The sequence below is a fragment of the Belliella buryatensis genome, assembly GCF_900188245.1.
In the GTDB taxonomy this organism is placed as follows: Bacteria; Bacteroidota; Bacteroidia; order Cytophagales; family Cyclobacteriaceae; genus Belliella; species Belliella buryatensis.
The window spans coordinates 115,344-173,014 of sequence record NZ_FZOK01000003.1 but is presented as its reverse complement, the minus strand read 5'-3'; the positions used below and the strand labels follow the sequence as shown (position 1 = coordinate 173,014).

54 protein-coding genes (2 of these 54 cut by a window edge) are annotated in these 57,671 nt (G+C 38.7%); 35 read left to right on the top strand and 19 right to left on the bottom strand.

Translation table 11 applies throughout. From position 1 onward, the window contains the following. Both trmD and rplS read left to right on the top strand, forming a co-directional pair. Positions 1-303, top strand: partial view of a tRNA (guanosine(37)-N1)-methyltransferase TrmD gene (gene trmD, locus CHB66_RS04380; RefSeq protein WP_089238597.1) — the 3' portion only. The gene continues 384 nt to the left of window position 1, outside the view; the window shows 303 of its 687 coding nt (coding positions 385-687); the start codon falls outside the window, past its left edge; it ends in the stop codon at positions 301-303. A gap of 90 nt (positions 304-393) precedes the next feature. Then, entirely contained in the window at positions 394-765 is a 372-nt protein-coding gene (rplS, locus tag CHB66_RS04375) for a 50S ribosomal protein L19 (RefSeq protein WP_089238363.1), read from the top strand. Between the two features lie 70 nt (positions 766-835). On the opposite strand, the gene CHB66_RS04370 is transcribed toward rplS, so the two are convergent. Beyond that, positions 836-1,735 (bottom strand): M23 family metallopeptidase, encoded by a 900-nt coding sequence (locus tag CHB66_RS04370; protein ID WP_089238361.1) that lies wholly within the window; start codon positions 1,733-1,735, stop codon positions 836-838. Between the two features lie 264 nt (positions 1,736-1,999). On the opposite strand from CHB66_RS04370, the gene gltX reads away from it, so the two are divergent. The 5 genes from gltX to CHB66_RS04345 are packed head-to-tail and all read left to right on the top strand — an operon-like array spanning position 2,000 to position 6,191. Next, on the top strand, positions 2,000-3,538 hold the full coding sequence (gene gltX, locus CHB66_RS04365; protein ID WP_089238359.1) for a glutamate--tRNA ligase: 1,539 nt from the start codon (positions 2,000-2,002) through the stop codon (positions 3,536-3,538). A gap of 47 nt (positions 3,539-3,585) precedes the next feature. Beyond that, the gene (locus CHB66_RS04360; protein ID WP_089238357.1) at positions 3,586-3,792 is read left to right on the top strand and encodes a hypothetical protein; all 207 of its coding nucleotides are present in this window, start codon (positions 3,586-3,588) and stop codon (positions 3,790-3,792) included. Positions 3,793-3,800: 8 nt separating this feature from the next. After that, positions 3,801-4,466, top strand: coding sequence for a porin family protein (locus CHB66_RS04355; protein ID WP_089238355.1), 666 nt, complete (start codon positions 3,801-3,803; stop codon positions 4,464-4,466). Between the two features lie 60 nt (positions 4,467-4,526). Then, on the top strand, positions 4,527-5,108 hold the full coding sequence (locus CHB66_RS04350; RefSeq protein ID WP_089238353.1) for a NifU family protein: 582 nt from the start codon (positions 4,527-4,529) through the stop codon (positions 5,106-5,108). A 6-nt stretch (positions 5,109-5,114) separates the two neighbouring features. Beyond that, positions 5,115-6,191 carry a DUF3810 domain-containing protein gene (locus CHB66_RS04345; protein WP_089238351.1) on the top strand — a complete coding sequence of 359 codons (1,077 nt, stop codon included), beginning with the start codon at positions 5,115-5,117 and terminating at the stop codon, positions 6,189-6,191. A gap of 31 nt (positions 6,192-6,222) precedes the next feature. On the opposite strand, the gene CHB66_RS04340 is transcribed toward CHB66_RS04345, so the two are convergent. After that, on the bottom strand, positions 6,223-7,122 hold the full coding sequence (locus CHB66_RS04340) for a DMT family transporter (protein ID WP_089238349.1): 900 nt from the start codon (positions 7,120-7,122) through the stop codon (positions 6,223-6,225). A gap of 219 nt (positions 7,123-7,341) precedes the next feature. After that, positions 7,342-8,337, bottom strand: a complete 996-nt coding sequence (dusB, locus tag CHB66_RS04335; protein ID WP_089238347.1) for a tRNA dihydrouridine synthase DusB — start codon at positions 8,335-8,337, stop codon at positions 7,342-7,344. A 38-nt stretch (positions 8,338-8,375) separates the two neighbouring features. Between dusB and CHB66_RS04330 the strand changes: the two genes are divergently transcribed. The 6 genes from CHB66_RS04330 to CHB66_RS04305 all read left to right on the top strand — a co-directional run bounded on the left by CHB66_RS04330 (position 8,376) and on the right by CHB66_RS04305 (position 13,403). Beyond that, entirely contained in the window at positions 8,376-9,335 is a 960-nt protein-coding gene (locus tag CHB66_RS04330; RefSeq protein WP_089238345.1) for a CPBP family intramembrane glutamic endopeptidase, read from the top strand. Beyond that, positions 9,310-9,516, top strand: coding sequence for a putative signal transducing protein (locus tag CHB66_RS04325; RefSeq protein ID WP_076498693.1), 207 nt, complete (start codon positions 9,310-9,312; stop codon positions 9,514-9,516). Before CHB66_RS04330 ends, CHB66_RS04325 begins: the two co-directional genes overlap by 26 nt. After that, complete coding sequence (locus tag CHB66_RS04320) at positions 9,500-10,357, top strand: phosphatidate cytidylyltransferase (protein ID WP_089238343.1); 858 nt, start codon at positions 9,500-9,502, stop codon at positions 10,355-10,357. Before CHB66_RS04325 ends, CHB66_RS04320 begins: the two co-directional genes overlap by 17 nt. Positions 10,358-10,432: 75 nt before the next feature. Next, positions 10,433-11,710, top strand: a complete 1,278-nt coding sequence (locus tag CHB66_RS04315; RefSeq protein ID WP_089238341.1) for a Glu/Leu/Phe/Val family dehydrogenase — start codon at positions 10,433-10,435, stop codon at positions 11,708-11,710. Positions 11,711-11,901: 191 nt separating this feature from the next. Continuing rightward, positions 11,902-12,564 carry a phosphatidylserine decarboxylase family protein gene (locus CHB66_RS04310; protein WP_089238339.1) on the top strand — a complete coding sequence of 221 codons (663 nt, stop codon included), beginning with the start codon at positions 11,902-11,904 and terminating at the stop codon, positions 12,562-12,564. Between the two features lie 62 nt (positions 12,565-12,626). Then, complete coding sequence (locus CHB66_RS04305; protein WP_089238337.1) at positions 12,627-13,403, top strand: Rossmann-like and DUF2520 domain-containing protein; 777 nt, start codon at positions 12,627-12,629, stop codon at positions 13,401-13,403. A 289-nt stretch (positions 13,404-13,692) separates the two neighbouring features. Here CHB66_RS04305 and CHB66_RS04300 read toward each other — a convergent pair whose 3' ends face one another. The 3 genes from CHB66_RS04300 to CHB66_RS04290 all read right to left on the bottom strand — a co-directional run bounded on the left by CHB66_RS04300 (position 13,693) and on the right by CHB66_RS04290 (position 16,856). After that, positions 13,693-14,547, bottom strand: a complete 855-nt coding sequence (locus CHB66_RS04300; protein ID WP_089238335.1) for a pirin family protein — start codon at positions 14,545-14,547, stop codon at positions 13,693-13,695. A gap of 302 nt (positions 14,548-14,849) precedes the next feature. Beyond that, positions 14,850-15,851: an acyl-ACP desaturase gene (locus CHB66_RS04295; protein WP_089238333.1), complete on the bottom strand. Its 1,002-nt coding sequence runs from the start codon at positions 15,849-15,851 to the stop codon at positions 14,850-14,852. Positions 15,852-15,980: 129 nt separating this feature from the next. After that, positions 15,981-16,856 carry a YncE family protein gene (locus tag CHB66_RS04290; RefSeq protein WP_089238331.1) on the bottom strand — a complete coding sequence of 292 codons (876 nt, stop codon included), beginning with the start codon at positions 16,854-16,856 and terminating at the stop codon, positions 15,981-15,983. Between the two features lie 183 nt (positions 16,857-17,039). Between CHB66_RS04290 and CHB66_RS04285 the strand changes: the two genes are divergently transcribed. After that, on the top strand, positions 17,040-18,281 hold the full coding sequence (locus CHB66_RS04285) for a dipeptidase (protein WP_089238329.1): 1,242 nt from the start codon (positions 17,040-17,042) through the stop codon (positions 18,279-18,281). A 78-nt stretch (positions 18,282-18,359) separates the two neighbouring features. Here CHB66_RS04285 and CHB66_RS04280 read toward each other — a convergent pair whose 3' ends face one another. Further along, a complete protein-coding gene (locus CHB66_RS04280; RefSeq protein ID WP_089238327.1) occupies positions 18,360-21,491 on the bottom strand; it encodes a histidine kinase N-terminal 7TM domain-containing protein in 3,132 nt (1,043 codons plus the stop codon). Positions 21,492-21,649: 158 nt separating this feature from the next. Between CHB66_RS04280 and CHB66_RS04275 the strand changes: the two genes are divergently transcribed. Then, positions 21,650-22,129 carry an HlyD family secretion protein gene (locus CHB66_RS04275; protein ID WP_089238325.1) on the top strand — a complete coding sequence of 160 codons (480 nt, stop codon included), beginning with the start codon at positions 21,650-21,652 and terminating at the stop codon, positions 22,127-22,129. A gap of 263 nt (positions 22,130-22,392) precedes the next feature. Continuing rightward, positions 22,393-25,005, top strand: coding sequence for an ATP-dependent chaperone ClpB (clpB, locus tag CHB66_RS04270; protein ID WP_089238595.1), 2,613 nt, complete (start codon positions 22,393-22,395; stop codon positions 25,003-25,005). Between the two features lie 79 nt (positions 25,006-25,084). Here clpB and CHB66_RS04265 read toward each other — a convergent pair whose 3' ends face one another. Then, positions 25,085-25,936, bottom strand: a complete 852-nt coding sequence (locus tag CHB66_RS04265; protein WP_089238323.1) for a DNA/RNA non-specific endonuclease — start codon at positions 25,934-25,936, stop codon at positions 25,085-25,087. Between the two features lie 120 nt (positions 25,937-26,056). Here CHB66_RS04265 and CHB66_RS04260 point away from each other — a divergent pair, with 120 nt between their 5' ends. The 3 genes from CHB66_RS04260 (at position 26,057) to CHB66_RS04250 (ending at position 28,305) form a co-directional block, all read left to right on the top strand. Beyond that, entirely contained in the window at positions 26,057-26,599 is a 543-nt protein-coding gene (locus CHB66_RS04260; RefSeq protein WP_089238321.1) for an RNA polymerase sigma factor, read from the top strand. After that, the gene (locus CHB66_RS04255) at positions 26,589-27,257 is read left to right on the top strand and encodes a hypothetical protein (RefSeq protein ID WP_089238319.1); all 669 of its coding nucleotides are present in this window, start codon (positions 26,589-26,591) and stop codon (positions 27,255-27,257) included. Before CHB66_RS04260 ends, CHB66_RS04255 begins: the two co-directional genes overlap by 11 nt. Before the next feature lie 247 nt (positions 27,258-27,504). Further along, a complete protein-coding gene (locus CHB66_RS04250; RefSeq protein ID WP_170932428.1) occupies positions 27,505-28,305 on the top strand; it encodes a hypothetical protein in 801 nt (266 codons plus the stop codon). A gap of 62 nt (positions 28,306-28,367) precedes the next feature. On the opposite strand, the gene CHB66_RS04245 is transcribed toward CHB66_RS04250, so the two are convergent. The 4 genes from CHB66_RS04245 to CHB66_RS04230 all read right to left on the bottom strand — a co-directional run bounded on the left by CHB66_RS04245 (position 28,368) and on the right by CHB66_RS04230 (position 33,886). Next, on the bottom strand, positions 28,368-29,615 hold the full coding sequence (locus CHB66_RS04245; protein WP_089238315.1) for an NAD(P)/FAD-dependent oxidoreductase: 1,248 nt from the start codon (positions 29,613-29,615) through the stop codon (positions 28,368-28,370). A 382-nt stretch (positions 29,616-29,997) separates the two neighbouring features. Next, positions 29,998-30,996, bottom strand: a complete 999-nt coding sequence (locus CHB66_RS04240; RefSeq protein WP_089238313.1) for a 4-hydroxyproline epimerase — start codon at positions 30,994-30,996, stop codon at positions 29,998-30,000. A gap of 158 nt (positions 30,997-31,154) precedes the next feature. Next, positions 31,155-32,600 (bottom strand): aldehyde dehydrogenase (NADP(+)), encoded by a 1,446-nt coding sequence (locus tag CHB66_RS04235; protein ID WP_089238311.1) that lies wholly within the window; start codon positions 32,598-32,600, stop codon positions 31,155-31,157. A 395-nt stretch (positions 32,601-32,995) separates the two neighbouring features. Further along, positions 32,996-33,886, bottom strand: a complete 891-nt coding sequence (locus tag CHB66_RS04230) for a dihydrodipicolinate synthase family protein (protein ID WP_089238309.1) — start codon at positions 33,884-33,886, stop codon at positions 32,996-32,998. Between the two features lie 158 nt (positions 33,887-34,044). On the opposite strand from CHB66_RS04230, the gene CHB66_RS04225 reads away from it, so the two are divergent. Then, entirely contained in the window at positions 34,045-35,034 is a 990-nt protein-coding gene (locus CHB66_RS04225) for a D-alanine--D-alanine ligase (RefSeq protein ID WP_089238307.1), read from the top strand. Positions 35,035-35,118: 84 nt separating this feature from the next. On the opposite strand, the gene CHB66_RS04220 is transcribed toward CHB66_RS04225, so the two are convergent. Further along, positions 35,119-36,273 carry an ATP-binding protein gene (locus CHB66_RS04220; protein WP_089238305.1) on the bottom strand — a complete coding sequence of 385 codons (1,155 nt, stop codon included), beginning with the start codon at positions 36,271-36,273 and terminating at the stop codon, positions 35,119-35,121. Between the two features lie 432 nt (positions 36,274-36,705). On the opposite strand from CHB66_RS04220, the gene CHB66_RS04215 reads away from it, so the two are divergent. The 12 genes from CHB66_RS04215 to CHB66_RS04160 all read left to right on the top strand — a co-directional run bounded on the left by CHB66_RS04215 (position 36,706) and on the right by CHB66_RS04160 (position 47,833). Beyond that, positions 36,706-38,388 (top strand): DUF885 family protein, encoded by a 1,683-nt coding sequence (locus tag CHB66_RS04215; RefSeq protein ID WP_089238303.1) that lies wholly within the window; start codon positions 36,706-36,708, stop codon positions 38,386-38,388. A 52-nt stretch (positions 38,389-38,440) separates the two neighbouring features. Then, complete coding sequence (locus CHB66_RS04210) at positions 38,441-38,821, top strand: hypothetical protein (protein ID WP_089238301.1); 381 nt, start codon at positions 38,441-38,443, stop codon at positions 38,819-38,821. Positions 38,822-38,911: 90 nt separating this feature from the next. Further along, on the top strand, positions 38,912-39,328 hold the full coding sequence (locus CHB66_RS04205; protein WP_089238299.1) for an RrF2 family transcriptional regulator: 417 nt from the start codon (positions 38,912-38,914) through the stop codon (positions 39,326-39,328). A gap of 73 nt (positions 39,329-39,401) precedes the next feature. After that, positions 39,402-39,674, top strand: a complete 273-nt coding sequence (locus CHB66_RS04200) for a DUF2061 domain-containing protein (protein WP_009035139.1) — start codon at positions 39,402-39,404, stop codon at positions 39,672-39,674. After that, positions 39,649-40,353, top strand: coding sequence for a phosphoadenylyl-sulfate reductase (locus CHB66_RS04195; protein WP_089238297.1), 705 nt, complete (start codon positions 39,649-39,651; stop codon positions 40,351-40,353). Before CHB66_RS04200 ends, CHB66_RS04195 begins: the two co-directional genes overlap by 26 nt. Before the next feature lie 524 nt (positions 40,354-40,877). After that, positions 40,878-41,777, top strand: a complete 900-nt coding sequence (gene cysD / locus CHB66_RS04190; protein ID WP_089238295.1) for a sulfate adenylyltransferase subunit CysD — start codon at positions 40,878-40,880, stop codon at positions 41,775-41,777. Positions 41,778-41,959: 182 nt separating this feature from the next. Continuing rightward, positions 41,960-43,213, top strand: a complete 1,254-nt coding sequence (locus tag CHB66_RS04185) for a sulfate adenylyltransferase subunit 1 (protein ID WP_089238293.1) — start codon at positions 41,960-41,962, stop codon at positions 43,211-43,213. Between the two features lie 129 nt (positions 43,214-43,342). Then, a complete protein-coding gene (locus CHB66_RS04180) occupies positions 43,343-45,445 on the top strand; it encodes a HEPN domain-containing protein (RefSeq protein WP_089238291.1) in 2,103 nt (700 codons plus the stop codon). Beyond that, positions 45,442-46,221, top strand: a complete 780-nt coding sequence (cobA, locus tag CHB66_RS04175; RefSeq protein WP_089238289.1) for a uroporphyrinogen-III C-methyltransferase — start codon at positions 45,442-45,444, stop codon at positions 46,219-46,221. The genes CHB66_RS04180 and cobA overlap by 4 nt, the downstream gene beginning before the upstream one ends. Before the next feature lie 282 nt (positions 46,222-46,503). Further along, positions 46,504-47,082 (top strand): precorrin-2 dehydrogenase/sirohydrochlorin ferrochelatase family protein, encoded by a 579-nt coding sequence (locus CHB66_RS04170; RefSeq protein ID WP_089238287.1) that lies wholly within the window; start codon positions 46,504-46,506, stop codon positions 47,080-47,082. Between the two features lie 99 nt (positions 47,083-47,181). Continuing rightward, positions 47,182-47,475 (top strand): type II toxin-antitoxin system HigB family toxin, encoded by a 294-nt coding sequence (locus CHB66_RS04165; RefSeq protein WP_089238285.1) that lies wholly within the window; start codon positions 47,182-47,184, stop codon positions 47,473-47,475. A gap of 1 nt (position 47,476) precedes the next feature. After that, on the top strand, positions 47,477-47,833 hold the full coding sequence (locus tag CHB66_RS04160) for a helix-turn-helix domain-containing protein (RefSeq protein ID WP_089238593.1): 357 nt from the start codon (positions 47,477-47,479) through the stop codon (positions 47,831-47,833). Positions 47,834-47,924: 91 nt separating this feature from the next. Here the strand turns inward: CHB66_RS04160 and CHB66_RS04155 are convergent, their stop codons facing one another. Genes CHB66_RS04155 through CHB66_RS04145 form a run of 3 tightly spaced genes read right to left on the bottom strand, consistent with a single transcriptional unit; the run spans position 47,925 to position 49,998 of the window. Next, positions 47,925-48,677: a hypothetical protein gene (locus CHB66_RS04155; protein WP_089238283.1), complete on the bottom strand. Its 753-nt coding sequence runs from the start codon at positions 48,675-48,677 to the stop codon at positions 47,925-47,927. A gap of 59 nt (positions 48,678-48,736) precedes the next feature. After that, positions 48,737-49,465: a hypothetical protein gene (locus tag CHB66_RS04150; RefSeq protein WP_089238281.1), complete on the bottom strand. Its 729-nt coding sequence runs from the start codon at positions 49,463-49,465 to the stop codon at positions 48,737-48,739. Next, the gene (locus CHB66_RS04145; protein ID WP_089238279.1) at positions 49,462-49,998 is read right to left on the bottom strand and encodes an RNA polymerase sigma factor; all 537 of its coding nucleotides are present in this window, start codon (positions 49,996-49,998) and stop codon (positions 49,462-49,464) included. The genes CHB66_RS04150 and CHB66_RS04145 overlap by 4 nt, the downstream gene beginning before the upstream one ends. An 80-nt stretch (positions 49,999-50,078) precedes the next feature. Between CHB66_RS04145 and CHB66_RS04140 the strand changes: the two genes are divergently transcribed. The 3 genes from CHB66_RS04140 (at position 50,079) to CHB66_RS04130 (ending at position 53,820) form a co-directional block, all read left to right on the top strand. Further along, positions 50,079-50,564, top strand: a complete 486-nt coding sequence (locus tag CHB66_RS04140) for a peptide deformylase (RefSeq protein ID WP_089238591.1) — start codon at positions 50,079-50,081, stop codon at positions 50,562-50,564. A gap of 119 nt (positions 50,565-50,683) precedes the next feature. Next, complete coding sequence (gene carB / locus CHB66_RS04135; protein WP_089238277.1) at positions 50,684-53,503, top strand: carbamoyl-phosphate synthase large subunit; 2,820 nt, start codon at positions 50,684-50,686, stop codon at positions 53,501-53,503. A gap of 62 nt (positions 53,504-53,565) precedes the next feature. Beyond that, positions 53,566-53,820 (top strand): DUF4834 family protein, encoded by a 255-nt coding sequence (locus CHB66_RS04130; RefSeq protein ID WP_170932427.1) that lies wholly within the window; start codon positions 53,566-53,568, stop codon positions 53,818-53,820. Positions 53,821-53,930: 110 nt separating this feature from the next. On the opposite strand, the gene CHB66_RS04125 is transcribed toward CHB66_RS04130, so the two are convergent. The 3 genes in view from CHB66_RS04125 to CHB66_RS04115 are tightly spaced (at most 46 nt apart) and all read right to left on the bottom strand, a layout consistent with a single transcriptional unit that may run on beyond the window. Further along, positions 53,931-55,310 (bottom strand): peptidylprolyl isomerase, encoded by a 1,380-nt coding sequence (locus tag CHB66_RS04125; RefSeq protein ID WP_089238587.1) that lies wholly within the window; start codon positions 55,308-55,310, stop codon positions 53,931-53,933. Next, a complete protein-coding gene (locus CHB66_RS04120) occupies positions 55,303-56,115 on the bottom strand; it encodes a peptidyl-prolyl cis-trans isomerase (RefSeq protein ID WP_245812666.1) in 813 nt (270 codons plus the stop codon). Before CHB66_RS04120 ends, CHB66_RS04125 begins: the two co-directional genes overlap by 8 nt. Positions 56,116-56,161: 46 nt before the next feature. Further along, positions 56,162-57,671: the 3' portion of a peptidylprolyl isomerase gene (locus CHB66_RS04115; RefSeq protein WP_245812665.1), read on the bottom strand. The gene runs 527 nt beyond the window's last position; only the last 1,510 of its 2,037 coding nucleotides appear in the window; the start codon falls outside the window, past its right edge; its stop codon occupies positions 56,162-56,164.

Below are 57,671 nucleotides of genomic sequence, written 5' to 3'. Positions count from 1 at the left end.
GAAATCAGTATTGGTGACTTTGTACTATCTGGAGGAGAATTGGCCGCAGCAGTTTTAGCTGATGCGATCATTCGCTTAATCCCAGGAGTGCTCAATGATGAAACTTCTGCTCTCACTGATTCCTTTCAGGATGGATTGCTAGCCCCTCCTGTATTTACAAGACCTGCAGAATATGAAGGAATGAAAGTTCCCGAAATCTTACTCTCAGGACACCAAGCCAAAATCGAAGATTGGAGATTTGAGCAATCGGTTCGCCGGACTAAAGATAGAAGACCTGACCTGATGGAAAGGAAAGATTTCTGAATGGCGATGACAGCAACAAGCGATTTATAAAAGAATTTAACAGAAAATCATCCACGAGATGATTGCTACAAGCACATAAAATACAAAGCTATGAGCGAACTAATCAAATTTGTAGAAGCGGAATACAGTGAAGTAAGATCTTCATTCCCTTCTTTCAAGGCAGGAGATACTATCAATGTTCACGTAAGAATCAAAGAAGGTAACAAAGAGCGTATCCAGCAGTTCCAAGGTACTGTAATCCAGAGAAAAAATGTGAACACCAATGGTGAAACCTTCACAGTAAGAAAAATCTCTAATGGTATCGGGGTAGAAAGAATCTTCCCTATCCTTTCTCCATCAATCGAAAAAATCGAATTGCTAAGAGAAGGTAAAGTTAGAAGAGCTAGATTGTTCTATCTAAGAGGACGTCAAGGTAAAGCTGCTAGAATCAAAGAAAAAATCAGAGTAAGAAAAGACTCTTAAGCTTTCTTGTTTCAAGATAAAAAGGGAATCCATTTGGATTTCCTTTTTATGTTTTTAGACTAAGGCTTTTTTATTGTTTGAGTAAATGCTTTTTCTTTTCTTTTTTAGTCATTTCTAAAATAATCATTTCCTCAGGATGTTCAACCAATATCTCAGTCCTTTCCTTGATTTGAATACCTTTACCCTCAGATCCTCGTAAAAGGACTTCAAAATTTTCACGAGTGATTAACTCACCTGATTTCACCAATCTACTTTGTACCATCCTTACGTGAGGTCCTGCTCCATAATTTTCGCCAGCTGATTCTGCTAAAGGGTCTCCAGGAAAAACAGTGTCACCAACCTTTACCATTGCACTTCCAGGTTTGAGCACTTTAATTCTTGTAAAGACACCATCTCCATGATAGAGTTCTATAAAATTGTCTATTGCATTGAAAAATACATTATTTCCTTCAATCTCTTCGTTTATTTTCATGTCTGAAACGATGCCTTTTCTTGGAGCCGATATAATGGTAGGCTCTTCAAAGGTGATAGAAAGACCTACGTAGCTATCATTCACTTCCTCGTTTCGGAGGGCGTTTTCAATATGGGTCATTGGAGTTGCTTTAATCACCTCCCCACTTTTGACAGGAGGAAGGTAAACAAAATTATCATCGGCTTTCGCTCTGTAGTCTCCTGGCCTATAGATAAAACTGTAGTTTAGGTTTGTTGAAGATTGTGAGGGGTTGCTTCTTTTGAGTTTGGCAACCAGTGACTGTCCTGGTGGTACAACTTTGATTGATGTCATTCCTCCATCAGGTATCAAGTTTTGAAGATTTTTGTAATAGATCGTGACTGTATATGGTATAGGTGTGCTATTTTCTGCATATATGGTCACATTACCATCAGTATCTCTATCTGATTTTAGAGCGATCTGTGAATAGGCATGAGAGGAAATTAAAAATAAGGTGAAAATTAATAATCGTAGTTTCATAAAATTAAATACGTTTTTAGTTAAGTTTAAAATAGTATTTCAAATAAAGGGAGTTTAGAATTAAATTTAAAGTTTAAATGTAAAAAATCAATTGGTTATTCTTCGCCTTAAATGTCTTATCACTTTTTCCCAACTTTCTTTTTTATCCCTATCCTGGAGAAAAATAAGGTTTCAACCTTTGATTTCCTTATCTTTGTAGATTGATATTTGCAGTTTTACATACATGGAACATCAAATTTTCAATTAATCAGAAAATCACAACAAATGAATAGAGAAGTACGCGTAAGATTTGCACCATCCCCTACAGGGGCGCTTCATATTGGGGGTGTAAGAACAGCCCTTTACAATTACCTTTTTGCCCGTAAGATGGGTGGGAAATTTTTATTGAGAATAGAAGATACTGATCAGACTCGATTTGTACCAGGGGCTGAAGAATATATCAAAGAAGCTTTGGATTGGCTGGGGATAGCTCCTGACGAGAGTCCTTGGAATCCCGGAGCTTGTGGTCCATACAGACAATCAGAGCGAAAGCCTATGTACATGCAGTACGCGCTAGATTTGGTAGAAAAGGGGCATGCCTATTATGCTTTCGATACATCTGAGGAGCTGGACGCTATGCGTGAGCGCTTGACTGCAGCGAGAGTAGTATCTCCACAGTACAATTCCATCACCAGAACTCAGATGAAAAACTCCCTTACTTTACCAGAAGATGAGGTAAAAGCAAGATTGGCATCTGGAGAGCCGTACGTCATTAGAATCAAAATCCCTAGAAAGGAAGAAGTAAGGCTGAATGATATGATCCGTGGTTGGGTTATGGTACATTCAAACACCTTGGATGATAAGGTTCTCATGAAATCTGATGGTATGCCGACTTATCATTTGGCAAATATTGTAGATGATCACTTGATGGGGATCACACATGTAATCCGAGGCGAAGAATGGTTGCCATCTGCTCCACTTCACGTACTTCTATATAAGTATTTTGGCTGGGAAGATACCATGCCACAGTTTGCACATCTTCCTTTGTTGCTTAAGCCAGATGGTAATGGCAAGCTTTCTAAAAGAGATGCCGACAAGCATGGTTTTCCTGTATTCCCGATGGATTGGACTGATCCCAATACTGGAGATAAGGTCATAGGTTTTAGAGAAGCAGGATATTTACCTGATGCATTTTTGAACTTTCTCGCATTCTTAGGATGGAACCCTGGTGATCATAGAGAGATATTCAATTTGGATGAATTAGTACAAGCTTTTTCTATCGAAAGAATTGGTAAATCAGGGACTAAATTTGACATAAATAAGGCCAAGTGGTACAATGAGCAATATCTTAGAAGCAAGTCTGATGAAGAATTGGCTGCATATCTGATTGCTGATTTGGAAAAAGAGGGCTTGACTGTATCACTTGATAAAGCAGCACAAATAGCTGCCATTATGAAAGAAAGAGCTACTTTTCCTGCTGATTTGTGGAGAGAAGGTAGGTTCATGCTTGTAGCGCCAACTCAGTTTGACGAAGCGGTATCTTCCAAGAAGTGGAATCAAGAAGCAGTGACAGTGCTGACGACATACAAAAGCAAGTTGGAAGTTAGCCAAGAAGCTTTGACTGCTGAATCAGCAAAAGCCTTGCTAGAACAAGCTGCTTCAGATAACGAAATTAAGTTTGGGAAGGTGATGCAAGCAGTCAGGCTGGCAGTCACTGGTGTGGGTGCTGGACCAGATTTGATGGCTGTTTTTGTGATCATTGGCAAAGATGAACTGATCAAAAGAATTGCATTTGCGTTAGATACATTACATGTACAATCATAAATCTAAAACAGGGAGAGCATTCCTCTCCCTGTAAAAAATCATTTCTTATGGCTAAAAAGTCGAAAAAAAAGGAAGAGACCCCAAAAGTCCACAAAGACCTTGAGGGTTTTAAAATGAATATCGATTCTTTTGGAGAGATTTCAAGTTCTTTTCCTATTGATAAGCTCAATGAATTTCTCAATAAAAATGTGGAGGACAAAAAACTCAAAGACAGGGAAGATATTGATGAAATCAAAAAGGGGAAAGAAAAATAGGCATTCATATGCGTAAAACTCTTATTCTCTTTTTCATTTTTATAGCAAGTCTGTTAAGTGAATCAGTCTATGCTCAAACGAGTGTAGGATTCCGTGGAGGTTATTCTGTTTCAAATTACAGCTATAGATTTACACCAGGGGCTAGAACTACCAGATCTCCAGGAATCACAGCACCTACCTACAGCTTCGTCATAGAGCAGTTTTTAGCCAAAAATGCAGGAGCTCAAATTGAACTTCAGTATATCCAGCTAGGCTATACACAACGCGACACTTTGGACAGAACCAATCAGACTCGCTTGGATTACCTTAAGTTACCTTTTATGTCTAATTTTTATTTTGGTAATAAGGGCAGGTTTCATATCAAGTTAGGAACACATTTTGGCTATTTGCTCAATGCTTCCGATACACAAAGGGAGTACGAGGCGAGTGGGTTGCTGCCTACTTATGGTGGTGCAAACGATAGTCCTAGAAGGCTGTTGTATGGGCTTTCTGCAGGAGCGGGCTTATCAAAACTGTTTGGGAAAAGTACATTGGCTGGAGAGGTACGGTTTTCGTATGACTTCAGTAGGCCTGAGACTCAGGATAGGATTTTTGATATGACCTCTACCAATCTAGAGTTTACACTGACTTATCTTTTTCAAATCATCAAGCCCAAATGGCAAAACAAGAAATAAAAGGAACTTAACAGCACTATTGCTGTTTATCTTATCATATTGACTTAGACGAATGATATCATGTTACAAGCGCAAAAAAGACCTACAACAATTTATATGGAAGCCAACCCAAACCCAAACTCTCTCAAGTTTGTGGTGAATTTTATGTTGGTAGATGATGGCATAAGTTTCGATTATCCAGATGTGGAAAGTGCCGAAAACTCTCCTTTAGCACAAGAGCTATTCAACTTTGCAGCAGTAGATCGAGTTTTTATTGCATCTAACTTTGTGACAGTGACAAAGAAAGAAGATGTAGATTGGATAGAAGTTCAGGATATTGTTAGAAATCAGATCAAAACTTATTTAGAATCAGGTCAAGCTCCTGTAAAAGCTGAGTTTGATCAGGATCCACTTTTTGATGAAAATGACTCTGAAGTAGTTAAAAAAATAAAAGGAATACTAGATGAATATATCAGACCTGCTGTAGAGCAAGATGGAGGTGCTATTGTTTTCCATAGTTTTCAAGATGGAATCGTTAAAGTGCTCCTTCAAGGGAGTTGTTCTGGCTGCCCTTCTAGTACAGTAACCTTGAAAGCTGGTATTGAAAATCTTCTAACTAGAATGCTTCCTGAAGTGAAGGAAGTGCAAGCACAAGGTGTTTAATCTGACATGTTAAGAGGGAATTGGACCTGGACCATTTTAGGCCTGATCAGCTTGCTGATCAGGCATTTTGCTATTCAGTCACCGGAAAAAACTGAAGAAATCTATTCTAGGAAGTTTTTCCCTGGCATTAGGAATGTAATTGATTTGAGCATTTCCAAGTTACCATTTCCCACAGTTTATATCTTCATTGCCTCTGTATTTTTGTTTTTTGGGATTTATTTTTACCACTTTTTCAAAAAGACTGGCTGGAAGGCAAAGTTAGGTTACTCCATTCGCTCTTTGTTCAATTACCTGGGAGCACTGATTTTCTTTTTTCTTGTGCTTTGGGGCTATAATTATCAAAGAATTCCTGTTTTTGAACAAATTGGGATGCAACCTAAACCCATGATTGAAGAGGAGTTGATTCCTGAATTGGAATTGACTAGGAATCTCTTAAATCAGCTTAGACCTTTGATCATGGATGATACCGTAGCGATAGATTCGATAATGCCATATGCAGAATTGGAACGCATGGTTAGGGCAAATATGAGGGAGCACCTATATTTACTAGGCATGAACTTTACAGGAGAGCCACGCACAAAGGAATTTTACCCAGCAGGGTTTATGCGTAAAATGGGTATTTTGGGAATTTATTTTCCATATACAGGCGAAAGCTATATAGATCCCACACTACATCCTTTGGAGAAGCCATTTACCATTGCTCACGAGATGGCCCATAGCTATGGGGTGACTGACGAGGGAGAGGCCAATTTTATTGCTTGGGTAATCGGCTCTAATAGTGATGATATTCTATTACAGTATTCAGCTCAGCTAAGACTACTTCGCTATCAGATGAATGACCTCTATAGAATGTCTAAAGAATTGTACACTCATTTTTATAGAACCCTACCCCTCGGCATCAAGAATGACCTGATCTCTATCAATAAAAATGCTGAAAAATATAAGCCTATTAACCTTGAAATCAGTAGAAAGTCGAACGATTTGTTTTTGAAAACTCAAGGTGTAAAGGCTGGAGTTTTAAGCTATCAGCAGTTACCTATGTTGGCGCATGCTTGGAGAAAAAGGCTGAAATCGGAGGATTGAAGTATCAGTAGAGGAAATTTGAGCCAAGAGTTTACCTTCTATTTCCTACCCAAACTCCAAAGATTACGGCAGCAATACCCAAATAATGACCTAGCAAAAGAACTTCACCGTCCAGAAGTCCCCACATAATCGCCACAATTGGTATCAAATAGGTGACAGAGCTTGCGAAAACAGGTGTGGCTACTTTGACCATGATATTGAATAGGATAAGTGCAAGGGCGGTACCTACTACACCTAAAATGGTGATATAGCCTGCTGCCACCAATCCTCCTTCCACATGGGTAATCTTAAATGAAAAATCTGTTGCTGCAAATAAAAACACCAAAGCGGCAGGTAGCACCATCAATAAGGAGATCGCAGTGATAGCTACAGGCTTCAATTCCACGAACCTGTACTTGATGATATTCAAATTGATTCCATAACAAACGCAAGCGAGTAATACATAAAATGCATAGGAATTGATCTCCGAAAATGTCCCAAAGCCTACACCCTCCTTTACAGTCAGTAGGATTACAACTCCAACAAACGCAATCAATAAACCTATTGTATTTCTTCTCGTGATCCTTGCGCCAAAGAAAATCGCTCCGATGATGACCACAAAGAGTGGCGTCATGGCATTGAACACTCCAGTAAGAGAACTACTGAGTTGGGTTTGAGCTTTAGCAAAAAGGAATGCCGGGATAAAACTCCCTACAAGTCCTACAATGATCAGATTTTTAACTTGTCTTTTATTCAGTGATTTCAGCCTAGGCAAAGACAAAGGAAGTAATACCATTCCAGCGGCTACAATCCTAAATGCTCCAACCTCCCCAGGGGAGTATACTTCAAGACCTCTTTTGATCAAAATAAATGAACTTCCCCAGATGAGTGCTAGGATGATAAGAAAGCCCCATGCCTTTAGCGTGCTTTCTGCTTGGATGTCTCGGGTCATTGATGGTTGTGATGGGTTAAAATGAAGGAGCCAATACTGAGGTACTGACTTCATATTTCATCTTTATTTATTATATATATCCGCTTACTTGCACTTAGCCGAACAATTAATATAGAATGTACGATTTCATTTTCGGTTGACTATTGTCTGTTGACGAGTATGCGCTAAATGTAATGCCTCATTTTTCGTATCGTGTAACATTGCGGATACTCATATTATTTATTTAGAAAACTCGTAATCAGCATAGACTTCTGCTACTTGATCCAAAAGACTTAGTACTTGATCGTAACTTTCAGCAGTGACCATCTCTGTTCTGAAAGGTTTAAAATTAGGCATTCCTCTGAAATAATTGGTGTAATGCCTTCTCATCTCTAGAATTCCTTGTTTTTCTCCTTTCCATTGGACAGAAAAATCCAAATGCTTTTTGGTTACATTGATTCTTTCTTGTAGGCTTGGTGCTTGGAGCATTTCCCCCGTAGCAAAATAATGTTTTATTTCATTGAAAATCCAAGGATAGCCAATAGAAGCCCTCCCGATCATCATTCCGTCTACATTATATTTTTCCCGGTATTCTTTGGCTTTTTGAGGTGAATCAATGTCACCGTTACCGAATACAGGAATATGTAATCTTGGATTAGCTTTCACTTGATTGAGGTATGACCAATCAGCTTCTCCTTTGTACATCTGTTGTCTGGTACGGGCGTGTATGCTAATAGCCTGTATACCCACATCTTGCAACCTTTCTGCCACTTCTACTATTTTTATGGTGTCTTGTGACCAGCCTAATCTTGTTTTGACTGTCACAGGGATATTTACTGCCTTCACGATTTCAGCAGTCATAGACACCATTTTATCAATATCCAATAAAATACCAGCTCCAGCCCCTTTACATGCAACTTTATTGACAGGACAGCCATAGTTGATGTCAAGAATATCCGGACCTGCCTCGGCTGCGATGGCCGCTGCTTCACGCATGGACTCTATTTCATTTCCAAAAATTTGTATTCCTATTGGTCTTTCGTAATCGTATATATCAAGTTTTTGAACACTTTTGGCAGCATCTCGGATCAGCCCTTCTGAGCTGATGAATTCTGTATACATCAGATCAGCTCCATTTTCCTTGCATACAGCTCGGAAAGGTGGATCACTGACATCTTCCATAGGTGCCAAAAGCAATGGAAATTCCCCTAATTCTAAGTTTCCTATCTTAACCACTTCTCAAATCTATTTTATCGTGTAAATTTACCGCAATTATGGAGATTTATAAAACCCGATCCGCAATTGCCAGTAAAAGTAACTGGTTATTGTCTCTAGTCGTTACTGTTTTGGTGAGTTTTGGAGTACTTGCCCTGCTTCAGGGTCTGGCAGTACTCTTGGTTCATCCAATATTTAATATCCCACTTGATGAGCTTATAGCTGTACTGACCTCTCAAAGTGCCAACCCCAATGCCCGCATGGCCTTCTTATTCGTGCAAGGACTTGGAGCAGGTTTTGGTTTTATTGTGGCGGCCTTTTTGATAGCCAAGCTGATAGACAAAGCAGATATGGGCTACAAACAACAACTTGCTAACTTTAAGTTCATTCCTTTTGTTATCATGTTGTTTGTGCTCTTTGGAGGCATGATGTTCAATGCATTATTGATTGATTTAAATGGGAATGTCCAGTTTCCTGCATTTTTGTCAGAATTAGAAAAAGTTTTGCGAGAAAAGGAAGACGACTTGATGGCATTGACAAAATATTTAACTGACTTTGATTCTACGACTGAATTGATGATGGGGATTTTAGTCATTGGAGTTTTGGCAGGTCTTGGAGAGGAATTGCTATTTAGAGGTGTACTACAACCTAAGCTACATCAGTATACTGGCAATGCCCACTTAGGTGTTTGGATTACAGCATTCATATTTTCGGCTATTCATTTCCAATTTTATGGATTTTTTCCTAGGATGTTATTAGGGGGAATATTTGGCTATCTATATCTTTATTCTGGAAGTTTGGTCTATCCTATCATAGCCCATATCCTAAACAATACCTTTACCGTAGTTTTAGTATATTTGAACAAATTGGGCAAGGTAGAATTCGATATCGAACAAACGAATACAGTTTCTTGGCCAATTGCTTTGGGGGGGTTGATAATATTATTGATCAGTTTGAGGCTTTTTAAAGACAAAAGTAAACCCATTATTACCGATGAAAAATTGGAGCAAAGTATTTGAGGACGGATCGCCAGTCAGGGCTGAGATCGTCAAAGGTGTCCTGGAGTCCCATGGAATACCCGCTTTTATTCTCAACAAAAAAGAATCTGCCTACAAAATACACGGGTATTCAGAAGTGATGGTGCCAGAAAAGGACCATCAAGAAGCCTCAAAAATAATTCAGAATGAGATCACCTTTTAAGCTCAGATCAAGATTTAATATCAACAATTACAGTAATCTGGGACAACGTGTCATCACAGCATTGATCGGGGCGACAGTGATTGTCTTTGGGTCAGTCTACAGTGAATGGAGCTACTTTCTGATCTTTGGGACTATCTTAGCATTTTCCCAAATGGAGTTTTACAAATTATCTGGGCTGGACGGGATGTTGCCGCTTAAGAGTTTTGGGACACTTCTCGGGGTGATTATTTTCTGCCTTTCTTTTCTGATCGAGATGCAGCATCTGCAGGACAAATATTATTTCTTGATATTCCCATTGTCATCCTTGGTGTTTTTTATCAAGTTGTATAGAAAGTCAGATAAAAAACCCTTTACAGGAGTAGCATTTACTTTCTTGGGGATTTTCTATGTAGCAGTTCCTTTTGCACTACTGAATCTCGCGGCATTTTCTGTTGATGGGACTTTTCACTATGAAGTGATAGTCGGGGCATTATTTATTTTATGGGCATCTGATACTGGAGCATATTTTGCGGGGACTAAGTTTGGTAAGACAAAATTATTTGAGCGCGTATCTCCAAAGAAATCTTGGGAAGGGTTTCTCGGAGGGGCGATTCTGGCATATACAGTAGCTTATGTTTTGAGCAAATATTTCACAGCTTTACCAGAGTGGCAGTGGTTTTGCATTACTACAATTGTCATCATTGCAGGGACTTATGGAGACCTGATTGAGTCCCTTTTCAAGCGGAGTATAGAGATCAAAGATTCTGGAAGAATTCTCCCTGGGCATGGTGGGTTTATGGACCGTTTTGACGGATTGTTATTATCGGCACCATTTATCGCTGCCTTTTTGAAAATCTTTTAAAAATGCCTATTCGATATTGAAAATACTCCTTAATATTGTATTGTAATTCAACAAGCTCAACTAAAAAAACCCAATATGGCTTACATTGAACCGGCTCCAATTAAGGATGCAGAGAATCCGTTGGAGTCAATGATGGAAAGGTTTAACCTCGCAGCTGAAAAACTTGGACTTTCTGAAGAAGTCTACAACGTTTTAAAAAATCCCGCTAAACAAGTGATCGTATCCCTACCAATCACCATGGACAATGGAAAAATCCAGGTGTTTGAAGGTATCCGTGTAATTCACTCCAATATTTTGGGCCCTGCAAAGGGAGGGATTAGATTTGCTCCCGATGTTCACCTGGACGAAGTAAAAGCTTTGGCAGCTTGGATGACATGGAAATGCGCCGTAGTAGACATCCCTTACGGGGGTGGAAAAGGTGGTGTGAGATGTAATCCACGTGAAATGTCCAAAGGAGAGATCGAAAGATTAATGAGAGCTTATACATTAGCTATGCTGGATGTATTCGGGCCTGACAAAGATATCCCAGCTCCAGATATGGGTACAGGGCCAAGAGAAATGGCTTGGTTGATGGATGAGTACTCTAAGGCAAAAGGGATGACAGTCAATTCTGTAGTCACTGGTAAACCATTGGTACTAGGTGGTTCTCTAGGAAGAACAGAGGCTACTGGACGTGGCGTAATGGTATCTGCACTTGCAGCTATGCAGAAATTAAAAATCAATCCTTTTCAGGCTACTTGTGCTGTTCAAGGTTTTGGAAATGTAGGTTCTTGGGCTTCCTTACTATTAGAAGAAAGAGGTTTAAAAATCGTCGCTATATCTGATATCTCAGGAGCATATCATAACGTAAATGGGATCAATATTCAAGAAGCAATTGCCTATAGAGATGGGAATAATGGCACTCTTGAAGGTTTCAAAGGGGCCGAAAAGCTAAACGATCCCATGGAGCTTCTAGAGCTGGATGTGGATGTCTTGGTACCTGCAGCTGTGGAGGATGTGATTACTATACATAATGTGGATAGGATCAAAGCCAAGCTGATCGTAGAAGGTGCAAATGGGCCTACCTCTGCAAAAGCTGACGCGATCATCAATGAAAAAGGAATTATGGCTGTGCCTGATATCCTTGCCAATGCGGGTGGTGTGACAGTTTCCTATTTTGAATGGGTGCAGAATAGATTGGGTTACAAGTGGACTGCCGAAAGAGTGAATAGAAGATCGGACAGAATCATGAAGGATGCCTTTGACCATGTCTATGAAGCTTCTATCAAGTACGATGTACCGATGAGAATTGCTGCATATATAGTAGCAATCGACAAAGTCGCCAAGACTTATACTTTCAGAGGAGGCTTCTAACAGCAGGAATCTAAAGTTTATTATATTTGAGGTGTGGAAGTTTGTGCTTTCACACCTTTTTCTATACCAAGAATGCTTAAAAATCTAGCATTTCATATAGAATAATGGCTTTCTAAGGCTCGAATTCTCTGTTTTAAGGAGAAATAATAGCCAATGAAAATAATCTATATAAAGATACAACCTACTGAATCATGACTATACACAAAGAAGGAAGAAAGCTCTTGTTTTGGCTACTAATTATATTGACAGCTATCAATTATGCATTGTATTATTATTTACCCTCTCAAGAAGTCCTGCTCAATGTGGTGCTTTTGGTCAGTGTGGTTTTTTATGTAATTATTCTCCAGTTTTTTAGGAATCCTTATGTACCAGTCAGGAAAGATGACGGAATGGTCTATGCCCCAGCAGATGGTAAGGTTGTGGTGATTGAAGAAGTGGTAGAAGATGAATATTTTAAGGATAAAAGAGTACAGGTTTCAATTTTTATGTCTCCATTCAATGTACATGTGAATAGATCTCCTATCACTGGGATAGTGGAATTCTTCAAATATCATCCAGGAAAATATTTGGTGGCTTGGCATCCAAAGTCCAGTACTGAGAACGAAAGAACCACCATGGTTATCAAAGGTACTGATGGGACCAAGCTACTGGTAAGACAGATTGCTGGTGCACTGGCAAGAAGGATCAAATGGTACGTAGATGCAGGGTCACCACTTCAGCAGTGTGGGGAATATGGTTTTATAAAGTTTGGGTCAAGGGTGGATGTGTTCCTTCCTCTGGATACAGAGGTATTGGTTCACATGGATCAAAAAACTAAAGGTGGTAGAACACCTATAGCTAGATTAAAGAGCTGATGAGCTATTGGGAAATTTGATTTTTTCCCTGTAGCCTTCGTGGGATTTTTATATCTTTCATCATGAAGTTCAAGATAGCAGTATTAGGAACCGGTAATGTCGCCTCTCACTTAGTTCCAGCTTTGGAAAATGCTGGACATACGGTGACCGAAGTCTATGGAAGGGATATCACCGCTGCTTCTAAACTTTGTGATAAAGTATATGTCGCTGAACCAAAGGATAGCTTGGATTTTTCGGAAAGTAAAGCAGAGATTTTTATTTTGGCTGTAAGCGATACTGTTATTTCAGACATAGCAGATGAAATTATCCTTCCAGAAGAAAGTATACTTATACATACTTCAGGAACTGTTCCGCTAAGCATACTAGGTTATAGTTCCGCTTCTTATACGGGTATTTTTTATCCTCTACAGACTTTCACCAAGGGTAGAGAGATAGATTTTGAGGATGTTCCTTTTTTGATCGAATCAGAAGATCAAGAGACTTTACAAAAAATTAAAAAGCTTGCCAAAAGCCTTTCAAACCAAGTTTACCTAGTCAAGTCTAAAGATCGGTTGGCACTACATGTGGCAGCTGTATTTGCTAGTAATTTCACCAACCACATGATTCGGCTCTCAGAGGAAATTATGGGTAGGCAAGGATTGGATTTTGAGATGCTCAAACCACTGATTATAGAATCTATCAGCAAAAGTCTCCAGCTAGGGGCAAAAAAATCGCAAACAGGTCCAGCCGTCAGAGGAGATTATAGCACTTTGGATAGTCATTATCAATTTTTGAGTTACAATGAACAAGTTGCTGAAATCTATAAGTTGATTTCACAGGATATCATTGATGTGAATTGAGGAGTAGATTATGAATTTTTAAGATTGGAAGATTAAAAAATTCTGATTTGTGTATGATCGCCGATAGCCAGAATGAATCATAAAAAACCACACAAACTCGTAACAATTGAATTTGTGTGGTTTTCTTCAGGAATATTTAATTTTTATGTATATCCGCTTACTTGCACGTAGCCGAACAATTAACAACAGAATATACCGTTTCATTTTCGGTTGACTATTGTCTGTTGACGAGTATTCGCATAATGTAATACCTCATTTTTCATAACGTGAAACATTGCGGATACTCATATTAATGATCCCAAGTTCCAAATTTTCCTGCTTGGTAATCTTGATAGGCTTGCATGATTTCTTGTTGTGTATTCATGACAAAAGGTCCTTGGGCAACCATAGGCTCATTGAAAGGCTTGGCATGACCTAGAATGATAATAGTATCCTCCGGAGCTTTCACTGTCAGACTTTCTCCATCATTGTTAAATTCGACTAGGTTACGATAAGGAATAGTCTCTCCTTGAACCTGTACTGCTCCTTTGACGATGTAGAAGAAGATGTTTTCTTCCTGAGGAATTTCCTTGGTGAGACTACTTCCTTCCGTCATGTGAATAGTACTCAGAGTTATCGGAGAGATGGTTTCAAATGATCCCTGATTACCATTCCATTCTCCAGCTATGAGTTGTACGTTGATTTTTCCATTATCTAGTTTAAAACTTGTGATTTCATCTTTTTGTAGACCAATATACTTTGGCTTGGTCATCTTATGCTTTGCAGGTAAGTTGACCCATAGTTGCAGGATTTCAAGATCTCCACCTTCTTTTTTGAACTTCTCAGAACTCACCTCTGCGTGGATCAAACCGCTTCCAGCTGTCATCCACTGAATTCCACCTGCTTCGATGACAGATTCGTGTCCTCCAGAGTCCATATGCATGATGTCTCCTTCTAGGATAAATGTCACTGTCTCCATTCCCCTATGTGGATGTGGACCAAAAGGAAGACCATTATTATTTTTTGGATAAGTCTGATGGCCATGGTGATTGAGGAAAATAAATGGATCTATCTGCCTTAGATTATGAGAAGGAAGTGGATTATATGTGATCAAATCAGCTATCGGATGATAAGCAGCGGCATGTATTCTTTTGATTGTTATCATAACAGTATTTAATGTATATACATGAAATCAAGAATTTGATTAAATTGTTCCCTTTGCCTGAAAAATATTGTGTGTTCTGACTGTAAGTCATTTAGAGGGAACACAGTTAACGCTGATTTTAGGCATCTATGCGGATGCTATTTGACCTTCTGCTTATTCTATTTGTCTCTCAGTAGTAAGAAAATGATTGATCCCATAAAAGACTATGGATCTAAGTAAGTGTGAATGAGATAAGGGGGCAACAAAAAAGCACTGAATTTTAAATCAGTGCTTTTGATGTTGTCATGGAACAATGTTTAATCTTATTTCAACCAAGCTAGCTGAACTTCGTCAGGAGCTTTCATTCTATCAGCTACCCGCATATATCTATCTGACAGGCCCGATAGGTAATCCTGAGCTTTGGCAGCAGCATCTGATAAACCTGTAAGAGACTCAATCTTCCATAGTTTCACCAAGTGTTCAATGATTCTCGCATAATCCCAGCCAGTGTAAACTCCGATTTTTTGTGTTATAGCAGAGAATTGATCAAAAAGGCTAGGGTTAGCACTACCTTTTCCCATCAATACTGCTGGCATGACGATCTGCTTACGCATCATTTTTTCAAATGCCAATATTGCTCCATTTGGATCGATATTGAAGATCTCAGACATAAAGGACTTGTAGGCTTTTTCATGTCTTGCTTCATCACCTGCGATGGTTTTACAAATCCTAGATAGCACATCATCACCAGCTTTATCAGCTAGTTTACCTGTATTGACATGAGAAATTTTGGTTGCTCTTTCTTGGAATGAGGTATAGATAATGGCTTGATATGGATCTTTTTCTGATTTAGGATCAAATCCATTGTAGATCAATCTATGGATAGTCTGCTCTACTTTTTTCATATCAGCCCTGCCTGATAGATAAAGGTATTTGTTGAGTAGGTCTCCGTGACGATTCTCTTCAGCAGTCCAAGCCTTAGACCACCTTACCCAACCTGATGGACTAAGGAGGTTGCCTTCAGGGTTGATTCCCTCTAATAGATTAAAATAAGTCTGGTAGCTCGGCAAGGCCTCTTCAGTGATCATATTCCCTATCAAAGAAGTAATGATGGTATCTGGAATGCCAGCAGCCCTTTCTTGCAGTTGTTTGACTTGCTCAAAAGCATCAGGCTCTCCCATATCTGGTAGGAAGTCGGTAGGTTGCCAACAGTCATCTGGGTCTACCAAGGTATTGTCGACAGCATAACCTACGAAGTCGTCAAGTTGACTGATGACTTCAAGATTTTTTTCTAATTCGTAATTGATGTGTTCTGACTTATTCATATTAATCTTATGCTACAAAAAAAGATTGAATTTTTATAATCCTTCTTTTTTTGTGAATTCTGAATTAAAGGTACGGACTATCGTTTGAAATTGAATAGAGAAAACTGGATTTCTCAATCGGGTGTCCAATTAATAGGACAATTGATAAGCAGCTACCTTGTTTTTGAAGAACGTCGGAACAAGCACAATGTTCTCTGATGGAATAAACCCAATATCTGCTGTATTAGATTCTTCAATTTTGGTATCTAATAGAAGTGTAGCTACACCATTTTGAATAAGGTAGATTTCACCTTGCCATCTACTTGCTAGAAAAGTGTTATCATCTATGATAATCAATCCATCCCCACCTGTGACTTCTTGATTGATCATTTCATAGTTTCCTTCCTCATCATATTTTTTCAACCCTTCTGCATCTAAGCCATACAAAGTACCATCTCCACCTACTCTCAGACCATTGATATTGTTTTGTCCTTCTGCAAAGAGATAAATTTCACCGTCCAATAAAAAATGGATTTTGCCAGTAGCCATGTCAGAGAAATAAACTCTATCATTGTGTACATCCACATCATTGAGGAAAGCAGCTTCTTCCACCGCATATCTGTTGCTGATAGTTGCTGTTTCAATATCAATTTCTACAAGTTCATCAATGTTGGTTACATACAATTTGCCATTGGTAATCCCCATACCCTTAGGGGCATCAATTCCTTTTATCCACTCTTGTTCAATGATATTACCTTCTTTGTCTATTATGCTGATGGAGCCTTTACCGTCTTTATCAGTAGGATTACCATCGATGTTGGCCACATAGATAGTACCTGTTGCTTCATGATAAAGTACGGATTCGTTGGTTATCAACGTATCATCCGTCTCCCATAAGAGGGTAAGGGTAGGTTCTATTTCGTCTTCATTTTCTTCCTCTATGACAGTTTCATTAGAGCCGCCTCCGCAGGCTACAAGAAGGAAAGTTCCTAGTATAGTGAGTTGAATAAATAAGGATTTTTTCATGTTTTTTGAATTAATAAATTGAAAATGAATAGTTTGTTAAGTTAATAATTTTTGTCCAAACCATTTTAAAAGTAGTGTTTTGACTTTCTTTACTTAGGTTTAAACCCAAATAATAACCGTTTATAAATCTTATGGTTTTGGGTATTTGTGGATTAATTAAATTGGATTCTAAACCTGTACATTATGAGAAAAATTTTATCCCTAGCGCTTGGTGCAGCCATGGCTTTTGCTTGTAGCGAAAAGGCTGTAGAAGTGGATTACACCCAACTCACTGATGAGGAAAGGCTGGAAATAGCCAAAGAAATCGCTAAAAACACCATCATTGTAGATGGTCACATGGATCTTCCATTTAGAATGTATAACCAAGGCAACACCATGACAGGTGAAGTCTATGATTTCATCAATCGACAAGAGTCAGGAAACATAGATTATGTTCGAGCGATGGAAGGTGGAATGGATGCGCCGTTTATGGCGATCTATATCCCAGCAGGATATCAGGATAGAGGTGGGGCAAAAGATTTGGCTGACACCTTGATCATGATGGTCGAAAGGTTAGCAACTACTTGGCCTGATAAAATTGCTTTAGCTAAATCCCCAGAAGAGATTGAGGCTAATTTCAAAAAGGGTCTGCTTTCGCTTCCTATGGGAATAGAAAATGCTGCCGCTATAGAAGATGACTTGAGTAATGTGGAATATTTTTATAACAAAGGCATTAGATATATGACGCTGACCCATGGTAAAGATAATTTGGTTGGTGATTCTTCTTATGATGATGCTGAAACTCATGGTGGGCTTAGTGAATTCGGAAAAGAAGTTGTGGCTGAGATGAACAGATTGGGTATGATCATCGATGTCTCCCATATTACTGATAGAACCTTCTTTGATGTAGCAGAGATCAGCAAGGCACCGATAGTGGCTACTCATAGCTCTGCGAGGAAATTCACGCCGGGCTTTGAAAGAAACGTATCAGATGAAGTTATCCAAAAGATCGCTGAGAAAGACGGAATGGTCATGATCACATTTGGTGGGAGTTTCTTAGATCAGGCATATTCTGAGAAAAATACCGCAAATAGAGCGCACATTGCAACATGGCTAGAAGAAAATGGCCTAACAAGAAGGGATGAAGCAGCTCAGGAATACATCAATGAATATATGGAAGCCAATAAACCTAATGTACATGTAAGTAAAGTAGCTGAGCACATTGACCATGTGGTCAAGCTAGTGGGTATAGATCATGTAGGTTTGGGGTCAGATTTTGATGGAGTAGGAGACTCCCTTCCTGAAGGATTAAAAGACGCTTCTATGTATCCTAACTTGATCGCTGAATTGTTGAAACTAGGGTATTCTAGAGCCGACATAGAGAAGATTTGTTATCAAAATTTCTTCCGTGTTTGGAAGGCTGTTGAAGCTGCGGCAGGAAAATAATTGTTATATATTCACAAACCATAAAACAAAAAAAGGGAAGCGCTGCTTCCCTTTTTTTATCCATCCGATCATGAATGATCATATTTCATTGATTTCCTTTTCAAGTTTTTGAAGAATCTGATTGATTTCTTCTTCTAGCTGTTTGAAAAGCATCAAATTCTCTTCAACAGATAGTTCTTTAATTTTTTCTATTTCCCCTGCTATTTCAGACAGTTTTTTCAAATCAAGATTCAAAGCAATTCCTCTAATGGCATGAGCAGTTTGTTTAATCTTATTCAGGCTTTTTTCGGAAATATTTATATCGATCTGTTCTTGAAGTTTTGTCAAATTTTCTTTACTGACTACGATCAGTTCCTTGAAAAAATCAGGGTCGGTGGATTTATACTCATCAAATTTAGATACAAATACCGTCTCTTCTACTTTATTATCTAGGTACTGATATAGTTTTTCAGAAATATCGGAAACTAAAATGGGCTTGCTCAAGTAATCATCCATACCTGCTTCTAAGCACCTTTCATGCTCCCCTTTTACTGTCCCAGCAGTGAGTGCGATGATTGGCGTTTTCTTCCCTATTTCAAATGCCCTGATGGCCTGTGTTGCTTCATAGCCACTCATTTCTGGCATTTGAATGTCCATAAAGACGATTTCAGGTTTGTATATTTTGAATAACTCTACGGCTTCCAATCCATTTTTAGCCTCGTAAATTGCTGCTGAAGGAATCAGGTTTCTGACGATTGTTTTGGCCAGCAACATATTCACAGGATTGTCATCAACAAGGAGGATTTTTCGGTTTTTGACTGTCAATAAGTCTTCTTCAATAGGTCTTTCTTCCTCAGTTTTTGAAGGTAATTCTAGCCCATCTAAGTTTTCAAAAGGTGCATTGATAGTAAAGTAGAACCTGCTACCTTCTCCCAATTTGGTTTCGAGCTCAAGCTTACTGTCCATCAGTTCTAAAAGCTTGTTGCAGATGGTCAAACCTAAGCCTGTTCCTCCATACTTTCTCGTGGTAGAACTGTCCTCTTGAGCGAAGGCCTCGAAAATGATCTTTTCTTTTTCTTTAGAAATACCGATTCCAGTATCCTTCACAGCAAAGATCAAATTCGCTTGTTGACTCTTAAGATCAATAGATTTTGCTTGAATAGATAGTTCTATCTCTCCTTCTTTTGTGAATTTGACTGCATTACTTAGCAAGTTCATTAGGATCTGCTTGATCCGAGTTATATCCAGCAAAACTATTTGAGGAAGTTTGAGATCTAGACTAAGTAATAGCTTCAGATTTTTTTCCTCCGCCAAAGGTTTGATGACTGTGAGAGTTTCCTCAGCCAATTCTTTCAAATTCAATTTGATGGGGCTGAGTTCAAGTTTCCCAGCTTCAATTTTGGAGAAATCTAGTATATCATTGATCAGGTCAAGCAACAGATTGCCTGACTGTGTAATGGATTTGAGGTAGTTTCTTTGGGTTTGGTCTAGGCTAGTACGCATCAATAGATCTGAAAATCCGATAACGCCATTGAGTGGGGTTCGTATTTCATGACTCATATTAGCTAGGAATTCAGACTTGGCTATGCTTGCCTCCTTGGCTTGTTGCATTGATTTGAAAAGGTTTTGCTCCAAAGTTTTTCTTTCAATGGCATTGGAAATACTATCTGCAAAGCTTAGTAGCAAAGCTGCTTCAGCATCACTCCAGACTTTTTCGTAGGTACAATCGTCAAACCCCACATAGCCCCAGAAATTTTCCCCTACAAATATGGGAATCAGTAAAATTGACTTGATTTCTTGCCCTTCTAGTAAACTTTTGAGCTCGATATCTTTAAGTTGTGAGACAATTGTCTGGTATATTTTATTGTCTTGGAGGAAATCTACAGCCTCACCATAAAGGTTCATGGGTAGACCTTGCAGATCTGGGTTGTTGATTTCTGGCGGCACCCCAGACGCACTCCATTCAAACCGCTGTGAACTATATAAATTGCCTTCTTCGTCTTGACTATTTTCAAAAAGATAAGCCCTATCTACTCCAGCCCCTTCTCCAAGTATCGTTACTGCTTTTTGAGTAGCAATAGAAAAGTCTCGGTTGGATAGAAGTTCTTTAGTAGCCAAAGCGATAGACTTTAGCATGCGTTCATTTCTTAGTAAATTGGCATTGGCTTTCTGTAGTTTTTGCTCGTTGGATTTGAGAATAACCTGTGTTTTTTTCTCAGCTGATATATCCCTCAGCATGATGTAGTGAATTGGGTCATCGCCGTAGCCATGCTCAGCTGCTGATTCCCTGCTGATTAGTAGTGTTTGCCCATTATGGGGATGTAGTTCAGATGGAGATGCCTGGTTTTTGATGTCCAAATAGCTACTAGTACCAGGCCAATCTGACAAAAGGGTTGACTTTGTCAAAGGTTCTTGAAGTTTGAGGAGCTTTAAGGCTGTTTTATTATGCGTGATGATCTCCCCTGATTTATCCAAAATAATTACTCCATCACTGAGTTCGTTGAATATTTTCTCAAAAGCAATTGGCATAGACTTCAAAAGCCCCAATTTGAATAAGCCCCAATACATGAAAACAGCACTTAAGGCCAATGAAAAAGGCACTAAGTCTAGTGGAGTCTCATAAAATTCAAATAAATCCAAAATATGAGTCAACCACGGAATTAAAGTTGCCATCAAGATGACAGTAACTTGCTTTGAAAATGCATCTGGAACAAATAACAGCATTCTGATCAACAGAATATTGGTAATGATCACCAATATAATATTGTAAATACCATAGAGCCAATGAACCACACCTGGATCAAAGCTTATTGATGTAAAATATTCTTGTGAATTGATATCAAATCCCTTGTAAAAAAGTAAATGAAAGTCATTTGTAAAAAGTAAACCAAGAAAAACTATCGCAGATCCAAAGAGCAAAGTTTTGCCAAATGTATTCAAAAACTTACCATTACCTGTATATTTCAAGGCAAATGCCAAAAGTAATGGTGTGATGAAAACACCTCCTAAAAACTCTAATTTATAAAAATTGACAATGTAAGGTTTTGAAGTAGAAATGATTTCTAAACCATAAAGTATAGCGTAAAGAAAGCAAGAAATTAAAAGGTAAGTAAAGTATTGCTCTCCGTATTCATTGGTTTTTTTCCTGCTCAATATGATCAAAAAGAGAAATAATATACTTGTGATAAATACAGGTATAGAAATCAAATTAAACTGAAACTGCTCAACCATAATGTACTTTTAAAAGTCAAAACTAAATTACAAAAAACACTCAATAATATGCATAAAACAATATTTAATTGATAAATTAGATTGTTTGATGTACTCTTGGTATAGTTGTTGGACTTTAATAAGATGTAAATTTGTTTTCTAATAAAAATTGAATAATTATGAAAAAAGTGAAATTAATTTTTGGATTCCTTTTTTGTATGCTATTGTTGACTGCGGGAGCACAAGCACAAGAATCTGTCGAGAAAAAAGAAATGAGCAAGACTGAGATGGCGGAAATGAAGCAGGCTCAAAAAGAAGAGAAACAGCGATTGGCTCAAGAAAAACGAGAGTTAAAAGCTCAACAGGCTGAATTGAAGCGGATGCAAGCTGCAGAAAAGGCAGAGGCTAAAAGGGTAAAAAATCTTGAAAAGGCTCAAAAAAATTATGATAAAGCTGTGACAAAGCGGCAAAAAGCAGAGATTAAACTTGCCCAAAAAAACTTGAAAATAGAAAAGGCTATCCAAAAAGGCACAACAAATGAAAAAGTAGCAAAAATGGAACTGAAGCAAAAGCAACTTGAAATCAATGTAGAAAAGGCCAATTCTGATATTTCAAGATTTGAAAGAGATTTAGAAAGGTATAAAGCAAAAGAAAATTAATTTTTCAAAAGCTCACGAAAGTGGGCTTTTTTTATTTTTAAAAAGTCTGATTTTTATCTTTTTATTTGAACTGTGCATAAGGTCAATGATATAGTTTTTTTCAAGTAGTTAAGTCATAGATAACATTTCGTTTTCTGTCAAAACGTCTTGATTTGTAGCTTATTAAAGGTGGTTTTCGGACATTTTTTCCGAAAAATTGCTCTGGTTGATCATTTGATGAGATGATTTCAAATAACCACAGCAACAGAAAAACTATCAATAAAATGGATTTCAAACAATTCACTATCAAATCTCAAGAAGCTATTCAAAAGGCAGCGGAATTGACTATGGCTGAGCAACAGCAAGTCATCGAGCCTGCACATATTTTGAAGGGGATCTTTTCAGAAGATGAAAATGTGACTGACTTTATCTTCAAAAAATTGTCAGTCAATAAAGCCTTGATCGCCCAAAAAATAGAGGACATCATCAAAAGCTTCGCTAAAGTAAGCGGTCAACAGCCTTATCTATCCAATTCAGCCAATCAAGTGCTTACCAAAGCAAAAGACTATCTGAAAACCTTCGGTGACGAATTTGTAGCAATTGAGCATTTGCTACTCGCCATCTTACATGGAAATGATAAAACAGCACAACTATTAAAAGATCAAGGTCTGACTGAAAAAACCCTGATCGAAGCAATCAAAGAACTTAGACAAGGAAACAAAGTGACAGATCAAAACGCAGAATCTAAATACAGGGCTTTAGAGAAATACTCCAAAAACTTGAACGAACTGGCCAAAAAGGGAAAAATAGACCCTGTCATTGGCCGTGATGAGGAGATCAGAAGGGTATTGCAGATTTTGGCAAGAAGGACCAAGAACAACCCGATCTTACTCGGAGAGCCTGGTGTGGGAAAAACAGCTATCGTGGAAGGGCTCGCCCAGCGAATCGTCAGCGGTGATGTTCCAGAAAATCTCAAAACCAAAACTTTGATTTCTTTGGATATGGGTTTACTCGTAGCTGGAGCCAAATACAAAGGGGAATTTGAAGAAAGACTCAAAGCAGTCATCAAAGAGGTTACTGATTCTGATGGACAAATCATTCTTTTCATCGATGAAATCCACACGCTAATTGGTGCTGGAGGAGGTGGAGAAGGTGCCATGGATGCAGCCAATTTACTCAAGCCGGCTTTGGCTCGAGGAGAGTTGCACGCTATTGGAGCAACTACTTTAAAGGAATATCAGAAATACATCGAAAAAGACAAAGCGCTCGAAAGACGATTTCAATCCGTAATCGTAGACGAACCCGATGCAGCTGATGCGATTTCCATTCTAAGAGGAATCAAAGACAAATACGAGCTTCACCATGGTGTGCGCATCAAAGATGATGCGGTAATTTCAGCCGTAGAACTTTCTCAAAGGTATATTTCGGATCGATTTCTACCTGACAAAGCCATTGATTTGATGGATGAAGCAGCAGCGAAATTGAGAATGGAAATCGATTCGCTTCCGCAGGAGTTGGATGAACTCAACAGGAGAATCATGCAGCTAGAGATCGAGCGAGAAGCGATCAGGAGAGAAAATAACAAAGACAAAGAAACTGTCCTTAGCAAAGAAATTGCTGAGCTTTCTGAAAAAAGACAAAGTGTCAAAGCAAAATGGGAAAGCGAAAAAGCTGTCATCACAGGTATCAGAAGAGAGAAAGAAAATATCGATAAGCTCAAACTGGAAGCTGAACAAGCTGAGCGCTCGGGAGATTTTGGAAAAGTAGCTGAGATCAGATATGGCAAGATCGTGGAATCGGAGAAGAAGCTGGATTCCTTCAAAGATCAACTCGAAGAAATGCAACAAGGATCTCCGCTGCTCAAAGAAGAAGTCGATCATGAAGATATTGCGGCCGTTGTGTCCAAGTGGACAGGAATTCCTTTGAGCAAAATGATTCAAAGTGAAAGAGAGAAACTCCTTCACCTCGAAGATGAATTGGGAAGAAGAGTAGCAGGTCAACGAGAAGCAATCGTAGCGCTTTCAGATGCTGTGAGGAGAAGCAGAGCAGGTCTTCAAGATCCAAAGCGTCCTATTGGTTCCTTTATTTTCATGGGAACAACAGGTGTTGGAAAAACAGAATTGGCAAAAGCTCTCGCTGAATATCTCTTCAATGATGACAATGCCATGGTAAGAATTGACATGTCAGAATATCAAGAAAGACATGCCGTATCAAGGCTTGTAGGAGCACCTCCGGGATATGTTGGATATGATGAAGGTGGACAACTTACGGAAGCCGTAAGAAGAAAACCCTATTCTGTTGTCTTACTTGACGAGATCGAAAAAGCCCATCCTGATGTATTCAACATCTTGCTCCAAGTATTGGATGATGGTCGCTTGACCGATAACAAAGGTAGAATCGCTAATTTCAAGAATACGATTATCATCTTGACGACGAATATCGGCTCTACGCTGATTCAAGAAAGATTTGCTGAAATAGAAGAATGGAATAAGGAAGAAATCTTAGAGAGGACCAAAGATGAAGTCTATGACCTCTTGAAGAAATCAGTCAGACCAGAGTTCCTGAACAGAATTGATGAAACGATCATGTTTGAGCCTTTGAATAGAGGTGTGATTCGAAAAATTGTCGATATCCAATGGAGAGAAATTCAAAAGCGACTCGCAGAAGCCAATATCGAAATCGATGCTACGACTGAGGTATTAGATTATTTGGGAGAAGTAGGATTCGATCCGCAGTTTGGTGCAAGACCGTTGAAGCGAACCATGCAGCGCCTGATCTTAAATGAGCTTTCTAAGCAAATCTTATCAGGATATATCAAAAATGACTCGGCAGTCTTGGTTGACTTGGACGCCGATAAGCAAGTGTATTTCAAAAACATTGAGTCAGTGGAAGTCTGATAGTAAAATGATGTTGGTTTAGATAAAATTTTTGGTGTAGATTGGTTATGGCCTCAGGAGATTGTTCTTGGGGCCTTTTTTAATTCCCAAACCAATAAGACAGGTCAAATTTACTTTCCGCTTGGGTTTCCTGTGTGGTATTGAGCAATGGGAAAAAGTTGATTCCTGTCAATACTTCCACAGAATCAATACTGACTGCGAATGTTTTCAGATCTCCGGTTGCAGATTCATTTTTCATAATGAATGCGATTCCTTGAGGGTTGCCTTTATCTTTTTTCAAAACAACTTTATAAAAATATTCAGGTATTACGATTGGGCTATTCCCTAACCGGGCTAGGCTTTGATCTAGAACTGGACCTGTTGAGATATAGATGCTATCTTTTTCTGAAGCAAATTTTCTAATCTGTTCTTCCAACCTTTTCCAAATTCCACGATTGAATCCAGGAACTTGTGGACTAGCATTGGTCAGGAAAAAACTATCATACATACTTTCAGCACTGTAAGCCATATCAGCTGCAGGAGCCAAATGACCACGGTCATAGCCAGAATTCCTATACGCAACATCCCGCGGACTTAAATCACCTAGTCTACGCTCCATTCTAAAATTACTCGAACGCTCTTCGCCCGAGCCTAGATTTGCTCTGCAAAGCAGATAACTTACCCATTTGGCATTTTTAGTCAACGTATCAAACTCAAGAGCAAATCCATTATAATCCAAGAAGTACCTAGGGATTTCTACTTCTGGCACAAAATCTCTGAAGATTTCTGGAACAAATGATAAATCTACTTCAGATGGAATAATCTCTTCAACAACTACAGATTCTGACTGAGCTTCCTCATTTGGTTCATACGTCCTATTTGGAGATTGCTCAATGGTCTTGCAATTGGTAACCAAGACAAAAAGTAACAAGGCAAGAAAAGTCCTTTTCATGAAGCAATAATTTTGAATTTTCCTCAAAGTAAATATTATTTAGGGGAATTCTGAAAACTCAGACAACCATTTTCTATTTCAGTGCATTTATTCTATTGTAAGCCAATAAGATTATAAATTTTGATCCACCTCGACCTCGTCAAACAAGCAAAAAAAGGAAAGCATCAAGCTCAGAGAAGCATCTTTGAGGAATTGGGCAAACCTCTGTTCATGCTTTGCTTGAGGTATGTGAGAAATCAACATGATGCGGAGGAAATTCTAAGCATCGCATTTAGCAAAGCTTTTGAGAAAATATCAAATTTTGAATATCAAGATGAAGGATCATTTGAAGCTTGGATCAAGAAAATCACAGTCAACGAATGTCTGATGTTTTTGCGAAAGCAAAAAAACGCTCCATTGATCATAGAACCTGACGAAAATGTGGCCGAACAAAGTGAATCAGCGCTAGACAAACTGAAGAGTCAGGAGCTCTTCGAGCTGATCCTAAAGCTCCCAGAGGGTTATCGGACCATCTTTAATTTGTATGAAATAGAGGGTTTTTCACACGGAGAAATAGCCGAGAAACTCGGAATCAGCATCGGGACTTCCAAATCCCAGTTGAGCAAAGCAAAAACATACTTAAGAGAAATCATCATCAAACTTGGACTAAATCATGCATCCTGATAGAAAAAATATAGATCGAAATGTAAATCTTCCCCAAGGAATAAATTTCCGAGAAGATGTGATTTGGGGTCAAATCAAAAGACCGAAGAAAAACAAAAAGCCAGTATTTTGGTGGGTTGCAGCGTCAGTGGTTTTAATTGTTTCGATTGGACTATTCTTGTTTTCAAATTCCGTGAATTTTGAAGAAGATCTTTTATTGACCACTACTTCACAACATGAAATTGGCTTCCTTCCTATTCCTGAAATACAAAAAGTAGAAGCTGATGAAATTGTGAAAAAAACAAAACTGAGTCAGGAATCAAATATTCCTCAATCAAATCCTAAGCCTTCAATCTTGAAAGTGGAAAATGCGGAAAACAAGGAAGCTGATCGCTTCATTGCAGATACAGAGGAAATTGAAAAAGAAATACCTCAGAAAACTCAAGTTGTAGAACCAAAACCAGTAGAAACCCAGCTTAGCCCTGCAGCTCAGCGCTTGCAGGCGAGTTTGGATAAGGTAAATCCAAAATCAAAATTCAAAGAAAAAATCATCCTCCAGCGGATGACATTGGCAGAATTCCTAGGTGCCAATAGAAATTTAGACTTAGCTAAGGGAAAGAATATAAATCAAGAGTCAGTTTTAAGCACTTTAATTCGTGGTAATTATGAGAAAAATTAATTTGTTAATTATAATTCTATCTCTGTTTTCAATACAGCGATCAATCGCACAGGAAAAGATTATTGAAAAAAGAGATTACAAGTTTTTTGGAAGCTCTTACAATCAAGAAGATTTAATTCTGAGAAGGGTTAATGACACATTAAATATCTTTTTCGAAGATGAAAAGAAAATTTCATATCTCTGGTCAAATGTAGGTGAATTCGAGAATTTCCCCGGATTTGAAAAGTATGTTGATTCCTTCTTTGAGATGACAAATCAAATTGGATTAGACTTTGAAAACAAAAATTATTATTTAAGATATAGTCCTGAGACGTCTCAGTTAATTTATGAAGAGTTAACTACAGTAAGATTTAAGAAAGAAAACAATCAAACGGTCCCAATTCATCGACACACAGTGCGATTTACTCCTAGAGGAATGACTGATATTGAAGTATATCTCGGAGAAATAGATGAACTTATGGTCTTAAAAGAAGCTGGAATTACAGAAATGGTAAGAAGCCTGATGCTTGAAAAAGACTGGTTCAAAAAATACGAAAAAGGACTCTTTAACAAAGATTTAAGAATAAATGCAGACGGGGAAAAAGAGATAACTACTTATTACAACTTAGAAGATTCCAAAAAGTTGATTTTCAATTTTGATATTGGGACTCAATTTATTGGCAGTTACTTTCCTTTAACAACGGAGCTTTCATTGTTTTTTGATTTAGGGAAAAGGAAAAAATGGATAACGAGATCAAAATCAGGAGTAGAATTATCTTGGTTACACTATGCTTTTGTTCAAAAAAATGAAGACTCAAGTTTCGAGTTTAATAACGATTTCTTTTTGACTGGGGGGTGGAGAACTGGTGTTTTAGATTATACGACAACCATTAAATATGGTAGAATGATTAGCTCAAATCATGCTAACACCTTCTTTGGAGAAAGAAATAATCTTTTAGGATTTGACTTCCAAATCAGTCCACATTTTAAGATTTCTTATATTAATCATTTTAAAGATTTTAAATCAGATTGGATATCTACTATTGGAGTCAGCTATAGGTTATTCTAAGATTTTATAAGAGATTAGTAAAAAGGCGGATTAATTAATCAGAAACTCAAACTCAATCAGAATTATTGATACCTCCCCACGCCAAATCCATCAATCAGAATCCCTGTGGCTTCTTTTTGGTGGAGTTGGCATAGGAGCTTGCCTGTTCCGGGAGCCATGCTGATTCCCATCATTCCATGGCCAGAGCCTACCAAGACATTTTCCAAACCCGGTGCTTGTCCGATATAGGGTAAGCCATCAGGGGAACAAGGTCTCAAGCCTTTCCAGATCTCTTCATGACTTGGGAATTTGGCTTGAAAATCAGGATAAAATCGGTTGATCGATTCAAAGATTCCTTTTACCCTGTTGATATTGATTTTTTCATTTACTCCAGCGATTTCCATCGTTCCCCCGAATCGGACTTGATTTCCATAAGGACTTACAGCAACTTTCATCTCAGTTAGGATCGATGCTTGAAGGATTTCAGGTTGATTTTCTTGGACAAAACTATAGCCTTTCCCTCCCATCATGGGAAGTTTGAATCCTAACATTTTGGCCAACTCACCTGACCAAGCTCCTCCACAGAGGATAAATTGTTTGCCCTCTATCGCTCCATCAGGAGTAATGACTGCGCTAACTTTTGCTCCTTTTTTCTCAAAACCCAAAACCGACAAACTAGATTTGAAAGTAACACCATTTGATTTGAGATAAGTCTTTAGATAATTGTACAAAGCGGAAGGAGACAAATGCGCATCACCCGGAAACAATACTGCTCCACGCGCTTTTACTTCCAGATTGAGTTCTATGTTTGCAATGTCATCTGGGCTAAGAATTTCAGCTTCCAAGCCATGCTTTCTAGCTAAGTGCGCAAACTCAATTTCCTCTTTTTCCACTTCAAGAGTTTGATAAAGCATCATCAATCCCTTTTCGACTAAGCCCAGCTTAGCATCGCTATGTTTTGTCTTAAACTCTTGATAAAGTGATTTGCTCAATAAACTTATATTTTTCAAAAAAGGAATACTTTTTTCCACATGTTTCGGATTGGCAGCACGATAAAATAACCAAGACCATTCCAGCAGTTTTCTATCCAATCTTGGATGGATGTAAAATGGGCTTTTGGAAGAAAACATCCAGCTGATTCCTTTAGAAATCATCCCTGGAGCAGCCAAAGGAATAATATGACTCGGTACGATCATCCCAGCATTTCCCGTAGAAGTAGTTACCTGCATGTCACCTTTGTCCACAATGACTACCTCCACTCCTTCTTCTACCAAATAGTAAGCTGTAAAAAGCCCAATAATTCCTCCGCCGATGATGATGGTTGGTTTCATAGTTTATTGTACAATGTATAATGTACCATGTACCAAGAAATGGGAACATGGATTTATTTCAAAGATATTAAAGAAGGTCAAGGATTTTGGCTGTTTGCTCTAACATTCTTTTCTTCAAGAAAGATAATATTTTTTGGAAAAATAGAGTCAGAGAAAATTATTGAAGGGTAATATTTGGTTTGATAAAGTTTAAGATTTGATCATAAACTCTTGATGATTTTCAGGTGCTCATTCCTACTAATGGTAAAATTATCTGATAATTTACCTGTTAGAAAAATAATCCTTTCTTAAGATGGAACTCTGATGACACGGATTGAGCAGATAGTCGCAGAACAAAAATCCGTGTTCATCCGCCAAATCAACGTCTTCCGCGTTCCATTCTCTATATCACTTGAAACCCGTGCACATAAGGATCATCGTCATCAAGAATAATCGTGTTGTAGCCATAGACTTTTGCCCAGCCTTCGATGCTTGGGATGATCGCTGGCTTTCCTGCGATCTCCGTGACTTCTTCTATCCTTCCTGTAAACTTTGATCCAATAAAACTCTCGTGGATAAATTCATCACTTGGCTTCAGCCATCCTTTGGCAAACCACTGTGCCATTCTTGCGGAAGTCCCGGTGCCACAAGGTGACCTATCGATGGCTTTTTCTCCATAAAAAACAGCATTTCTAGCTGTACTGGATTCTTCTAAGGTTTTCCCAGTCCAAAGCACATGGGAGAGCCCTTTGATCTGCGGATGCTCAGGATGGACAAATTCATATTTTTCATTCATCTTTTGGCGAAGATTTCTTGCCATAGAAATCAATTGTTCGGCTTTGTAATGTTCCAAACCTTGGAAGTTTTCTTGTGGATCTACAATACAATAAAAATTGCCTCCATAAGCTACATCCACGGTAAGTTTTCCCAGATCATCACTTTCTATCTCCAAACCTTCAGCGGCCAAAAAGCTCTTGACATTCGTCAACTTGACAGAAGTGACTTTCTTTCCTTCCTGCTTGTACTCCACCAAAACCAACCCTGCTGGAGCTTCCATTCTTAGAAAACCAGGGTTTTTAGGCTGAATCAATCCTTCCTCAATCGCTATAGTAATCGTTCCTATAGTTCCATGTCCACACATCGGGAGACAGCCCGAAGTTTCTATAAAAAGTACCGCAAAATCATTTTCAGGGTCATGGGGAGGAAAAAGCATAGAACCAGACATCATATCATGACCCCTTGGTTCAAACATTAGCCCAGTTCTTATCCAATCCAAGTGATCTAAAAAATATTGACGCTTTTCAAGCATATTATTCCCTTCCAAAAAAGGAACTCCGCCAGCTACAACTCTAACTGGATTGCCACAAGTATGGGCATCAATACACTGGAAGGTTTTTTTCATGTTTGATAATTGAAGTACTGTAGAAATATGGTAGAAATAAAGTGGAAATACGATTGATATATGATTGAAATATTTCGCGAAGCATATTTCAGCGAAGCTATATATCTACCCTATTTCACCAAAGGTATATTTCACCGAAGGCATATTTCCACAAATTTCTATTTTTTAAATTCCCCATCCACCATTCTCCAAATCCCCAGCGAATTCTCTTCTCTCAGCGCATCAGGAAGTAGGTTATGTGGCATGTCCTGAAAAGCAATGGGTCTTGCAAAACGCTTGATGGCATAAACTCCAACGGAAGTAGTCCTACTGTCTGTGGTAGAAGGATAGGGTCCTCCATGCTGCATGGCATGACCCACTTCTACACCAGTTGGTACACCTTTGAATAATAACCTGCCGCACTTTTCTTCCAACTGATTGATCAAGTCGATTTTATTGGCCAACTCCTCTTCTTCCCCCCAAAGGGTGATGGTCAATTGACCATGAAGCCGCTGCGCAATGGCGAAGAGTTCATTGAAGTTTTCATACACCACCATCAGGGCAAATGAACCGAATACTTCCTGCTGAAAATGATCATCCTCTAGCCAGTTTTTAGCCTTGATTTTGGCCAAAGCAGGATAGGCTTTAATCAGATCTTTGGCTTTTGCCACCTGCACCCAATCAAGTTCTTTGCGTTCTTTCATGCTCTCCAAAGACTTATAATAAGCCTTTGCTATTCCCTCGTGCAGCATTGGAGCTGCTGCGATTTCTTCCAATTCTTTTTTTACAGCCTCCGCAAAGTCCTCTGCATGGGCACTGGGCACCATGATTAATCCAGGGTTGGTGCAAAACTGTCCTGCTCCGAGAGTCAGAGAGTCGACGAATTGTTTGGCCAAAGCCTCCAAGTTGTTTGCTAGGTTCTTTTTAAAAGTAATGATGGGATTTACAGAGCCCATTTCTGCAAAAACAGGGATTGGTTCTTTTCTCTGATTAGCAAGGTCAAATAAGGCTTTTCCACCTGTGAATGAACCTGTGAATGCCACGGCTTTAGCCAAAGGGTGTTTCACCAAACCCTGACCTTCGGCTATACCTCCTTCTACATGGGTAAATAATCCTAAGGGCAATCCGGAATCTATGGCAGCTTTTTGGATGATCTGTCCAACTAATTTGGACGTCTCGGGATGAGCCGGGTGGCCTTTGTATATGACGGGACATCCCGCTGCCAAAGCGGAAATCGTATCTCCCCCTGCGGTAGAAAATGCCAAAGGAAAATTACTTGCTCCAAAAATCACAACGGGCCCTATGGGTGTCAGAAATCTCCGTAAATCAGGCTTAGGAGCAGGAGTTCTTTCCGGATCAGCATGATCGATTACAGCCTCTACCCAAGACCCTTCTTCTACCAAATTGGCGAATAGTCGGATTTGACCGACAGTTCTGCCAAGTTCTCCGGTAATTCTTCCTTCAGGCAAGTTGGATTCCCCAGAAGCCATGGGGATTAAAGTCGATTTTTCCGCCTCGATTCCTTCTGAAATTCGTCTTAAAAATTTGCCTTTATCCTTTCCAGAAACATTTTTGAAATGTAAAAAAGCATCTTGGGCGGATTGGAATATTTGGTCGTAGTTCATGATTTCTTTTTTAAAATTAAAATGGCTTTAAGTGATTGGAATACAATAGATATATATAGAAATATGGTAGAAATAGAATTGAAATATAGTGGAAACATGGGTCATATTGAAGATTTAGCGGGATCCCTAAGAGCAAAGTGATTTGAAATAATTTAGAAATACAATGGATATAAATTGAAATATGGTAGAAACCGGAGCTTTATAGAAGATCCTGAGAGCAGAGCGATTCGGGATAAATTGAAACAAGGTGGAACTAACTCTCCCGCATATTTCTATCTATTTCACGAAGTATATATCAATCATATTTCTATTTATTTCGCTGTAGGCGTATTTCTACCATATTTCGCATAGCATATTTCCATTATATTTCATGAAGTATATATCACAAAGTATTTTTAAATCTTAGGCCTATGCTCCAAACCCCTCTTAATGATATTCTCTATTTTTATTCTTTCTTCTCCCACCAAAGTGAGTCTGGGTGCCCTGACCCATTCGGTTCCAATTCCGGCCATTTGCTCGGCCAATTTGATGTATTGAACAAGTTTGGGATGGATATCCAATTCCAAGAGAGGGAGGAACCAACGGTAAATTTGTAGAGCTTCCTCGTATTTTCCTGCTTTGATAAGATTATAGACTGTGACAGTTTCCTTGGGGAAAGCACAGACTAAGCCTGCTACCCAGCCGTCTGCCCCCATGACCAATTCTTCCATCGCTAATGTGTCTACTCCGCATAGAATTTTGAAGCGGTCACCAAATCGATTTCGCATGCGAGTCACATTGGAAATATCTCTGGTAGATTCTTTGATGGCTTGAATGTTTTTACATGCAGCCAATTCTTCAAACATGGAAATAGTCACCAAAGTCTTATAATCCACAGGATTGTTGTAGATCATGATAGGAAGGTCGGTGCTATTGGCTACTGCTTTGAGGTAAGTCACCACTTCTCTGTGATCAGCGGAGTAGCGCATGGGAGGCAATAGCATCAAACCTGAAGCACCTATTTCGTTGGCTTTTTGCGCCCAGTAAATAGCATCTTTGGTTGCTCCTTCGGCAATATTGAGAATAACTGGAGCCTTGCCATCGAGATGTTTTACAGTTTCGGTAGTTAGGTGGATTTTTTCATCTAGGGATAGGACAGAGGATTCACCCAAAGTACCGCCTAGTATAATCCCTTTCACACCGGATTCGATTTGAAAGTCAATGTTTTTGAAAAACATGTCCATATCCAAGCTTCCATCTTGGTGGAACTTGGTGGTAACTGCAGGAAATACGCCTTGCCAATTCATAAATTTTAATTTTATCAAGATAGAAGAAAGTTAGGTATTTAGTGAAGATTTCTAAAAGTAAATTATTCCAAATTTTTTCATTAGGCTTTTTTCTTTTTTTAAACAGTCATTTTATATCTTCATTTTTAGGAAGCCAAATCCTCCTTAACTTTACCCCCATGAAGAAAAGAATTGCCTTGGTCACAGGAGGCTTTACAGGTGAGTCCGTGATCTCTTTGAAAAGTGCCGCCATGGTCGAAACCCAGATCGATCGGGATAAATATGATGTTTATAAGATTTTGATCTACCCAGGTGATTGGTATCATCAAACAGCAGACGGTCAAAGAATACCTGTTGACCTCAATGATTTTTCCATTGCTATCCAAGGCTCAAAAATAACTTTTGATGGGGTATTCAATATCCTTCATGGTTCTCCTGGAGAAGATGGGAAGCTTGCAGGATACTTTGATATGATTGGCTTGCCTTATACTACCTGTGATCCCTTGACCTCTGCCATCACCATGAACAAGGGGTATACCAAAGCTATAGTGCATGATATCCCAGAGCTCTTTGTCGCTAGGTCAGTTCAGCTTTTTAAGAAATCTGAACTTGACCCTACTCAGCTTTTAAAGGAACTGAGATTACCACTATTTGTAAAGCCCAACAATGGCGGTAGTAGCATTGGCATGAGTAAAGTAAAAGATCCAAACGAATTGCAGGAAGCCTTGGTTAAGGCATTTGCTGAAGATACACAGGTCTTGGTGGAAGAATTTGTAGCTGGCAGGGAATTCTCCATTGGTGTTTATCATAGCCAAGGACTGACTACTGTCCTGCCTGCTACAGAGATTGTGAGTAGCAAAGAGTTCTTTGACTTCGAGGCCAAGTATGCCCCAGGAATCACCGAAGAAATCACTCCAGGCAGAATGTCTGAGGAAGAAGTGCAAAGGGTGAATAGAATTGTTTCTCAGGTCTATCAGAAACTCAATTGCAAGGGAGCTGTGCGCATAGATTACTTCTTGGAATATGAAACAGGGAAATTCTACTTTATCGAAATCAATACCGTCCCAGGACAGACAGAGACCAGTTTGATCAGTCAGCAGGTAAGAGCCATCGGCAAAACAGTAAAAGAATTCTACTCAGAATTAATAGAAGAGATGTTTCAAAAGTAAAATCTACCTTGAATATTTAAAACCCAGTTTTAAATATTCAAGGTAGATTTTAAAAGTATTTTCTTCTTATATCCCCAATTTTCATCAGCTACTACTTATTTCTAAAAGAAACTCTTTGACTCCAAGTACTTCTACATTTGGCTCGTAGAAATATCGACCTTCTACCGGGCTTATGATAAAAAGTTTTTTTATTCCCAGATCTTCCATGGCTAGGTAACTTCCTTTGGTCAATTTGGGTGAAAGACTGAGTTTGATTTCAGCGGCAGCCAGCCACTGATTATCCCTTCTGATCAGCAGATCAATTTCAGCACCATCTTGAGTGCGGTAGTAATAGATCTGATCATCAATATTCAATACTGACTTTACCTGATGGATAACAAAGGCTTCCCAAGATGTCCCTACTATTATATTACCAAATAGCGCATCTTTATTGCTGATACCTAGGAGATAATGTAACATGCCTGTATCCCGAAAGTAAATTTTTGGAGACTTTACCAAGCGCTTTTTTACGTTTACATACCAGGAAGGAAGTTCCGTTAGCAAGAATGCATTGATAAAAAAGCTCAAGTAGGTCTTGACTGTAGGCAAACTTAAGCCAAGTGATTTTCCTAGCATACTATAATTTAGAGTTGCGCCATTTAAGGAGGCCATCATCATCATCAATTGCCGGCTTACGCTGGGATCGGCAGGAAGACCAAGAGAAGGCAAATCCCTTTGGATGTAACTATTGATAAAGCTCCTATACCAGCTTTGGGTAAATTTTTTGTTAGCACTCAAAGCAGGTTCCGGAAATCCCCCATTAATCCATAGGCTTTCCATTGAAAGCAGTTTGTCTATTTCCAGTAAGTTCAAGGGATACATTTCAATGTAATTGATTCTACCTGCGAGACTTTCTGAAGACTGTTTGAGTAATTCTGGAGAGGCAGACCCAAGGATAATAAATCTCCCGGGTATACGATGCTCATCTACCAATGAGCGAATCAAAGGAAATAAGTCGGGTTTGTGCTGAATCTCATCCAAAATGATCGTATGATCAGGAATGGATGAAAAAAAGAGTTCAGGATCATTCAGCTTATTCAGATCGGATAATTTTTCTAAATCCAAATAGAGAAAAGGTTTCCCATAGGGGAAGGTTTTGGCCAATGTAGTTTTGCCAACTTGCCTTGGCCCAATAATTCCAGTTACGGGAAAATTAGAGACCGAAAATTCAAATTCTGCATGTATAGATCGCTGAACCATCCCTGCAAATCTAAAAATTAATTTTAGATTTGCAGGGATAAGAATTCATTTTTCATTGTAAATGGATCAAAATAATTGAAATAGCAAGTATTATTTTTATACTGGTGTCTTTAAAGATATACTTATTATTTGATCTGATTGTACGCTTCTTTGCCAGTAAATCAATTCATTGGCTTATTCGGTTGCTAATGGTCAATTCCGAAAAATCGGAACAAGTTATCCTCAAATATCCAATTCGCCTGCGTCGGGCAGGTATCAATTAATAACTTGTCTGCTGTGGCGGATCGGAAGTAAGATAAATCGGATTTTTTTAATGTCTCTGGCAAAGTTCCTGATATTCATATTAATTAACCCCATCCATCATATTTCAACTTTATATCTACTTTTATTTCTAGTATATTTCAATCTAAGATTCACTAATATCATTCGAATATGAAAAACCTAATCCTATTCTGCTTTAGTTTTTTGATTATCCAAGCATCCTTTGCTACCGAATTGTATCCAGCTATCAGTAGCTACCAAGCGGATGTAAGCGCCTTGAGTAGGAAATACAACAACTCCAATTCAGAAGAATATTTTCAGCGATTTGATAAGCTATATTCTGATTGGTTGAAAGCGCTTGAGGCGATGCCTTATGATAGCTATTCCATGGATGGAAAGTTGGACTATCAGATTTTTAAAAACTATCTAGAGAAGCAGCAGTATTTTCACAAAGCTTCTTATGAAGAGTTTAAGGCTGTGAAACCTGTGGTAGATTTTGGAAAGCCTTTAGAGGATTTTTATCAAAAAAGAAGGGCGGCAATCAAACCAAATGCACAAGAACTAGCGGCTACTTTTGACCAAATTGAAAAGCTTGCCAAAACCAAATGGGAGCAGATGAAAAAATCCAAGCCCTATACCTCTTGGCAACAAGCTGAATTGGCTGCATCAGTAGTAGAGTCTTTGAGAAGGAGTACAGATGAAGCCTACAATTTTTATTTCGACTATGATCCAGAGTTTACTTGGTGGATGAAAAAACCAATGGAAAGCTTGAACCAAACACTCCGAGCATATTCCAGTTTCTTGAGAAATCATTTTGAAAACACCATAGTCAAAGATGATGGCTCAGGAATCATCGGAAAGCCTATTGGTAAAGTCAATATTGAAAAAGAACTCCAATACAACATGATCTCCTATACTGCAGAGGAGCTGATCAAAGAAGGTGAAAGGCAGTACGCTTGGTGTGAGGCCGAGATGATCAAGGCATCAGAAGAGTTGGGCTTTGGTAAAGATTGGCGAAAAGCACTCGAACATGTCAAAAACCAATATGTTCCTGCTGGTGTTTGGCCTGGTATGGTAGTAGAAATGGCTGAAGAGGCCGTTGAATTTGTGGAGGAGCGTGATTTGTTGACTATTCCTGACATGGCAAAAGAAACTTGGAGAACAACTATGATGTCGGCAGAAAGGCAAAAAGTAAGTCCATTTTTTCTGGGAGGGGAGACAATTATCATTTCCTATCCTACTTCAGAGATGTCCCATGAAGACAAATTGATGAGTATGCGTGGTAATAATCCACACTTCTCTAGAGCGGTGGTGCATCATGAATTGATTCCGGGTCATCATTTGCAGCAGTTTATGAATCAGCGTCATTTTCCTCATAGAAGGATGTTCAACACGCCATTTTGGGTAGAAGGTTGGACTTTGTATTGGGAGTTCAATCTTTGGGACAAGGATTTCCCAAGAAATGTGGAGGATAAAATCGGCATGCTTTTTTGGAGAATGCACAGAGCAGCAAGAATTGTTTTTTCATTGAAATATCACCTTGGAGAATGGACACCACAGCAATGCATAGATTTCTTGGTAGATAATGTTGGGCACGAAAGAGCCAATGCAGAAGCAGAAGTTCGCCGGTCCTTTGAAGGCAGCTATGGCCCCTTGTATCAACTGGCCTACATGATTGGAGGTATCCAAGTTTACCAATTGAGACAAGAAATGGTAGAAGGTGGCAAGATGTCAGAAAAAGAATTCCACGATTATTTCATCACCCAGAATTACATGCCGATAGAACTCCTCAGGGCAAGGATGAAGGAAGATTTACCAAGAGATTTTAAGAGCAATTGGAAGTTTTTGAAATAAATAATGCTTTAATGTGTTGTAGCGTTTTCATCTCCACTTTCGTATTAGGAGTATGAAGACGCTCCCTTTCTTTCTTTTCCTTTTATTGGCACTGCCGAGCTTTGCACAAGAAAACCTATCCAAAGGCAATTCTTCACTACTTTTATATCCTGAGGTTTATTTTGTCGCCACTATGGAAACGTCAGCATCAGAAGTATCACACAACCTACTTGCTTTTATAGAAGAAAATAAACTCAGCTATAGAAGGGAGGGGAATGAGTTAGTATTATTTAGAATTTTCCCATCCATCCAAAGTGCTGAAGATGCATCCAAAATCATCAAAACAAGTATTGAAAACTTCTTGAAAAATGAGTCAAAGCCTTTAATCTACAGACTTTATGGAAGAGAGTATCTACCAGAAAAATTTCTAAAATATTTCCTTGAGTTTAAATAGCAGACCAATTTGCTGACTTAATTTGTCATAATCAATATAAGCCTTCATTGCCTACTTTTCAAATCGGATAAAAAGTCTATTTTTGTAACCATGCTATCCAAAAAAACCAAATATGCTTTTCATGCCCTGACTTATCTGGGCAAGCACCGTGATCAGAAGACGGTATTGATACAGGACATTTCTGAGGAATATGGGATTTCCCATAAGTTTTTGGAAAACATACTTTTGGAGTTGAAAAAGGCTGGGATTCTAGGAAGCAAAAAAGGAAAAGGAGGTGGCTATTACCTGATCAAAGAGCCCAAAGATGTAGCTCTGTCCAAAGTGATCAGACTCTTGGATGGTCCCATTGCCCTACTTCCCTGCGTAAGCCTCAACTACTACGAACCCTGCGTAGAGTGTAAGTCCGAAGCAGCATGTGGGCTAAATAAGGTCATGATCCAAGTACGGGACGAAATGCTTAAAGTTCTGGAAAATAAGACTTTAGCAGATATTTTAGATAAAGAATAAAATTTTTTCCCTAATTACCCCATCTTTGTTATAGGTTTTATATACTTTTGTTGTTCTGAAACTGGAAAAGTATATGATCCTAGACCAACCTATCAAAAAGTGGTTTGTAAACAGCAAAGGCCAAGATTCTAACATCAAGAGCTTTCTCAAATCCATATCTTGGAGAATAGTCGGTACACTCGATACCATGGTGATTTCCTTTTTCGTCACTGGCCAATTGGTCATGGCCCTTTCCATTGGGTCAATAGAGGTAGTCACCAAAATCGCCTTGTATTACCTGCACGAGCGTGCTTGGGAAGGAGCAACCAAAATCAAAAAAGATGAGCCTAAAAACGAATTTGCATAGTCTTGGCGAAAAGCTGGATAGTCTAAGTCCGTCCGATGGCTTGGCACTGCTTTCGGATCTTTTCCCCGGAAAAGTAATCTTCTCTACTTCACTGGGACAAGAAGATCAGGTCATCACGCAGTTGATCGCGGAGAACCTACTTGATATCCATATCTTTTCTTTGGATACAGGTCGCTTGTTTCCGGAAACTTTGGACTTGATCGCTAGGACTGAAAGTAAGTACAAAAAAAGAATTGAAGTGCTTTACCCTGAAAGGACCTCTGTAGAGAAGTTGGTGGCCGATATCGGCATCAATGGATTCTATGATTCAGTGGAAAATAGAAAATCCTGCTGCTTTGTACGTAAAGTAGAGCCTCTGAAAAGAGCACTTGCTGGTAACAGTGTCTGGGTAACTGGCCTTCGTGCCGAGCAAAGCCCAAACCGGGCCGATATGAAAAAAATCGAATGGGACGAAGCCAATCAGATCATCAAGTTCAACCCCTTACTCGATTGGACTTATGATCAGATGATCGTCTATATCAATGAAAACAATATTCCTTACAACCCGCTCCACGACAAAGGCTTTATCAGCATAGGCTGCGCCCCATGTACCCGAGCCATCAGCGAAGGCGAAGATCCAAGAGCCGGCAGATGGTGGTGGGAAGAGTCGAAGAAGGAGTGTGGGTTGCATATAAAATGATATATGCTTCGCGATACAAATAGATATATGCCTTAGGCGATATAAGAAAAGCGTCAATTGAGGTTAAACTTCGAAATTCATCATTATAGATGAAAGACGCAAGATACAAGACACAAGACAGGTGCTCCTAAACTTCGGAGTTCATTATTTCATCATTCAGAATTCAAGATTTAAAGTATCGATTGATGAGCGCTGAATGTCGAATAATGAAGTCGGTAAATCCGGTTCCTGGTTCAAGACTTCAGTCTTGGACCAAAAATTAGGAGTCTTCAGACTGTACTGAGTCTCAACCCCGAAGGGATTGAACTTTGATTAGCCCCGGGTTGCAACCCGGCGGGCAAGGTTAAAACAAGTACCAACAACCCTTAAGGGGTTGAACTGATGCACAAATGGTTCAAGACTTCAGTCTTGGACCAAATAGCCTGCAGTCTTCAGACTGCCAATAAAAGTAAAGAGATAAAACACGAAAATGATGGTTGTCGCAATTTTCGACAAAAATCTAAATTCTAAAATCTAAAATAAATATGTCAAACCTATTTATACCAAATCCAAAAGAAGCGGAATCGATCCATATTTTGCGGGAAGTAGCGGCTCAGTTTGAGAAGCCTGTATTGCTTTTTTCTGGAGGGAAAGACTCCATCACTTTGGTAAGATTGGCACAGAAAGCATTTTATCCTGCGAGAATTCCTTTTCCTCTTTTGCATATTGATACGGGACATAATTTTCCAGAGACTATAGCATTTCGAGATCAACTGGTCGAAGAACTTGGTTTAGAGTTGATCGTCAGAAATGTACAAGATTCTATTGATCAAGGAAAGGTTACTGAGGAACGAGGAAGGTACGCAAGTAGAAACACACTGCAGACTACCACTTTATTGGATACTATAGAAGAGTTCAAGTTTGATGCTTGTATTGGTGGAGCGAGAAGAGATGAGGAAAAGGCGAGAGCAAAGGAACGTGTATTTTCAGTAAGGGATGATTTTGGTCAGTGGGATGAAAAAAACCAAAGACCAGAACTTTTTGACATGCTTAATGGAAAAATCCATCAAGGTCAAAATGTAAGAGTTTTCCCCATCTCAAACTGGACGGAATTGGATGTTTGGGAATATATCAAAAATGAAAACATGAAAATTCCTTCTATCTATTTCGCTCACAAAAGGGAAGTATTCTTTAGAGATGGGATGGTTTGGACAGCAAATCAGCATGTTTACAGAGATAATTCTGAGGAAGTAGTGGAAAGAATGGTGCGATTTAGAACAGTTGGTGACATGACTTGTACAGCTGCTGTACTTTCAGATGCGGATACCTTGGAAGCAGTTGTTGATGAAATTCGACTTTCAACCATCTCAGAACGAGGAGCAAGAATCGACGACAAACGCTCCGAAGCAGCGATGGAGAAAAGAAAGAAGGTAGGGTATTTTTAAATGATATAAGTTACGCGATATAAATGGATATATGCCTTTGGCGATATAAAAACTATAGCATTGAACACCCCTCAAAACACTTGGAAGCTTTTTCTAAAAAAACCTTTGAGTCTTTGTGCCTTTGTGGCAAAAAAAATATAAACTGATGAAAAGATCAAGTCTCACATCTCACTTCTAAAAAAATGGAAAATAGAAAATTAATCAAAATAGCGACTGCTGGCTCGGTGGATGATGGAAAGAGCACTTTGATTGGAAGATTATTGTATGACACCGGATCATTGACTTCTGATAAATTGGAAGCAATCGAAAGAAATAGCAAGCAACGTGGATATGACTACTTGGATTTTTCTTTGGCGACAGATGGATTGGTAGCCGAGCGGGAACAAGGAATTACTATCGATGTAGCGCATATTTATTTTAATACCGACAAGACCAATTTCATCGTAGCTGATACACCAGGTCATGTGGAATACACAAGAAATATGGTTACAGGGGCTTCGACCTCTCAAGTTGCCATTATCTTAATCGATGCAAGAAAAGGCGTGATAGAGCAGACTTATCGCCATTTTTTTATCAGCAATTTGCTAAGATTGAGTCATGTGGTTGTTGCGGTCAACAAGATGGATTTGGTTGACTATGATGAAGAGGTTTATTTGAAAATCAAATCTGATTTTGAGGAATTGGTTGCGAAAAGTGACTTCACAACAGATCAAATCACCTTTATTCCTATTTCAGCTTTGAAAGGAGAGAATGTTTCCCAAAAATCTGATTTGATGAATTGGTATATCGGAAATACACTTTTGGATCATCTCGAAGTTTTAGAGCCAGCGGATTTGCAAGAAAGTAGTGCTGCAAGATTCCCTGTTCAATTTGTCATCAGACCAAAAACAGAAGCTTACCATGATTTTAGAGGTTTTGCAGGGAAAGTTTACGGTGGAAATCTGAAAAAAGGAGATAGCATCACGGTTTTGCCTTCATTGACAACCTCCAAAATCAAAGCCATTCACTTTTTTGAAAAAGAAGTAGAAGAGGCAGCAATAGGTTCATCTATCACGATTACTTTGGAAGATGAGGTGAATGTGAGTAGAGGTGATACCATCGTGAAGAATTCCGATTTGCCAAAATCAGAAAAATCAATCTCTGCAACCATCTGTCAAGTCAATGCTAAACCATTGAAGGTTGGAGATAAATATACGCTTCAACATGGAGTCAATAGAGTCCTAGCAAAAGTTGAGAGCATTCAGGGAAGAATCCACACCGATTTTTCTGGAGAAGAGGCATCCGATCAGCTAAAACTGAATGACATCGGTCAGGTGACATTCAAATTGAGCAAAGCGATTCACTTTGATTCGTATAAACAAAATAAATCAACAGGCAGCTTTATTTTGATAGATGAAGGTTCCTATGATACAGTGAGTGTTGGGTTTATAAATTGAAGATTTTAGAAGGTAGGTTTTAGAATCTACTAAAAATCAAATCATATAAGCTACATGAAACACATTGTACATAGTACTTGGTACTTTGTACAACAAAATAACCTATAAAACCGATAGAGAATAAATATTATGCAAAGCTTTAGAACAGAAATAGAAAACCCGGTTGTAGAAAAAGACATTATCGAATTGGAAAGAAAAATCGCGCTTTTCAAGGAAGGTAAAATTGATGATGAAAAATTCAGAAGCTTAAGACTTGCCCGTGGAATCTATGGTCAGCGGCAACAAGGTGTACAGATGATCAGAATTAAGCTTCCTTATGGAAGAGTTACTTCCGAGCAGCTTCACAGAATCTCTCAAGTTTCGGATAAATACTCCACAGGAAGACTTCATATTACTACCCGTCAAGATATTCAGATCCATTATGTCAAAATTGATCAGACGCCGGAATTGTGGGCTGAGTTGGAGAAGGATGATGTAACAATTCGTGAGGCCTGCGGGAATACCGTTAGAAATGTGACGGCCTCTGAAATGGCAGGAATTGATCCCAACGAGCCATTTGATGTAACTCCGTATGCTGAAGCTACTTTTCAGTATTTTCTTAGAAACCCAATTTCTCAGGAAATGGGAAGGAAATTCAAAATCGCTTTTTCATCCAGTGATGAAGATACTGCTTTGGCTTACCTGCATGATATTGGCGTGATTCCAAAAGTGAAAGAGGAGAATGGTGAGCAAATAAGAGGATTCAAGATTTTGCTGGGAGGTGGACTTGGCTCTCAGCCGAGACATGCTGATGCAGTGTATGAATTTTTACCTACGGATAAATTGATTCCTTTCATCGAAAGTGTCATCAGAATATTCGATAGATATGGAGAAAGAGCCAAAAGAATGAAAGCCAGAATGAAATTTTTGGTCAAAGATTTAGGCTTAGAAACATTTCTAGATTTGGTCAAAGAGGAAGAGTTGTCACTTCCTTTTAAAACATATCCCATCGAGTATAAAGCCTATGAAGCTTCGCAAATTCAACCTTCTCCAGAAATCGTTAAAGTTGATGAACCCACAGAATTAGCTTACGAGCAATGGAAATTGACCAATATCATACCGCAAAAGCAAAGTGGATTTGTTGCTATTGGCATCAAAGTTAAGCTTGGCGATTTTTACACGGACAAGGCAAGATTGCTCGCTGATTTGGTGAAAAAATATGCAAATAATGAATTGAGATTTACACTTAGACAAAATATACTAATCAGAGATGTGAAAGAAGAATTGATTCCTTTTTTCTACCAAGAACTCAAAAAACTCGGTTTTGTAGATAGAGGATACAACACTTTTGGAGATATCACGGCATGTCCGGGTACGGATACTTGTAATCTTGGGATTGCATCTAGCACAGGAGCGGCAGGTGTACTCGAAGATGTGATTTTTAACGAATATCCACAATATCTCAGCAATAAAGATCTGACAATCAAAATCTCAGGCTGTATGAATGCTTGTGGGCAACACAATATGGCTTCAATTGGCTTTCAGGGCATGTCCATCAAAGCTGGCAAACATGTGCTTCCTGCGCTTCAAGTATTGCTTGGTGGAGGAACTTTAGGAAATGGAGAAGGAAGGTTTGCAGATAAAGTCATCAAAATCCCAAGTAAAAGAGGGCCTCAGGCATTGAGGATTTTGCTGGATGATTTTGAAGCAAATGCATTTGAAGCAGAAAATTTCCTTGCGTACTACGACCGTTTGGGACAGATGTATTTCTACGAATTATTGAAAGAAACTGCCAATATAGAAGATGTTGTAGAAAGTGATTTTATCGATTGGGGAAATAATGATCCTTACGTCAAAGAGATCGGAGTAGGAGAATGTGCTGGAGTAATCATCGACTTGGTGTCTACCCTACTCTTAGAGGCGAGAGAAAAAATTGCCAATGCAGAAGAAAGCTTGGAATCTGGAGCTTGGTCAGATGCAATTTATCATACCTATGCAGGATTGGTGAATACAGCCAAAGCAATTTTGCTTGCAGAAGGTGTAAATACAAATTCACATGCCAGTATCCTAAAGCAATACGACGAGCAATTTACCGAAACTGGTAAAATCGATCTGAAGGATTCTATCGAGAATATTACATATCAGATAAAAAGCAACGAACCAACAGAGGCATTTGCGAGGGAATACTTTGCAACTGCGCAGCAGGTTTTTGAAACAATCAGTAATTACAGATCAAAAGAGGTAAGCGCATGAGACGAGAAAGTAAACCTAAAGTTACCCTTCTAGGGGCAGGTCCAGGTGATCCAGAGCTGATCACACTAAAAGGAATTCTTGCACTCAACAAAGCAGATGTTGTGCTTTATGATGCCTTGATAGATCCTGTTTTACTCAAGCACGCGCCCGCACAAGCGATCAAAATCTTTGTTGGGAAAAGGGTAGGTAAGCATTCCTTGCCACAGGAGGATACCAATAAGCTTTGTGTGGAAAATGCACTTAAGCATGGTCATGTAGTCAGACTCAAAGGAGGCGATCCATTTGTATTCGGAAGAGGCTCGGAAGAGATTGATTACATCGAAGCTTTCGGAATTCCTACTGAGGTCATTTCTGGAATCAGTTCATCGGTAGCTGTTCCAGCTCAAGTGGGAATACCTGTTACCAAACGGGGTGTTTCTGAGAGTTTTTGGGTGATCACAGGTACGACGAGCAGCGGAGAAATTTCCAGGGATATCGCACTAGCTGCCCAATCCACGGCAACGGTTGTGATCCTGATGGGAACTAAGAAGCTTCCAGAAATCGTCAGCCTTTATCAGCAATATGACCGAAATGACCTTCCTATTGCCATCATTCAAAATGGGACCACCAAGGAAGAAAAATTAGTTGCAGGATACATAGATGACATTCTTATCAAAGCAGAAAATGCAAAAATAGCTGCCCCAGCCATCATCATCATTGGTGAAGTGGTCAAGGAAAGTTATAGATTGAAAGAGATATATCAAGAAGTGGTCAGTGTTGAAATTAATCGGGTTTGATATATTTTAGAATTATGCTTCGCGAAATAAAGTTGAAATATACGTTGTGAAATAAGATAGAAATATAGCTTCGCCGAAATATGCTTCGCGAAATATTTATCCCCCTATTTCAAATGTATTTCCACCATATTTCTATTCTATATCTAAATTGCTCCGAATCCTTTCGCTATAAAGAATTCTGCAAAAGTTTCGGTTTCAGCCATATATCAATCATATTTCAACTTTATTTCTACCATATTTCTATAATATATTGTAAAACTTGTTTCCAAATAAGATCAAACCATGAACCATTTATACCCCATCTTCCTCAAAGCCCATGAATTAAACTTTCTGCTCGTTGGTGGAGGGTTTGTGGGGACAGAAAAGTTGAGTTTCCTGCTCAAGAGCAGTCCTAAAGCTCAGGTCACAGCAGTGTCCAAGGAGTTTAATGCTGAGTTTTTGGAATTGGCCGGGCAGGCAGCTAATGTGACCCTGATTCAGGATGCTTATGACGAAAAGTATCTGGGAGGAAAGCATCTTGTCATTGCTGCTACCAATTTCCCAGAGATCAATAAGCAAATTCATGACGAAGCCAAGGAAAGGTATATCCTGATCAACGTAGCGGATACACCTGAGCTCTGTGATTTTTATCTCGGTGGCATCGTGACCAAAGGAAATCTGAAAATCGCCATTAGCACCAATGGCAAATCTCCTACCACAGCTAAGCGTCTGCGCCAAATGCTAGAAGAAGTACTTCCTGAAGAAATCGATGAACTATTAGAAAACCTCAACGCTTACCGAGATACCCTCAAGGGGGATTTTGAGTATAAGGTGAAGGCGATGAATGAAATTACAGGGATGCTGGTGGAGAAGAAGGGTTAAGAATTAAAACTCTTGACATAAGAGATTTAAAACAAGTGGTTAAAAGTTATCGTTTTGGTAACTTTTTTCTTTATATTTGTTTTAAACAAGTAATTTGGTGTGAAAATATTTTCTAGAGGGACTTTAAGAGATTTTTGGGAAAAACATGGTAATTGTGAACAACAATTGAAAATTTGGTATCGTGAAACTGAAAAATCTAATTGGTCATCCATTCAAGATCTTAAAAGAGAGTATCCTAGTGCAAGTATTTTAAAAAATAATCGAATTGTTTTCAACATTAAAGGAAATGATTACCGATTGATTGCCAAGTTCAACTTTGAATATCAGCTTTGTTGGATACGGTTTATTGGGACACATGCGGAGTATGATAAAATCAATGCAAACGAAATTTAAAATGAAAATTAAACCAATAAAAAACGAGAAAGATTATCAAAATGCACTTGCTAGGTTAGAGGTGATTTTTGATGCTAAGAAAGGTACTGAGGAAGGTGATGAATTAGAAATCTTATCCATTATCATTGATAACTACGAGAAAGAGAATTTCCCAATTGAAATGCCTGACCCCATTGCTGCAATTAATTTCAGAATGGAACAAATGGGGTTAAAGCAAAAGGACTTAGTTGAGATGATTGGGTTTAAAAGTCGCGTTAGTGAGGTCATGAATAAAAAACGGAAACTAACTTTAGAAATGATCAGAAAACTAAGTGCCAACTTAAAAATCCCAACAGATGTATTGATTCAAGATTATTGAGAATTTTAGATAGAAGGAATTTTTTTGAAAAAATCAGGTTATACTTCTAAGTTCAAAATCCTGAGCATAACCTGATTTTTAGAATTTTAGACTAAAACAACCTAACACCTACAGTAGGGATTATCGTTTTGACATCATCAGTGAAAATAAAACCTGCGTTTAGCTGGAAATTACCCTTTATATTGTACCTGTAAGAGGCTTTAAGTGTAGTGCCTTGGAAAACAGGCCCTGAATCATTCAACAGATAACCAATTTGAATGGTGTCCCATGGAGCTTTACTGGGGCTAAGTACAATTTCAGCATTTATAAATGGATTATGAAACACATTGACTCCGCCATCTGGTTTGTCAGTGAAAAAAACTGAATTGGTAATCGATGCTCCTAGGCCTACTTTTTTTAAATTAATTACAGCTCTAAACCCCATCTCAGGAGTAAACTTTCCACCTATGTAATCGAGCCCGAAAGGAATACCAAGTGTAAAATCTGGTTTGTATGGGACATATTGGATATAGATATCTCTCAAAGCTGCCATAATTGTGTTTTCTACCCAATCAGAATGCAGATAATATGTTCTGACTTCATTTTCTTTGATGTTTTTCGCTGATTTTAAGGTATTGAATATTTTCTCTTCTATTTGCTCCTTTTGATAGTCTTTATTATTGAATATAGCCTCTACCTTACTTTTATTAGGCATGATGAATACCAAGGTATCTGTAAAGAATTCTGGATTATTCTTTGCGAAATTTTTAAAAGAGGAAATATATCTCGGCGTATTATCTTTCAGCTGTGCCTGTGCAAGGTAGCTGAAGCTACATAAGAAGATGAGAATGATAAGTTTTTTCATTGGTTTGTGTGTTTTGGTTGAATAATCCCTGTGCACAGGATTTTAGGTATTCAGCTGTTTTATTGTTCATAAAGTCGGGCTGTCAGTTCATTGATTTGAAGTCTGAATTTGCCTTTCTTTCTGTTGTTTAAGTCGTTTATTGCTTCTAATTCTTTTTCAGAAAGTTCCACATTGAACCCATCAATTTTGATTCTTCGATCTGGTTTATCCCAGTTGACTGCAATTATTTTTTTGCTTCCATTAGAAGTTTTTGGGACTTCAAAAATCGTATCTGTTTCACTTTCTGCCTCAGCTATCAGAATCTCTGGTATTGTAATTTCGACCTGAACTTGTGGAAGTTTTTGCTTCTCCATTTCGACCGATTTGTCAGGCAAAGTTTTGGTTTGAGGTGTTTTATCTTCTAAAGATTTCTCCTGATTTTTTGGAATGAAAACGAGATTTGTTTGAGGAATAGTTTCTCCTAATTCTTCTGAAATAATGGTTTGTAAATAGCGTGTTTTTGGTTCAGAGGGCGGAAAATCAAGTAAGATAATTCCCCAAATTCCAATCAGAAATATAGCAGCAGCCGAAGCGATCCTACTCCAAAGGGCAATGATTTTTCTTTTCTTCAAGCCTTTTTCAATGCCCATCCAAAGATTTTCTTTTGGATATTTTACAGGTAGATTTTCTTTTAGATTTTTGATTTGTGTCTCTAGCAATTTTTCTGATGAAATTTTGCCCCAAAGACTTTTGTTTGGAAGATGCTCTGGCAAGCGCTTGTTCCACTGATTGTTTTCAGGATTTTTCATTTTGATAGATAGTCTTTTGAGAGTTTCTTTTGCAGTAATTTTTTGGCGTAATGCAGTTGAGATTTTGAAGTACCTTTGTGGATATTCAACAATATTGAGATTTCTTCATGACTGTAGCCTTCTATTTCATAGAGTACAAATATCGCCCTGCTAGATTCTGGCAAGCTTTGAATAGCCTGATCGAGCATTTCAGCATCAATCCACTGATCGAGTAGGAGTTCATCTGATACTACTCCTTCATTTAAATCTTCATGAATTTGTAGTGTCTTGATGCCTTTCAATGCCTTTCTCACCATGATGGTTTTGATCCAAGCGCCCAGTGTTGAATCTTGACGGAAGTTTTTGATATGCCTGAAAACTTCTATAAAACCTTCTTGAAGTAGGTCATTGGCTTCATCGTAATCATTGCTTATTCGATACACCAAATTGAACATCGCCACCTTATACCTTTCAAAAAGCTCGAATTGTGCTTGGCTATCTTGCGATATACAAGCATTGATCAAGTCTTTTTCCGAGAGGTAGATTTTTCCCATATTCAACTTAAAGAGTCCGATTTTTGAAAAAAGGTTGGAAGGAGTTGGAAAAAAACTTATTATTCTTCAAAAATCAAAGCATGAAGACTGTAGATGATATTGTGAAGCTTGGAGATCCAAGATTGTATCAAGTTTGTGAACCAGTACTGAAAGAAGAGCTTCATCTCGTTGAGGATTGGGTAAAGGATTTACATGATGCCATGGAGGATATTCGTAAGGTATATGGTTTTGGTCGTGGAATCGCGGCGCCTCAGCTTGGTATCATGAAGCGTTTGTTTTACTTGAATCTCGATAGGCCTTATATCATCATCAATCCATTTTTAAAAAATCAGAGTAAAGAAATGTTTGAATTATGGGATGATTGCATGAGTTTTCCAAATCTATTAGTCAAAGTCAAAAGACATCAATCACTTACTTTGGAATACTTGGATGAAAACTGGGAAAAGCAATCCTGGGATGTCACTGATGCCATTTCTGAATTGGTTCAACACGAATATGATCACTTGGATGGTGTACTTTGTACCATGCGCGCCATAGATGATAAGAGTTTTCGATGGAAAAGTTGATTATTTTATTGCTGTTTATTCCCAAGCATTTCTCATATCATCGGGCTACTTTAAATAATTTGTCTAAATTTGCACCAATTTAGCCATAAGTATTTAACCCTCTTAAACCCTCACTTGTAATGCCAAAGGAAAGTAGCATTAAACACGTTCTCATCATCGGTTCAGGTCCCATCGTCATTGGTCAAGCTTGCGAATTTGATTATTCAGGTTCTCAGGCAGCCAGATCCTTAAGGGAAGAAGGAATCACAGTCACATTGATCAATTCCAATCCAGCCACTATCATGACGGATCCGGTGACAGCAGATAATGTGTATTTGCTTCCTCTCGAGAAAAAATCCATCATACAAATACTCAAAGAGCACCCAACCATTGATTGTGTACTACCCACAATGGGAGGCCAGACTGCGCTTAATCTGGCTATTGATTGTGATGTAGCTGGTATATGGAAAAAATTTGGAGTCAGAATGATCGGTGTTGATATCGATGCCATTGAGACTGCTGAAAACAGGGAGAAATTCAAAGCTCTGATGGAGAAAATCGGAGTCGGAGTATGTAAAGGTGCTACAGCGACCTCTTTTTTGCAAGGGAAAGAAATCGCACAAGAAATAGGCTTTCCATTGATCATCAGAGCATCTTACACGCTTGGTGGGGCTGGTGGTGCATTTGTGGAGAAGGCAGAAGATTTTGAAAAACTTTTGATGGCAGGACTTGAAGCTTCGCCTGTCCATGAAGTCTTGATTGAGCAAAGTATTCTGGGTTGGAAAGAATACGAGTTAGAAGTAATGCGAGATAATATTGGGAACATGATTGTAATTTGTTCCATTGAGAATTTTGACCCAATGGGTGTGCATACCGGAGATTCCATTACAGTAGCTCCAGCGATGACCCTTCCTGATACTGTTTATCAAAGAATGAGAAACTATGCCATCACCATGATGAATAGTATAGGGAATTTCGCAGGTGGATGTAATGTGCAGTTTGCGGTGAGTCCAGATAATAAAGAAATTATAGGGATTGAAATCAACCCTAGGGTTTCTAGGTCTTCTGCTTTGGCTTCAAAAGCCACGGGTTATCCGATTGCCAAAGTTGCTGCTAAGTTGGCGATTGGATATAACCTTGACGAACTTTCTAACTCTATCACTGGTACTACATCAGCCTTTTTTGAACCGACGATTGATTATGTAATTGTTAAGATCCCAAGATGGAACTTTGATAAGTTCAAAGGCTCAGACAGAAGACTAGGGCTTTCGATGAAGGCAGTGGGAGAGGTGATGGGAATCGGCAGAAATTTCCAAGAAGCACTTCAAAAGGCTTGTCAGTCACTGGAAATCAAGCGTAATGGGCTGGGGGCAGATGGTAAAGAGTTGAAAAATCAAGAAGAGATTCTCTATAGCTTGGCAAACCCAAGCTGGAATAGACTTTTTCATGTCTATGACGCGTTCAAATTGGGAATTTCCTTTAGAACAATTCAAGATCTTACTAAAATCGATAAGTGGTTTTTGAAACAGATAGAGGAGTTGATCCATTTAGAGAAGGAGATTGAAAAGCATGACCTGAACACTATTCCAAGAGACTTGATGGAGTTGGCCAAAAGAAAAGGATACGCAGATCGTCAGCTTGCGCATTTGCTTGGTTGCTTGGAAAGTGAGGTTTTTGATAAGAGATACCAAGAGATGGGGATCAAACGAGTATATAAGCTTGTTGATACTTGTGCTGCGGAATTTGAAGCACAGACTCCTTATTATTATTCTACTTTTGGCGAGGAAAATGAATCGGTTCCTACCAACAAAAAGAAGGTGGTAGTCTTAGGTTCTGGTCCAAACAGGGTAGGGCAAGGGATAGAGTTTGATTACTCTTGTGTACATGGGGTATTGGCAGCCAAGGAGTGTGGCTATGAAACTATCATGATCAATTGTAACCCAGAGACTGTATCCACTGATTTTGATATTTCGGATAAGTTGTATTTTGAGCCAGTATTCTGGGAACATATTTATGAAATCATTCTTCAAGAAAAGCCAGAAGGAGTCATTGTGCAGCTTGGTGGTCAGACTGCGCTGAAGCTAGCTGAAAAATTAGATAAGTATGGTATCAAGATCATAGGGACGAGCTTTGAAGCCTTGGACTTGGCAGAAGATAGAGGGAGATTTTCCAATTTACTTCAGGAAAACGATGTGCCTTACCCGGAATTTGGTACTATTCATAATACAGATGAAGCTCTAGAGCTTTGTAAGAGAATCGGCTTTCCACTTTTGGTAAGACCTTCTTATGTACTTGGTGGACAAGGTATGAAGATTGTGATCAATGAAAAGGAACTAGAAGAGCATGTGGTAAATGTCCTTCGTGATATCCCTAACAATGAAATTCTTCTCGATCACTTCTTAGAGGGTGCAATAGAAGCTGAGGCAGATGCTATCTGTGATGGCGAAAATGTCTACATTATCGGTATTATGCAGCACATAGAGCCAGCTGGAATTCACTCTGGAGATTCCTATGCTGTGTTACCTCCTTACAACTTGGGGGATTTAGTAATCAGACAAATTGAGACTTATACTAAGAAGATCGCCTTGGCATTGAAAACCAAGGGATTGATCAATATTCAGTTTGCGATCAAGAATGACAAAGTTTATATCATCGAGGCCAACCCTAGAGCATCGAGGACCGTACCTTTTATCTGTAAAGCATATAGAGAGCCCTATGTGAATTATGCTACTAAGGTAATGTTGGGTGAGAAAAAAGTTACAGACTTTGAATTCAACCCAACTAAAAATGGTTATGCTATCAAAGTTCCTGTCTTCTCTTTCCACAAGTTCCCGAATGTCAACAAAGAATTAGGCCCTGAAATGAAGTCAACAGGAGAAGCGATCTATTTCATTGAGGATTTGATGGATGATTTCTTCCTTAAAATTTATTCAGAGAGGAATCTTTATTTGAGTAGATAAAAGTTTTGTATTGGGGTAGTCGGTGAGTTATTCTCCGATTACCTTGTAAATTGATTTGTTGCGTGAAATATATTATCATCATTTTAGGAATAGGTTGGTTGTTGGGTCAGTTGGTAAGGTACTTCTTGCGAACTAAGCTAGCGAAATTTGTACAGCAGGTAAATGAAGCAGCCAAAGAGCAACAACGTCAGCAATATCAACGAACTAATCCAAGCGGAGAAATCAGAGTTGATCATATTCCCGAAAAGCATAAACGCAAATCGCAAGACCTAGATAAAGGTGGAGATTACGTAGATTATGAAGAGGTAAAAGATTGAAAAATATCTTTTATTTCCTACAACAATAGATAGACTACATTCTCGTATAAAATTTAAAAGCCTCATGAAAATTTCAATTCATGAGGCTTTTAAATTATTTTTTTAAGCTGTTATTTGTCCTGAAGTACATTGCATCGGTCATAAGCTGGATCAATGTCTATATAGACGTCTTCTTTAGCAGTGACAAACCATTTGCCCAAAAGTTCATCTTCTTTTTTCCTTCTTGTTGCAGCCTTTAGCTTTTCATAATCATCATTCAAATTAGCTCTATGTGCAGGGAATCTTTCTTTATAGAACAATACCCTGACTTTGGTTCCCTCTCTTGGATCTTCGAATCTCATAGGAGGAGTAATGCTACCAATCTTCATAGAATCTAGGGTAAAATATAAAACAGGATCATCAAGGGTTCGCAATGTAAGCCTATTGGAACCTGACCCTGGATCAGCAAAGAAGCCACCATTGTCTGAGGTCTCTCTATCTTCAGAATATTCTTTTGCAGCCTTTGCAAACTCAATTTTTCCTTCTAAAATGACATTTCTTAAGCTATCAAGATAGCGTTCGGTTTTCTTGATATCATCTTCGTTGGGTTCAGGCTTGATCAGGATATGCCTGGTATTGAAAGTATTTCCTCTTCTTTCGAGAAGTTGAATCATGTGGAAGCCAAACATGGTCTCTACAGGATCAGAGACCTCACCTGGCTTCAAAGCCAATGAAGTAGCTTCATATTCTGGGGCAAGTTCACCCCTCCTGAAAAAGCCTAATTCACCACCTTGAATGGCAGATCCAGGATCTTGTGAATATTGTCGAGCTAGCGTAGCAAAATCTGAAGTTCCATCCATCAACTGTTGTTTCAATCCAGCTAGAAAATTAGCCACCTCTGTTTTGGCTTTTTCATTGACTTCAGGTTTTCTCACAATCTGCCCTACAGTTACTTCTGCTGAGAAGAAGGGGAGGGAGTCTTTGGGAATTGAGTTGAAGAATCTTCTAACTTCCGCTGGAGACACAGTTAAGCCTTCTGTGATTTTGCCTTGCATACGTTGCACGATCATCTGCTCGCGAAGGGCATCAGTGATTTCTGATTTCAGCTGCTCACTGGTTTTTCCATATACTTCTACTAGAGTATTCTCATCCCCACCGAGCTGCGCCATCATCATGTTGAATCTTTGATCTGCTTGAATCATCACTTCGGCATCACTTACGATAACTGAATCTATCTCAGCTTTGGCCACCATTAATTTATTGATCAGCATAGACTCAAAAATATCGCATCTTGTAGGTGCTTCAAATCCCTGCTGGGAGTTTGCGATTGCTTCTAAATAAGTTTTTTGTACATCAGACTCTAGAAGGATATAGTTATTCACTTTAGCAACAATCCTGTCTAAAACCTGCCCTGTAGCTGGGGTGGTTTTCTTTTCTTCTTCTTGTGCAAAAAGAAGACTAGCTGTTATCATCATACAGGAGAATGCGAGAAGTATTTTGATTTTACTCATATATTTTAAACTCATTATTTTCTAGTGCTCTATTGTAAATTTCTTTTTGTAACTGCTCCACCAATGCTATTCTTTTTTTATTGAGCAGGATTTTTGAGACCTCCTCTTTGACGAAATCCATTGGTGGTATTTGTTCTTGCAATTTATATTCCAAAATCTTGAAATAATAGGTATAAGCATCATCATCTGCCTTGATCAATTTATTGTTTCTTAGCAGCTGAACTTTATTATTGTTGCTCGCAATAGGGGTGTTGATGATGATATCTTCAAACCTAACCCATGTAGAATCTTCCAAGAAGTAATTAGAAGCATGATTGAGCGCGATCTGCCTGATTTCCGAATCACTACCAGTCTTATTTGTATTGAGGAGTCTTTCCAGTACCCTATTTTGATTGCTTGACTTCTCCAGTTTGAAGAAGTTTGTTCGGACGATAATTTCTTTTAGACTAAAGTTTTCCTTATGCAGTTCGTAATACTCTTGAATATCAGTTTCACTTACAATCCTATCAGTATTGGCCTCTACATAAGCTTTTTCAAATTCATAGACCATCAAGGCATAGCGATAATCGAGCAACTTCCTATTGAGTTCTGCTTCATCGAAACTCATTGTCTTTCCAGCTTCTTTGATCATCAATTGCTTTCTAACCCAGCTTTGGATGTAGCGATTGGTGATATTGATACTGTCTTCTTCCGTACTGTTTTGAGCAGAAATGAAGTTTAAGTCTGATTTTTTAAGCAGTTGGTTTCCAACAGAAGCTACAACATCATCAACTTCATCTTCAGCACTTGACTTGAATTTGAACAAATCACAAGAACTGAGAAGGAGACAGATGACTGTGGGGAATATAAACTTACTGATTGGTGACAAATTCGTAGACTCTATTTTTTTCTTCCTCGTTTATTCTGATAATATAATTGGCTTTCAAAGTCTCTAGGAGTGCCTTGTCAAGATACTCTTGATAGTCTTGTATAACCTTTCCTCTAGTTTCATCAAATTTTTTCGGCCCAGCTGGTATTTTATTACCCAACAGAATAAAATGGGTTTTATTGTCTATTTTAACCTCTTGAAGGGATTTTTTGTCCATGACTCTACTCAATACAGGATGAGAATCAAACTCGTATACATTATTATCAATAGTAAACGCAAGTGGGTCATCGTTCAAAAACGTGTTCTCTAATCTACTTACTAGATTTTTTTGATAAGATTTATCGCTAAGAAATCTTTTAACACTAGCAGTTACATTGTCTTTGGTCATTTTGACGATAAGAGCCTCGGTTCTTTCTTTCCATTGATAGCGATCGATATTTGTTTCATAAAATGAAACCTGTCCAAGGCTATCCTCTAAGGCCTTTTGCCACACATTTTCATTCATCAAGGTGAAAAGTAAAATTCCATCTCGATACTCTTTCAGAGTGAGTTGATACTCTTTATTGTGCTCCTCTAGGTATTTTTCTTCTGATTTATTGAGACTGACTTCTACAAATTTATCATACCATGTCGCGAAGAAATTGCGTGTACCTGGCCTGATGATTTGAGGATTGGTCTGTATGAATTCCCTGAGGTCTGACAATACAGTAGGAGCTCCATTGATAGTGAATATCTGCTGTTTTTCTAAAATTGAATCCTCAAGCTCCTCTTCTATCGTAGCTCTGGACTGATTTTCAAATTTGATGATCAATGAATCAACGAGGGCTTCATTTTCCACAAAATCAAATCTAGATTTCTGAATAGAGGTGACTTGAGATTGAATTAGTGAAGATCTGCTATCTCTAAGAATTTTTGACTTGATCATAGGCTCCATTTCTTCAAATGTGGCCAAAGGCTTTTTATCCTCAAGCCTGATGATATGATAGCCGTAGGGTGTTTTGACTGGCGGAGAGATTTCCCCAATTTCAGTCAAGTTGAAAGCTACTTTTTCAAAATCTGGTATCACTGAGCCAATACTGATAAATGGCAGTAGACCACCAGAATTTTTTGTTCCTTGATCTTCCGAATACTGAGCACAAATTTCTTCCCAAACACTTTCTTCTTTTTGAAGCTCTGTGTAAATATCGCCTACTCTTCTCAAAGCTCTCTCTTCAGCTACTGGATCACCTGATTGAGACCTGACAAGTATATGGGAGACTCTGATTTCACCTGGATTGGGTTTTCTGTCTTCAAGTCTGATGATATGGTAGCCATAATTGGTCAAAATTGGCTCAGAAATTTCACCTATCTCTAATCCGAATGCTGCATCTTCAAATTGATGTACCATTTGTAATGCGGTGAAGTAGCCTAGACTACCTTTGTTCTCTTGTGCGGAAGGGTCATCAGAATACTCCAAAGCTAATTCATTGAAATCGGCTCCCTCTTCTGATTGG

Excerpts from the sequence above, each read along its gene's own strand:
- CHB66_RS04295 (WP_089238333.1), bottom strand. The coding sequence starts at position 15,851 with ATGAATAAGTCAGAACACATCAATTACGAATTAGAAAAAAATCTTGAA.
- CHB66_RS04200 (WP_009035139.1), top strand. The coding sequence starts at position 39,402 with ATGATCCTAGACCAACCTATCAAAAAGTGGTTTGTAAACAGCAAAGGC.
- CHB66_RS04280 (WP_089238327.1), bottom strand. The coding sequence starts at position 21,491 with ATGGTTGAGCAGTTTCAGTTTAATTTGATTTCTATACCTGTATTTATC.
- CHB66_RS04345 (WP_089238351.1), top strand. The coding sequence starts at position 5,115 with ATGTTAAGAGGGAATTGGACCTGGACCATTTTAGGCCTGATCAGCTTG.
- CHB66_RS04330 (WP_089238345.1), top strand. The coding sequence starts at position 8,376 with ATGGAGATTTATAAAACCCGATCCGCAATTGCCAGTAAAAGTAACTGG.
- CHB66_RS04245 (WP_089238315.1), bottom strand. The coding sequence starts at position 29,615 with ATGAAACCAACCATCATCATCGGCGGAGGAATTATTGGGCTTTTTACA.
- CHB66_RS04285 (WP_089238329.1), top strand. The coding sequence starts at position 17,040 with ATGAGAAAAATTTTATCCCTAGCGCTTGGTGCAGCCATGGCTTTTGCT.
- carB (WP_089238277.1), top strand. The coding sequence starts at position 50,684 with ATGCCAAAGGAAAGTAGCATTAAACACGTTCTCATCATCGGTTCAGGT.
- gltX (WP_089238359.1), top strand. The coding sequence starts at position 2,000 with ATGAATAGAGAAGTACGCGTAAGATTTGCACCATCCCCTACAGGGGCG.
- CHB66_RS04310 (WP_089238339.1), top strand. The coding sequence starts at position 11,902 with ATGACTATACACAAAGAAGGAAGAAAGCTCTTGTTTTGGCTACTAATT.
- CHB66_RS04315 (WP_089238341.1), top strand. The coding sequence starts at position 10,433 with ATGGCTTACATTGAACCGGCTCCAATTAAGGATGCAGAGAATCCGTTG.
- CHB66_RS04325 (WP_076498693.1), top strand. The coding sequence starts at position 9,310 with ATGAAAAATTGGAGCAAAGTATTTGAGGACGGATCGCCAGTCAGGGCT.
- cysD (WP_089238295.1), top strand. The coding sequence starts at position 40,878 with ATGTCAAACCTATTTATACCAAATCCAAAAGAAGCGGAATCGATCCAT.
- CHB66_RS04235 (WP_089238311.1), bottom strand. The coding sequence starts at position 32,600 with ATGAACTACGACCAAATATTCCAATCCGCCCAAGATGCTTTTTTACAT.
- CHB66_RS04150 (WP_089238281.1), bottom strand. The coding sequence starts at position 49,465 with ATGAAAAATCCTGAAAACAATCAGTGGAACAAGCGCTTGCCAGAGCAT.
- CHB66_RS04240 (WP_089238313.1), bottom strand. The coding sequence starts at position 30,996 with ATGAAAAAAACCTTCCAGTGTATTGATGCCCATACTTGTGGCAATCCA.
- CHB66_RS04205 (WP_089238299.1), top strand. The coding sequence starts at position 38,912 with ATGCTATCCAAAAAAACCAAATATGCTTTTCATGCCCTGACTTATCTG.
- CHB66_RS04215 (WP_089238303.1), top strand. The coding sequence starts at position 36,706 with ATGAAAAACCTAATCCTATTCTGCTTTAGTTTTTTGATTATCCAAGCA.
- CHB66_RS04370 (WP_089238361.1), bottom strand. The coding sequence starts at position 1,735 with ATGAAACTACGATTATTAATTTTCACCTTATTTTTAATTTCCTCTCAT.
- CHB66_RS04140 (WP_089238591.1), top strand. The coding sequence starts at position 50,079 with ATGAAGACTGTAGATGATATTGTGAAGCTTGGAGATCCAAGATTGTAT.
- CHB66_RS04305 (WP_089238337.1), top strand. The coding sequence starts at position 12,627 with ATGAAGTTCAAGATAGCAGTATTAGGAACCGGTAATGTCGCCTCTCAC.
- CHB66_RS04320 (WP_089238343.1), top strand. The coding sequence starts at position 9,500 with ATGAGATCACCTTTTAAGCTCAGATCAAGATTTAATATCAACAATTAC.
- clpB (WP_089238595.1), top strand. The coding sequence starts at position 22,393 with ATGGATTTCAAACAATTCACTATCAAATCTCAAGAAGCTATTCAAAAG.
- CHB66_RS04155 (WP_089238283.1), bottom strand. The coding sequence starts at position 48,677 with ATGAAAAAACTTATCATTCTCATCTTCTTATGTAGCTTCAGCTACCTT.
- CHB66_RS04265 (WP_089238323.1), bottom strand. The coding sequence starts at position 25,936 with ATGAAAAGGACTTTTCTTGCCTTGTTACTTTTTGTCTTGGTTACCAAT.
- CHB66_RS04195 (WP_089238297.1), top strand. The coding sequence starts at position 39,649 with ATGAGCCTAAAAACGAATTTGCATAGTCTTGGCGAAAAGCTGGATAGT.
- CHB66_RS04360 (WP_089238357.1), top strand. The coding sequence starts at position 3,586 with ATGGCTAAAAAGTCGAAAAAAAAGGAAGAGACCCCAAAAGTCCACAAA.
- CHB66_RS04180 (WP_089238291.1), top strand. The coding sequence starts at position 43,343 with ATGCAAAGCTTTAGAACAGAAATAGAAAACCCGGTTGTAGAAAAAGAC.
- CHB66_RS04185 (WP_089238293.1), top strand. The coding sequence starts at position 41,960 with ATGGAAAATAGAAAATTAATCAAAATAGCGACTGCTGGCTCGGTGGAT.
- CHB66_RS04145 (WP_089238279.1), bottom strand. The coding sequence starts at position 49,998 with ATGGGAAAAATCTACCTCTCGGAAAAAGACTTGATCAATGCTTGTATA.
- CHB66_RS04220 (WP_089238305.1), bottom strand. The coding sequence starts at position 36,273 with ATGGTTCAGCGATCTATACATGCAGAATTTGAATTTTCGGTCTCTAAT.
- CHB66_RS04255 (WP_089238319.1), top strand. The coding sequence starts at position 26,589 with ATGCATCCTGATAGAAAAAATATAGATCGAAATGTAAATCTTCCCCAA.
- CHB66_RS04290 (WP_089238331.1), bottom strand. The coding sequence starts at position 16,856 with ATGAAAAAATCCTTATTTATTCAACTCACTATACTAGGAACTTTCCTT.
- CHB66_RS04170 (WP_089238287.1), top strand. The coding sequence starts at position 46,504 with ATGAACCATTTATACCCCATCTTCCTCAAAGCCCATGAATTAAACTTT.
- CHB66_RS04355 (WP_089238355.1), top strand. The coding sequence starts at position 3,801 with ATGCGTAAAACTCTTATTCTCTTTTTCATTTTTATAGCAAGTCTGTTA.
- CHB66_RS04340 (WP_089238349.1), bottom strand. The coding sequence starts at position 7,122 with ATGACCCGAGACATCCAAGCAGAAAGCACGCTAAAGGCATGGGGCTTT.
- CHB66_RS04125 (WP_089238587.1), bottom strand. The coding sequence starts at position 55,310 with ATGAGTAAAATCAAAATACTTCTCGCATTCTCCTGTATGATGATAACA.
- CHB66_RS04275 (WP_089238325.1), top strand. The coding sequence starts at position 21,650 with ATGAAAAAAGTGAAATTAATTTTTGGATTCCTTTTTTGTATGCTATTG.
- cobA (WP_089238289.1), top strand. The coding sequence starts at position 45,442 with ATGAGACGAGAAAGTAAACCTAAAGTTACCCTTCTAGGGGCAGGTCCA.
- CHB66_RS04300 (WP_089238335.1), bottom strand. The coding sequence starts at position 14,547 with ATGATAACAATCAAAAGAATACATGCCGCTGCTTATCATCCGATAGCT.
- CHB66_RS04225 (WP_089238307.1), top strand. The coding sequence starts at position 34,045 with ATGAAGAAAAGAATTGCCTTGGTCACAGGAGGCTTTACAGGTGAGTCC.
- CHB66_RS04210 (WP_089238301.1), top strand. The coding sequence starts at position 38,441 with ATGAAGACGCTCCCTTTCTTTCTTTTCCTTTTATTGGCACTGCCGAGC.
- CHB66_RS04230 (WP_089238309.1), bottom strand. The coding sequence starts at position 33,886 with ATGAATTGGCAAGGCGTATTTCCTGCAGTTACCACCAAGTTCCACCAA.
- rplS (WP_089238363.1), top strand. The coding sequence starts at position 394 with ATGAGCGAACTAATCAAATTTGTAGAAGCGGAATACAGTGAAGTAAGA.
- CHB66_RS04160 (WP_089238593.1), top strand. The coding sequence starts at position 47,477 with ATGAAAATTAAACCAATAAAAAACGAGAAAGATTATCAAAATGCACTT.
- CHB66_RS04350 (WP_089238353.1), top strand. The coding sequence starts at position 4,527 with ATGTTACAAGCGCAAAAAAGACCTACAACAATTTATATGGAAGCCAAC.
- CHB66_RS04250 (WP_170932428.1), top strand. The coding sequence starts at position 27,505 with ATGACAAATCAAATTGGATTAGACTTTGAAAACAAAAATTATTATTTA.